The following is a 57,671-nucleotide window of genomic DNA, read 5'->3' on the forward strand; positions in this document are numbered from 1 at the left end:
CTTTAGTTGCTTTAGTTACCGGTTATTTCTCTTTCCCAGATGCAACAATGAAATTGGTTATTTCAGCACTTGGTGGGGCTGCTATTGGTTTTACTTTAATTTATATCAAAGGACTCGTCTTAAGACTTCTGGAAGATGTTGACGCACGGGATGTTTCTGGTTATCTTCTTTTAGAGCTAGTTGTTCCTCTTGCTGCCTTTCTCATTTCCGAAGAATTACATGTTTCTGGAATCATTGCTGCAGTTGTTGCTGGAGTCATGTCAGCAAACGGTCTTAAGAGAACTACTTTATTTGATGCTCAAGTTGAAAAACTCAAGAGTACAATTTGGGATACTTTAACATTTATTTTAAATTCCTTTGTCTTTCTTTTCTTAGGAATTGAACTTTATCAACTTGTAGTTCCACTTTTAGTTGATCCTGTCTATTCATCAGCACTTTTAATTGTTCTTGCTCTTGCCTTGACTGCTGGATTATTTGCACTCAGATTTATTGTCATTGCTTTTTATTATTGGATTCGCTCCCTTAAACAAAAACAACCGTTTTCTGCTTATTGGAATGATGTATTTCTCCTCACTTTTGCTGGTTCTAAAGGAACAGTAAGTATCGCAACGATTCTTTTGGTTCCACGAACGGTTGACATTCAACCTGTTCTTGTCTTTCTGGCTGCGGCAGTGACCGGTTTAAGTTTCTTAGTCGGAATGTTCATTCTTCCATTCTTTGCGGTTAAAAAAGTTTCTAAAGTTAATAATATCTCTAAAATTGCGATTTTATCTGAGGTAGTTGATGAATTACATCACGATATGAAATCGGCTAAAAATCCTCAGGGTTATGATATCGCTATTGATGCTTATCAGGAACGAATTCAACAATTAATCATTGAACAAGAGTCAACAGATATGGCGATTGATTACAATGATTTGCAACTTTTGATTATCCGAATTGAATCTGAAGGTCTTGAAGTTGCCTTGCGTGAAAATAAAATTTCAATGTATACTTACCGAACTTATCAACGATATATTCGCTCATTAGAAACAAGTATTGTCCATTCACTGGTTTCCAGTATCCAATTTGTTTATGTTATTGCCTTGCGTGCTTTTCATTTACTTACCTCTCGTGTCTTACATGTTGACTTTTATTTCAAGAAAACAAAGGCGGCAATGGAAACAACACGAGATGAAATTACTGAACTTTATTTCAATAATACCGAACTTATCTTGCAAGCTCTAGATAATTTAAATGGTGTCTTTGATGAGCAACTATTGAATTTCTTGCAATCAGAACGTTTAAGAACATCTGAAATCGTTGCAACTGGTGGTCATATTTCACGGATGATGAATAAGGCTCAACCTAACAACATTACCGAAATGATGCGGGCCTATTATTTGGAACGTAAAGTCATTTTTGAACATGAACTCTCTGGAGCAATTACTGCTCGAGAAGCTAAAGATATGCGTCTTAATGTTAACATTCTTGAAGATTATTCACTTGCAAGTAATCATCATACATTACTTTTTGACTTCTTAGAACGTCGGAAAAATAAAAATTAAAATAAAAAGTTACTGACAGATCTGTCAGTAACTTTTTATTTTTCAATTCTAATAATCGTTTCTAATTCAATATTTCCTTGAATCGCTCTTGAAATCATGCAAGAACTTTCTGCCCGTTTGGCAAGTTTAATTGCTTTCACTTCATCGGACTCTTTTGTCAATTTCATACCGACATGATAAGTTATTTTTTCATAAGTAAAGATTCCTTTTGTCACATCGACCACTCCTTTAGCATCTACTTTCAGATGTTCTAGGAGAATATCATTTCGCTCAAGCATGGCAGCTAATGTAATCGAATAACAAGTACTGGCTGCTCCGAGTAGCATTTCATCAGGATTTGTTCCGACTCCTGGTCCATCCATAGTTTTAGGAATTGAAATTTTTTCATTCAGTGCCCCAGCCTGTAAGTCACCGATGGAATTTCTTCCCCCTACCCAATCAATATGTGAATTAAAAAGATGTTTTACCATTTTTTATCCTTTCAATTTACTGACAGAAAAAATATGACTCTCCTATTTTCTGTCAGTAAATTCAATAAAAAGTCTGTTCAATGACAGACTTTTCTTTAGAATGTTTGAGCTTCTAACTCTACTTTATTAATGAATTCAGCAAGAAGTTCTTCTGTTTTTTCTGGATCATAAGCATGTCCTTCAACGGCAATTTGTCTAAAATCGCTACCGATAAAATTGAAGATTGCTGACATGTAAATTGTAGCTGGATCTTGTGCTCCATAAACTCCACCATTAGCTTGTAAGTGCAAGACTTTTTTGCCATTTGCTAAACCAACAGGACCTTCGGCTGTATATTTGAATGTTTTACCGGCAACATTGACTGTATCAACCCAAGATTTAAGTTCAGCAGGAATCATCAAGTTATACATTGGATTAGCAATGACTACTTTATCAGCTGACAAAAATTGTTCTGTAAAACCAGCAAAACGAGCCAATTTATCTTTTTGTGAAGCTGTAAGTTCAGCATTTTCACCTGCGAACATTGCACTGACCAATTCAGTATTCAAAGTTGGAATATCAGCACTGAAAACATCTAGTTCTTCAATTTCATCTTCTGGATGAGCAGCTTTATAGGCTTTGACGAAAGCATCAAGACCTTTGAGTGAAAGTGAATAATCAGCAGTAAGTGGGTGACCTTTTACAACAAGAAGTTTAGACATATTTTGTTCCTTTATAGAAATTATTTTTGTGTTATAAAAATTATTATAGCAAACTTTTCTAAATTATCAATATATTTAGTACGTGAAAATTTACACATGTAAACATTTTACTGACAGAAATTCTGTCAGTAAAAAAAACAATCATTTAGATTGTTTTTATTTTACTTTTTACGTCCCAACAAACGGAATAAGCCAAGAACCCAAGTCACTAAAACAAGAAATGTTGAAAAATAGAAGGCCACGTGGAACCCGTGTAAAAAAACGTCTGGTTGATTGTGCAAATAAGTTGTTACCTTATAACCCAACTGATTAGACATCGCTGTGAATAAAATCAATGTTGCTAAAGATGTCCCTAAAACAAAAGCCATATTACGGGCAAGAGAATTAACTGACCCAGCAATTCCTAAATACTTACGATCAACAGTTTCCATAATCAAAGCATTGTTCGGACTTTGGAAAATCCCCATAGACATTCCTTGAATCAAAAGAATAACAACAACTAGCCATGGAGCAGAATGCGGATTTATCAGTAAATAGCCAAGCTGTGACAAAACAATCCCTGAAATTCCTACAAAAGTAACAATTTCTTTATCCATTTTATCTGCTACCGAACCTGCTAAAGGGCTAGCAATCAGCATAGCAACAGGATAAGCCATCATAATCATCCCTGCCAAGCCTGGCCCATAATTTCTAAAATCTTGTAAGTAGAATGGTAACAAAATACTTGAGAACATCGCTACTGTAAAATTAAAGAGAGCCATAATAATACTCATTGAAAATAATTTTGATTTAAAAATTCCTAAATCAAGCAAAGGCTGAGCGACATTTTTCTCTGTTAAAATAAATATTCCAAAGAGAATAAAGCCAAGCAATGCACCAATAATAATTAATGGATTGGTCCAACCCAAAGCTTGCCCAAAATTAAGAGCTAAGAAAAGTAAAACAATAACAGAAGTCATTAATGTTCCACCTTTAAAATCAATATCCGACCATTTTCCACTGGTTTTTTCTTTTGGCAAAGCATGATTTCCAAAAATCCATGCTAAAATTCCGATAGGAACATTTATCCAAAAGATATAATTCCATGAAGCGACCTGTAAAATCAGTCCTCCAAGGGCAGGTCCAGCGATTGAGCCAACCGATACAAACATCGCTGAAATGGAAAGTGCTCTTGCTCGACTTTCAGGTGGGAAAATTTCTGAAATAATTCCAAAACCGGTTGCCATAAACATTGACGCCCCAATAGCCTGAATCACCCGTGCAAAAAGAAGGAAACCTAAGCCCCAACCAAAATTTAAACCAGCAAGTGCCGAGCCTAAAATAAAAATTCCCCAACCAATGCGGGCAATTCGTGATTTACCTATTAAATCGCCTAAACGGCCAAAAATCAGTACAATCGCTGAAATTACAATTAAATAGATTGTCACCACCCAAGTGATTTGAGAAGTAGAGACATGAAGCTCCTTTGACATTGTTGGTAGAGCAATATTAACAATTGAACCATCCAATGTTGACATAAATGTAAATATCCCTAAGGCAATTAAAGCCTTTATTCTGTCTGACATAAAATCCTTTCCTATAAATTGAGTATCATCTTCTTTAAATAAAATTCCTAATAAGTCTTGCTATACTGATGAACTCAATTAATTTTTTCTAAGTTTATAAATAACGTTGGTAATTATATCCTTGTTTCCAATCTTTGTCAAGTTTAGACTATCAATCGTAGTTTCCTAATCAAATGAAAATGCTACTCATAATATTATAAGTAGCATTTTTTATTATAAGAAATCAGCAAATTCTTCTTCTTCAGTTTGGTCCCAGTTTTCACCAGTAATTGTTGTGAGCATAATTCCTTTGACCGCACGGTCAACCATCCCCTCAACATCCATTCTCTTTTCATATTGAATACAATTTTCAAGTTTTGGATTTGTTTTTGGAGAAGGTGGTGCAAAGACAGTACAACAATCTTCAAATGGTAGAATTGATAAATTAAAAGTATCGATTTTTTCAGCTATTTCAATAATTTCATTTTTATCCATTGTTACTACTGGTCGAATAACTGGAGTATTAGTTACTTCATTAATGGCAGACATTGAGCCAAGCGTTTGGCTAGCAACTTGTCCCAAAGATTCTCCATTAATAATCACTTTTCCACCACGTTCTTCGCGAACCCGATCAACCACGCGCATCATAAAACGGCGTGTAATTGTCATCAAATATGCTTGTGGAGCCTTGGCTTTTATTTCTTCTTGAATCTCGGTAAATGGTACTTCAATAAAGGTAATTGAACCTCCAAAAACGGTTAATTTAGCTGCTAAGTCTTTGGCTTTCTTCAAAGCTCCTGGTGAAGTGTAAGGAGGGCTAGCAAAGTGAACAGCCTCAATTTCAACTCCGCGTTTCAACGCTAAATAACCTGCAACTGGCGAATCAATTCCACCTGAGAGCATTAGATGTCCACGTCCTGCTGTTCCAACTGGCATTCCTCCAGCACCTTTTATATCTTCAAAACTAAGATAAGTCGCATCTTGTCTGATTTCAACGCGCAATGTGATATCAGGCTTTTTCATTTGTACTTTTGCATAAGAGAAATTATCAAAAACAACATCTCCTAAAGCAATATTTAATTCTGTTGAATCTAATTCAAAGTTATGGTCAGCTCGTCTGGTAGCAATTTTAAAAGTCTGCCCTTCGCTATAAATCTCCTTAAAAAGTGCCACAACTTCTTCTTTGATAATGGGCATTGATTTTTCGACTTTGATTGAAGGTGAAAAATTTTGGATTCCAAAAACTTTTGTTAAACGATTTGAAACTTCAGCATAATCTGCTCCATTAAGTTCAATGTGTGCTCTATCTCTTACTGCTGTAATTTTTAATTCAGGCATATCTGCAAGGACTTCGCGGATATTTTTTGCCAAACGATTGATAAAGTAACCACGATTTTTTCCTTTGGTCGAAAGTTCACCATAACGAACCATGATTTCATCATATAATACAGTCATTTTTATTCTCCTATATTCTTTTGCATAATTTTAATCATTAAATACTTCAAAAAAATGAACGATTTAAGTTAAAAAACCAGTCAAATCTTCTTTATTTAAAGAAAAAAAGCACGCAGCGTTCTAATTATAACACAATGTGTCCCTTTTTTTATAGGCTTTTTTAAAATTATTGTCTCATTTATAAAGGATTTCTTAAGGCTCTATTGAGCTTGATATACTCTATTTTTAAAGCAAAATAAAAAGCCACTAGATTATTGACCTAGTGGTAATTTTTATCAATGATTTATTTTTATATACTTTCAGGAGAATATTTTTCAGACATAATCTGAATTAATTTTGATCCTAAAAAAATACAGTATCTGATGAGCACATAAGTAACGATTGCAATTGCTATAAGGATTTCCATATTCGCTAATAATTCTAAATTCAGGAACTGAAAAACGCTGAGTTTACTTGTTAAATTTACCGCAGTTGCAGAAATAACGAGAGGAAATGTAAAGGCAGCATAACTAGGATAAAAGGCACTTCTCAAAAGTTTTGTCAGCAAGCCTAAAGTTATAAAATAGATAGCTTGCGATAAAATAAATAAAAAGATAACGAATATTTTAGATTTTTCTCCCACAACGGTGAGGTATCCTACTAAACCAAGTGAACCCGGTGCCGTGATAATTGTAATCAAAGGAAGCAAAGATTTGTGAATTTTTCGTAAAATGAAAACTCTATGCATAACAATAGGAAGAAGAATAAAGTAAAAGAGTAATGTTATCCAAACCACAACTTTACCCACTTCAAGACCGAAATCTGGTGATGTTGCCGATATTACCCCAATGCCTACAAAAGTAATAAACCAGCTTGGATAAACATCATGTATTTTTAATTCTTTTGGTAGCACATGAAGATAAATAAAATACATCATTAAGATAAGATGTAAAATTAAAGCAGTCCACCAAATAACATTCGCAAGAAGACTAAAGGCGGACAAACGTTTTAAAAATACACTTAGTACCATTAAAGACATCGTAAAAGTTGGTGAAACAGAGGCAACAATTGGGTCATTCAAAGTCGAAATTGTATGTTTCATTGCCAGTACTATCTTGAGCAAAATTAAAAACATCAGGAATAAACCTAACATATCGTAAGAATTTCCTAAAATAGGGTAACCTTTACTGTAAAGGAGATTCCCTAAGGATATTAAACCCAAAATTAAGCCACATATCGGGAGAGGAATTTGTTTTAAAAATGATATGAATTTTGAATACATCATAAACTTCTCTTTCTATATTTTTTATTAATTCGTCTTAAATAATTGATTCTATTAATAATATATAATAGTTGATTTAATTTGTAAAATAAATTATTATAATCATATAAATTAAAAAAAATAATTTGTTATTTTTGTATTTTAGGGAGAAAATCACATGTTTTCATTATTTGAGACCTTTATCGTCGTTTATGAAACTAAAAGTTTTACCTTAGCTGGAAAATATTTATTTATTTCCCAACCCACTGTAACCGTGAGAATCAAGAAACTCGAAGAAGAATTAAAATCAACATTATTTTTAAGAGGAAAACACCAAGAAATCATTCCGACTGAAGCCGCCATATTATTCTATCCCAAAGCTATTGCCTATCTAAAAAAATGGGAGGAAGACCAAGCTGAAGTTCAAAAAAAATCTCTTGCAAAACATCCTTTCAAAATTGGGGTTTCACACAGTGCTGCTCTAAGTATTATGCCAAGAATCTTTAAAGTATTTGAAGACGAGTTGGAACATTTAGATGTAGAAATTAATATGTATGACTCAGAAAAAGTATTTGAATTAGTTGCAAATCATGATTTACATTTTGGAATCATTGAGCGATTACTCATTAGCGATCAAACCGAAACATTTCCTTTATTTTTAGATGAATTAGTACTTGCCGGAAATACGGATTCCGAAACATTCTTTACCAGAGAATCTGGTTCAGGAATTGGATATTATATCAAAAGATATCTCAAGTCCGCTCCTTCTGCTCAAAGAAATATTGTTCGTATGAATAGCAATGAGATGATTATTTCCCATATCAAAGCAGGCTTAGGTTCTTCTTTGATTTCTAAATCATTTTTAACTGATGATATCCCTTATCAAGAACTTGGGAGTAATTATCATAGAGAATTTCTAGGAGTTTCTTTTGATGAAGAAAAAGACCCTGTGATTCAAAAATTAATTAGCAAAATAAAAAAAGAAACCGAAATTCATTAGAATTATTAAAAATAGAAAAACATGAGCAAGCTGCTTTTGTTTTTTTATTATTTTTATTAATAATAACAATAAAATAAATTCATTTTACACATTACAAAAATAGAGATAAAATAATTATAGATTTTATAAAAGACATCAGAAAAAGGGGTTGAAGGAGGAGATAAAATTGGCTTTTATCATCATTAGTTTTGTGATTTCTATTATTTTAATTTTATGTACTATGATTAGTTATCTTTGGCTTTTTAACAGATAGGCTTTATAAAAATATATAAAAAAATTGAAAAGGAGCTAGAAATGAAAATTACAAGCAGAAAAGTAGTCGTTATAGGAACAGGTTTTGTTGGAACAAGTATTGCTTATTCAATGATTAATCAAGGACTTGTTAATGAGTTGGTTTTGATAGATGTTAATCAGGATAAAGCTGAGGGTGAAGCCTTAGATTTATTAGATGGCGTTTCTTGGGGACAAGAAAATGTTATTGTGAGAGCTGGAGATTACAAGGATTGTAAAAATGCTGATATTGTGGTCGTTACGGCTGGTGTGAATCAAAAACCAGGTCAATCACGTTTAGATTTGGTTAATACAAATGCTAAAATTATGCGCTCAATCGTGACTCAGGTTATGGATTCAGGTTTTGATGGTATTTTTGTAATTGCTTCAAACCCTGTGGATATTCTTACCTATGTCGCTTGGGAAACTTCTGGTCTTGATCAATCTCGAATTGTCGGAACTGGTACAACTTTGGATACTACTCGTTTTAGAAAAGAGTTGGCCACAAAGCTAGAAATTGATCCACGGAGCGTTCATGGATATATTATTGGCGAACATGGCGATTCTGAAGTTGCAGTTTGGTCACACACGACGGTAGGTGGAAAACCTATTCTTGAATTTATTGTTAAAAATAAAAAAATAGGGGTTGAAGATTTGTCTAATTTGTCAAATAAGGTAAAAAATGCTGCCTATGAGATTATTGATAAAAAACAGGCTACTTATTACGGCATTGGAATGAGTACAGCTAGAATTGTCAAAGCCATCTTAAATAATGAACAAGCAATTCTACCAGTTTCTGCCTATTTACGTGGTGAATATGGTCAAGAAGGTGTCTTTACCGGTGTTCCATCTATTGTAAATCAAAATGGTGTTAGAGAAATCATTGAACTAAATATTGATGCTTATGAAAAGAAACAATTTGAAAAATCTGTCAGTCAACTTAAAGAGGTAATAGAATCTATTAAGTAATCTATCCAGACCTTACAAATATAAAGGAAAATAAAATGCTTGCTCTACTCTTTTTAGTCATTGCTTCACTTTGGGGATTAATCTGGTTTAACATTAATGAGTCCGATTGATTAATAATTTTTTACTAGGTTCAAAAATTTAACTGATAATAATTAGCACAAAAAAGTCACTAAATCTCTGGTTTAGTGACTTTATTATCGTTTTAATTCTAATTATTTGATTAAAAGGCTTATTAAAATAAGTGCAAGAACTACTTGAAAGACTAAAGTAGACAAACCATAAATCAGTAATTTTTTTCCTGCTTTTATAAATTCAACCAAATTTAGTCGCAAACCAATAGCAGCTAAGGCAATAGTTTCACACCAACCGGATAGAAATTTTGCGGTAGCTGAAACTTCCGGCACAAAATGAATCAATGTATCTAAAGTACAAAGCACTAAGAAACCAAGAACATACCATGGTAAAAAAGAATTTCTTTTAATTTTTATTTGAGTAGGTCCTTGTTCATTTATTTTTTGTTTTTTACTTCTGAAACCAAAATATAAAACAACAAAAACGAGCATGATAATTCGCATAATTTTAAATAGAGTGGCTAAGGTTGTTGTGTTTGGATTTACCATTGTTGCTGAAGCAACGACTTGACCAACAGATTGTTCTGTTCCACCAATCAGTGCCCCCCTTAATAAATCATTATTACCGAATATCCAAGTTCCTAAAAATGGAAGACTTAGCATTAAAATAGTTCCCATAAGATTGACCATCGCAATCGATGTTCTTTTCTCACTGGTTTCAGCTCCAATAACTGGTTCAACTGCGGCAATTGCTGATGAACCACAAACTGCATTCCCAGAAGCCATTAGGGCAGAAACATTAGCAGAAAATCCTAGTTTCTTACCCATAAACAAAACAAAAATAATTGTTGAAATCATTTGTATTAGTATAAATCCTACTCCGGAGAATCCTAACTTACCAATGGTTTGGAAAGTGACTGTGGCCCCTAAAAACATCACTGAAAATTCCAAAAGTTTTTTTTCTGACCAAGCTGTTCCTGCAAACAAAGTGACTTGTTTGAAGTACAAATTACCTAAAATAATTCCTAATAATATTGCAATGGTTGCTGAACCTAAACTATGGAAGATGAAACGATTGAGTAAATAACTTACTATAGCAATGGCAAAGGAGAGCAGAAATCCTGGCAAAATACTCACTATGGCCTGTCTATCATTTTTAATATAATTTTTTAATTTTAACATTTTTCTACTTTTTCCTTTTTTAATTGTCTAGCATCAATTAGTTTACACAATCTCCTTTATTTTGTAAAATAAATTATTATCATTTTTAAAATTACTTTTATTAATTAAAGGAAGATTTATGTTCGCTTTACTCGAAACTTTTATTGCTGTGTTTGAAACCAAAAGCTTTACCAGAGCTGCTAATCAATGTTTTATTTCACAGCCAACCGCAACTGTTAGAATTAAAAAATTGGAGGAAGAACTAAAAGTTCAACTTTTTTCAAGAGGGCAACACCAAGAAGTAATTCCCACAGAAAGTGCCCACCTTCTTTATCCTAAGGCTTTAAAAACGCTCAATGATTGGAATGAATTACAATTTTCCCTAAAAAATCAGACACCTAGTCGTAAACCTTTTAAAATTGCTGCTTCCCATAGTTCAGCAACTACTGTTTTACCTTTGATTTTTAAAAATTTAATTCCTGAACTTGAACAACTTAACATTGAATTAATGATGCTTGATTCTCAAGAGGTTTTTGATTTAATTCGTAATCATGAAATTCATTTTGGAATTATTGAAAAACCGATGATGGATGAAACCATCGAAACTTTCCCACTTTTTAAAGATGAACTCGTTCTTGCTGGCAATCCAGAAAGTGACATCTTTTTTATTCGCGAAGCAGGGTCTGGTGTGGCTCATTATACACATAATTATCTTAAAGAAAATAATCTTAATCCAAAGAATTTGGTCAGCGTCAATAACAATGATATGATTGTCAGTCAACTTAAGGCTGGCATTGGCCTGTCATTGATTTCAAAACGATTTATTAATGAAAATATTGCTTTTCAAGGTCTTGGCGAACGTTATCAACGCATTTTTTATGGTCTTTCTTTTTTGTCTGAACAAGACAAATTGCTCAAAACTGTGATTAAAAAAATCAAAAATTTAAGTGAGTTTTAAAAAATTTACTGACAGAAATTCTTTAAGGTCATTCATCATTTTCTAAATTTCTGTCAGTCATTTTATCAGCATTTTTTACTGACAGTAAAAAAATCTTCTCAAGCCCATGCTTAAAGCGTTTACTGACAAAAAAATTTCTGTTAATTTTTTGAAAATATGTTAAAATAGAGAGAATAAAAAATTACAAGGAGTACTATTTTGGCTGAAATCGAAGAACTTAATGACCAAATGAAAGTCCGCCGTGAAAAAATGGAAAACCTGCGCGAAGCGGGAATTGACCCATTTGGACATAAATTTACACGTACGCACAACTCACAAGAACTACACGAAGCTTATGACGAAAAGACGAAAGAAGAATTGCATGAACTTGCGCTTTCAGGAATTGTCGCTGGTCGTTTGATGACTAAACGTGGTAAAGGTAAAGTCGGTTTCGCCCATCTTCAAGACCGCGAAGGCCAAATTCAACTTTATGTTCGTAAAGATGAAGTCGGCGAAGAAAATTATGAAATTTTCAAAAAAGCTGACCTCGGAGATTTCCTTGGTGTTGAAGGCGAAATCATGAAAACTGACATGGGTGAATTGTCAATTAAAGCAAAAAAATTGACTTTCCTCTCAAAAGCGCTTCGTCCTTTGCCTGAAAAATTCCATGGTTTGACTGACACTGAAACACGTTATCGTAAACGTTATTTGGATTTGATTTCAAATAAAGAAAGCTTCAATCGTTTTGTCACTCGTTCTAAAATTATCAGTGAAATCCGTCGTTATATGGATGGTCGTGGATATCTTGAAGTTGAAACTCCAGTACTTAACAACGAAGCCGGTGGTGCTGCTGCTCGCCCATTCTACACACATCATAACACTCTTGATATTGATATGGCGCTTCGTATTGCAACTGAATTACACTTGAAACGTTTGATTGTTGGTGGAATGGAAAAAGTTTATGAACTTGGCCGTGTCTTCCGTAACGAAGGAATGGATATGACTCATAATCCAGAATTCACAACAATGGAATCTTATGAAGCTTATGCTGATTTTGAAGATATCATGGATTTGACAGAAGGAATCTTCCAACATGTTGCTAAAACAGTAGTTGGTCAAGATGTTCTTGAATACGATGGTAAAGAAATCAATGTTGGTGGAAAATTCAAACGTGTTCACATGGTTGATGCCATCAAGGAAGTTGCTGGAGTTGATTTCTGGCCTGAGATGACTTTTGAAGAAGCAACAGCTCTTGCTAAAGAACATGATATTCATGTTGAAAAACATTTCACTTCTGTTGGTCATATTATTAACGAATTCTTTGAAAAATATGTTGAAGAAACTTTGATTCAACCTACTTTCGTTTTTGGTCATCCAAAAGAAATTTCACCACTTGCTAAAATGAATGAAAAAGACCCACGTTTTACTGACCGTTTTGAACTTTTCATCAACGGTAAAGAATACGCCAATGCTTTCAGCGAATTGAATGACCCAATCGACCAATTGGAACGTTTTGAAGCTCAAGCTAAAGCTAAAGAACTTGGGGATGATGAAGCAACTGGTGTCGATTACGATTACGTTGAAGCACTCGAACACGGTATGCCACCAACAGGTGGACTCGGTATCGGGATTGACCGCTTAGTGATGCTCTTTACTGGCACGACTTCAATCCGTGACGTTTTGCTTTTCCCAACTATGAAATAAAAAATAAAAACCGCTTTTGGCGGTTTTTTTTATTTCTGTCAGTAAATTTTTATTGGCAAAAGTACTGACAGAAATTAGCTACACTTAAATTTTAACTTATTCAAATTCAAAACTTTGGTCAGCAACATAAATCTGACTTTTGGGAATTCCAACGGCTTTTATTTTCTTATCTTTACTAATAAAAATAGCGCCATAAACTTCTGGATTTTCTGTCAGCCAATTTTCAATTGGACCGTCAACAAAAAATAATCGGGTCGTTTCAATTTCACCATCAATTGATTTTTTGGATAAAACAGTAACACTGGCCAGCTGATTATGGTGTGGATAACCTGTTTTGGAGTCAATAATATGATGATAAATCTTATCATTCACTTTCAAGTAACGCTCAGAAATTCCCGAAGTCACAACAGAACCTTCACCAGACAAAAGCTGTAGCACAGGTTTTTTATCATTAGTTAAAGGATTTCTAATGCCTATGCGCCATTTTTTATCTGTCTGATGCGGAGCTTCTCCCACCAATAAAAGATTTCCTCCTAGATTAATGATGCCGGAGGAGATACCGTAAGCATCCCAAAAATCTTTAATCCGGTCGGCAATATAACCTTTTGCTATCGATCCTAAGTCAATTTCCATCCCTTTTTCTGGCAAAAATATTGAAAATTCATCATCCCTTAGAATAATCCTATCTGGATTAATTATTTTTAACTTTTCATCTATTTCTGCTTGAGTTGGCAATTTAGCGTCTGAAAAGCCAATATGCCAAAGTTTAACGAGAGGACCAATTGCTGCATTAAAACCAAATGCTTCCTTGCTTTTTTCAAGCGCTATTTTTGTTAAGCTATAAACTACTCCTGATACTTGAACAGGCTCTATTCCTGCTTTATGATTGACAGCCATCAATTCTGATTGGTCACGATTTACCGTAAAAAGCTGCTCATAATACTTGATTAATTGATAAGTTTTATCTAATAATTCCTCGTCTTGATGACCATAAATTGTTAAGCTAATGACTGTCCCTAAAGCTCGATAAGTTTTGGAAATTTTCAAGGTTGACTTTTTTTCTAAAATTTTCATCAGTCTTCTTCTTCCGATTTTCCTCTTAATTCTCCAATATCATCAAACTCCCAAGTTTCTCCCTCTTCCAAAAATTGTAGATAGGCCGAATTTTCAGGTTCAATCACTTCTTCATACTCAGAAGCTCCTGTATCTGCATCGGAAAGAACTGGTAATCCTTGATTCGTTTCTTTAGTCCACCAAACTTCCTCGGTTTCTGTAGAGTTTTTACTTTCCTCACTCTCAATTATTTCTTTATTATTCTCTTTTTTTGGCGAAGGAAATCTCATCGGTTTTAATGTTTTACTGTAAATCATAAAATTATTAAAACAATGCTCCAACCAGCTAATTGTCCGTTCATCGATCAATTCATCTTGTTGATTAAATGCTTCAGCTGCTCGTCCTAAAAGAAATTGATTGGAAGGTAAAACAAAAGCATCCAGACCCGGTGAACTCAAAATTTGTCGAAGGTTTTCTTGGGCAAAAACAGTTCCCATATTTCCCAGAGAAACCCCAACAATCATAACCGGTAGACTGTTCAATGGCTGAGGTTTTATCCATGACAGCCATTCTATCAATGATTTCAAAGCAGCAGTAATCGCATGATCATATTCAGGCGTTGAAAAAATCAAACCATCCGCTTCTCTTATTGCCTCTGCAATTTTCTGAACACCTTCAGGAATTTCTCTGATATCCTCAGAAAATAGTGGCAGGTCTGTAATTTCTACTATTTCAATTTGTGCTTCTTTTGTAAAATGCTTTTTCATGTACCAAAGGAGTTTTCGATTATAAGAAAAACTAGCATTGGTCCCAACAATGGCGATAAACTTCATCCCATTTCCTCTTTCACTTGGTAATTTTGGGTAAGTAACTCTTAAAAATGTCCTTACTTCTCTTTATATTATAAATAAAAAACCACAACTCTATACGAATTGTGATTCAGATATTATTTTTCTCGACTCAAATCTACTTCTTCAAGTGGAATAATTTTTGTATTATACTTCCATTTATAACCAAAATAAAGAATAATGAAAATAGGAATTGCAGCGTATAAAGCTAAGCCTTCACCCCAGTGCTCACTAAAGAGCATGGCTGGGTCAAGATTAATGGCAATTGCCGCAGTCATCAAGAGCGCAACAATTGGACCAAATGGGAACCATTTAGCTTTGTAAGGAAGATCTTCCAATTTTTTCCCTTGAGCAATATAGGCTCTTCTAAAACGGATATGACTGATAGAAATTCCAAGCCAAGCAAGAAATCCTGTTAGTGATGATAAATCAACCAAGAAAAGATAAATTTGCGTTCCAAATATTCCAGTTAAGAAAGCAATAAAACAAATAATTGTTGTGGCTAATAGGGCATAAAAAGGAATTCCATTTTTTGCTGTTCGTCCAAAGAATTTTGGTGCGCCTTTTTCTTGTCCCAATGAATAAAGAATACGTGTTGAAGCATACATTACTGAATTTGCTGATGAAATTACCGAAGTAAGAATGACCGCATTCATAACTGAAGCTGCAACTGCAAAGCCAATGTTTTTAAAGACAATAGTAAATGGACTCATGACAGCTGTCGAATTTGGATTTAACAAGCGAGGATCTTTAAAATTGATAATTGCAGCAATCACAATGATTGAAAAGATGTAAAAGAGTAAGATACGCCAGAAAATAGAGTTCATTGCTTTAGGAATTGACTTACCTGGGTCTTCAGATTCACCTGCGGTAATCCCTAAAAGCTCAGTTCCTTGAAAAGAGAATCCGGCAATAAGTAAAACTCCAACAAATCCTGAAATTCCACCAACAAAGCCATGATTGCCAGCACTTAAATTGGCAACGACATCAACATTTCCTTGTCCCAAAACTCCAAAAATGGTAAGTAAACCAATAGCTAAAAAGAGGACAATCGTAATCACTTTAATCGTTGATAACCAATATTCTGTTTCCCCGAATGCTCCAACCGCCATAACATTAATAATAAAAATTAAGACCGTCGCAATTCCTGAAAATATCCAAGACGGAAGGTGCGGGAACCAAAACTGCGTAATCAATCCTGCTGTCGTTAAATCCACGGCAATGGTAATCGCTCCATTGAGCCAATAGTTCCACCCTAATGCAAAGCCAAAAGCAGGATCAACATAACGACCGCCATAATCGGAGAATGAACCTGAGGTAGGCAAATATGTCGCCATCTCACCTAAGGAAGTCATTACGAAGTAAACCATAATACCAATAAAACAATAAGCAAGAACTGCGCCCCAGGGACCTGCTTGACTAATTGTTGCTCCTGAGGTTAAAAATAAACCTGTTCCAATTGTACCACCCAATGCAATCATGGTGATGTGGCGCTGTTTAAGGTTGCGCTTGACCTGATTTTGATTTTCCATAATCTTTGCTTTCTAATCTCTTGTTTTTTTCTACAAACCAGAGCACGAACAAATAAAAAGACCAGTTGTCTTTACAACCGGTCTCTTGAGAATCACCGGCATAGATACTTGAGCGTACTCTAAAGCTGTATCTATACCTACTGTATGACACAACTCTTATCTATGCAAATGATGATGGCGTAATGAGAAGTTATTCATTTCGTGATTCTCCTTTCGTGATTTTTCTATATTCTATACCTTTTTTTTAGAAATTGCAAGAATTAATTTGATAAAAATTTATAATTACTCATTTTTATGTTAAAATATTCCTATGAATACGAATAAAAAAAATAATACAATTCTTTTTACAATCTTTGGGATTGTCTTAGTTATTGTCGTTGGACTCCTTGTTTTCTTTGCAAATCGTCCAAAAACAACTGATAATACAGCAAGTAGTACAAGCACTTCTTCAAGTCAAAAAGTTGATTATCCAACAAATTATAAATTACATGATGCAGTAAAAAATTCTACAACTGCCCTTAATGATTTGACTTTGCCACAACTTTCGACAACTGTTGCTGAGGATGAAGCTGAGGTCGAAATTAAAACGACTGTTGGAAATATCAATATTAAACTTTTCCCTAAATTGGCCCCTAATGCGGTTCAAAATTTCCTTGTTCTTGCAAAAAATGGTTACTACAAAAACAATGAATTCTTCCGTGTCATCAAAGATTTCATGATTCAATCTGGTGACCCTTCTAATAAAGGAACTGGTACTGCTTCAATTTTTGATGGGAAAACATTTGATACTGAAATTTCTAATCAACTGTACAATATCCGCGGTGCACTTGCTTTAGCAAATACCGGCCAAGCAAGCTCTAGCAGTTCACAATTTTTCATTGTGCAAAATTCCCAAGATATGACCAGTCAAATTCAAGACAAGACTAAATATCCTCAAAAAATAATTGATGCTTATAAAAAAGGGGGATACCCAAGTCTAGACGGAAGTTACACTGTCTTTGGTCAAGTTATCTCAGGAATGGATGTCGTTGATAAAATCGCTAAAGCCGAGGTTACATCAAGTGGTTCTGGCGAAGCTTCATCTCCTGTTGACCCTGTAAAAATTAAATCTGTTAAAATTCTTAAAAACTGGAAATTTTAATAAATAAAAAGTTACTGACAGAAAATCTGTCAGTAACTTTTTTTATTTCAATAAGTTTTTCATATCTTCTGGCATGTCTAATTCAACATGAACCATTTCGTCAGTAAAAGGATTTAAGAACTGTAAATGGTGACAGTGAAGGGCTTGACGTGAAATCAAATCATGATTTCCACCGTATAAATCATCACCAATTAAAGGATAACCCAAATGAGAAAAATGAACACGAATTTGGTGAGTTCTGCCTGTATGCAAAATAATATCAAGAAGGGCTAAATCATTTTTTCGCTCAGCAACAACGTAAGAAGTCAGAGCATCTTTTGCTTTTTCATCAAAGCGAACTTGCCTTTGAATAATCGAATCATCACGACGTCCAATTGGTAAGTCAATTCGACCAGAATCTGGTAAATCTTGGTCATTTACAATGGCAAAATAGCGTTTTTCCATCGTGTCGCGAAATTTATGTTGATTCATTAAAGCATGTGCATAACGATGTTTAGCTAAAAACATGATTCCACTGGTATCACGGTCTAGTCTAGTGATAATATGCACCGTTTGATTAGCATAATTTTTTTGACTAATATATCCTTTGACAGCATTTGACATGGCCCCAGTCGGATGCAAGGACCCTGTAATTGATGGCTTGCCTGCTGGCTTTTCAACCACTAAATAGTGGTCATCTTCAAATAGGACATTGAGTGGAAAATCATCAGGAATTAACTTTTCATTATCTGGCTCATCTGGGACTGTGACCGTCACCAAATCATTCTTTTCCAGACGATAAATGGCATTTTTTTCCTGACCATTAACTGTTATTTTTCCACCATCAAATTTTACTTTTGTCAGTAATCTCCTAGAAATACCGTGACGGCTTAGCATTGATTTAACCATGCTTCCTTCAATCTCGTTTCTAAAAGCAAACTGCATTACTCAACCTCCCCAATAAAGGACTTACTGACCCGTTCCCAAAATGGTGTATGAGCGCAATTTGCAAAAGAAATCGTTGTTCCATCCAATGAAAATTCAATTGATTTGATATTTTTGTATTCAAAAGTCAACTGGTCAAAAGTCAAACTATAATCATCCTCTGGCGCAGGACAAACGGTAATTATATCTTTCTCAGCTACAATCATTGGTGAACCTAATGTTCGATAAACGACATTGTTCAAACTTGCAATTTCAGCAACTTGCATTGCTTTTACCCGCGGATGAACAACGGCTCCTCCAATTGATTTATTGTAAGCCGTTGAACCTGTTGGGGTTGAAATTGACAAGCCATCCCCACGAAAACGTTCAAAAAGATAATCAGAAATTCTAACATCCCCAACCATCGTTTTACTTGCACGTCGAATCGTTGCTTCATTGAGAACGTGCCGTACAATTTGATATCCGTCAGTAAAACTAACTTGAACACGAATGAGTGGATAGTGAATCGCTTGAGCTGGATTTTCATCATAAAGCGCCTCTACGACTTCAAACAAATCTTCGTCAGTAAAATCAGTATAAAAGCCCAAATGCCCCGTATGAACACCCAAAAATCGCACACGATCTAGCTGATATTCGTACATGTGCATTGCTCTTAGAAGCGTCCCATCTCCTCCAACTGAAATCACAATTTCAGGATTAATATCATCAAAAACGAAATGTTCAGCTTTCAAAATCTTGCTCAATTTATTGAGCGTTTTTTTGGATTTTTCACTCGAATTTCCAATAAGCCAGACTTTTTTACCAAAGTTCATTTTCTTCACCATTTTCTTTTTTAAAGTCTTGTTTTTGCTGAGGACTATCAAAAAGTAACTGTGCTTCTTGAATATCCTCACGGATTTCACCCATTTCCAAATCAAGTTGAGCAGCTTCACGCGCTGCATTAGTCAATCTTGCCTTGACATCCTCAGGAATTAAGCCCCCGTACTTATAATTAAGAGAGTGTTCAATCGTTGCCCAAAAATTCATGGCTAAGGTTCTAATTTGAATTTCAGCATTGACTATTTGGAAACCATCAATTGTATCAATTGGATACTCAATGATGACATGATAAGAACGGTAACCAGAAGCTTTTTGGTTATTAATATAATCACGTTCTTCAATAATTTTAAAATCTTTGCGTTTACGTAAAAGCTCCAACACATCCCAAACATCATCAACAAACTGGACCATCACTCGAACACCAGCGATATCTTCCATTTCAGCTAAGTTTTCTCGTGTGTAACCACGAAGTTTGGCCTTATTTCTGATTGATTCACGACGTTTCACGCGCCCCGTAACAAATTCAATCGGAGAATAAAGTCCTTTCTTCAAATATTGCTTACGAACGCCCCGAAATTTTATTTTTAACTCGCCAACTGTTTGGACATAAGGGTCCAAGAATTCTTCCCAATTAAACATTTTTTTCACTTTGCAAAAGCAATTGCTCTCACATACTCCTTTTTTGAGTATTTAAATCTTAAACGATTTCTGACTTCTATATTTATTAGAATCACATCTAATATTTTAACATAAGTTTGCTTTATTCACATTATTACTACTTAAATGCTTTAAATTTCAATAAAAAAAGAGCAATCATTTTGCCCTTTTTAGTTCTTAATTATATCTTTTACTTTTATCTTTTTTGAAAAATATCTCTGAAGTTCAATAACAATAATGATTGAAACGATAATCAATAAAGTCCATGAAGAGATTTTACCTAAATCAACAAATTGCCAAGCTTTTAATTGATAAGAATAAGTCCAAGCACTAAAATAAGAACCAATATTCTCTGCAAAATAAATAAAGAGACCGATTAAAAAGAAACTCAAAATTGCCGGCATTTGATAACGTTTTGTCCGCAATACAAAAGTAAATTTAGTTTTCCAGAAAATCATTAAAATAAAGAGATAAAAGATATTTCTGAAATCAAAGCCAAAGGTTCCACTAAAAAAGTTGAGATAAATAAGAACAGAAATACCAATGGACATCAACCAATGCGGCCAATTGATTGCTTCTAAATCAAACTCTTTTATTGCCCGAACAATATAAGAACCAATTGCCGAGTACATAAAAGCACTGTATAAGGGAACATCCATAATTTTAAATAAGCCAGCATCTGGATAGGACCAACTCCCATGCTTTACTTTAAATATTTCTAAAATCATTCCCAAAACATGGAAGACCATGATTGGAATTAAATCATAAGCTCGCTCATATTTGCTGACCAAAAGTATCATTTGAATGACGATGACGCAAATCAATAAAGTGTCATAACGTGCAAGATGTGGAATTTTGATGAAGGTAGTCACAATTAATGACAGAATAATGGTAATTCCAAAAATTGCTGACCGAAATTGTTTCAAACCAAAATCCCAAAAATCTTTTAAATGATATTTCTCTTCTACTTTTTCCATAGCCTTAATTCTATCATATTTTCAGTCCTTGTCTAGTCTCCTTCATTTTTAAAGCTTCCCTTTGTTTCTCTGCTTTGAGCCAGCTTTTCTCCTTCTTCAACTTAGGGCGCAACTTTACTTATAGTCAGCCTTTTGATATACTTTTAATTAATATATCGTTTAACCCAACTGAAAGGAAAGATATTTTCTTTAGAAAATTATCTTAAAAATTAATTAATGAGTACGAATTTGGAGATTGAGTATAAGTCGCTATTGTCGCTGGCTGAGTATGACCAGCTCAAAAAACTCTTTACTCACGTAACCCCTGTTAGGCAAACTAACCACTACTTAGATTCAAAAGATTTTAAATTACGCAAGAAAAAATTGGCTTTGCGTATTAGAACTTTTGATAAGTCCGCAGAAATGACTTTAAAAGTTCCGCAAGAAGTTGGAAATATTGAATATAATATTGATCTCAGTCTTGAAGAAGCTCAACAACTCCTTGGCGAGCGAAATATTGTCTGTGGAGAGACTGATTTAAGTGAAATCTGTGAGTTACTAACTGCACGAGATATTAATCTTGAGGAAATCACTTTAATTGGAAGTTTGACGACGATTCGTTATGAGCAACATCTTCCAATTGGGCTTGCTGCATTAGACAAGAATGATTATCTAGGGCATACTGATTATGAGCTTGAGCTTGAAGTAGATGACAGCAAACAAGGGAAAAAAGACTTTTTTGACTTTTTAGATAAAAATCGAGTTGAATATCGTTTTTCAAAATCCAAAGTTGTTCGTTTTTTAGACTGTTTAAGACATTTACGAAAATAATTTTTAAAATTTTACTGACAGAATCCTGTCAGTATTTTTTTATAAAAAAAATGTCTGACAAGTATCAGGCAGTTTTTTCAATTTGTTCTAAGTATTGTTGTAAGAGCGCATGAGGACAATCTTCAATTTTCAAACATTCCTCATTAGTCATAATCAGACTTGCTGGAGAGGCTTGAAAATCATTTTTTCTAAAATCTTTTAACATTAAAGCGAGATGTCTTTTAGCAAAAGAACGATACTCCATAAAATTCAGAGTAGACACGCCGATTTCTTTCAAAATCTGCTGACGAACTTGAACTGTATAATCTAAAATCGTCGTTTCTTCTAAAACATCCTGCAACAATAAGAGAAAAGCTCTTCCTTGTTTTCGTCCGTAAAGATTTACAGTTAGATAATCAAGTGATACTTTTCGCAAACGGTCATAACAAGCATTTAACGAAACAATATTTTTAGGCAAATCTTCTGCATCCCGTAGTTGCTTAGCCGCAGGTAAAGTGACAATCGGATATAAATGCCAATCATTATGATCAAATGGTTCTAAATGGTCTAAAATGGGAGTGAAGTAATAATGAGTCTCCAACATAGTTTTTCTTCCTTGGTTTTGGGTATCGTTTCATGGTTGAGAAGAAGTGATAATCAGAATCTATAGAATACAACTTTTTTACAAATTCCAGACTTCATCAAATGAAGCAGTATTACTCTACCAAGTCTCCTCTCTTTTTTTACTATATTAACAAAAAAAGTCTGCTCACTCAAATAATACACAATACCAATTACATTATTGACACGTGAGCTCACTTTTATTCCCTTATTTACAAGCGCTCAATTTCCTCTTTAACGGCAAGATTAGTTTGAGCAAAAGCTTCAGAAAAGTTTTGGTCAAGTTCTTTAATATGACCCACACGTACCTTTTTAACAAATTTCAAATCTTTTAATTTACTCAATGAATCTGAAAGATTTTCATTATTGACATAGAGTAAACTATAATTTGATTTTTGGCTTGTATAAACCACATCGCCAAATTTACTTAATTGTCTTGTTCCTTTATATGAATAGCAATAAACATAAACTGCGATTCGCTCCTTTATAAAAAGGGGGCGAATTTCTTTTTTCTCAATGCTTTCCATGATGTCGTCCATGTTGCCCTCCTTTCAACGGTAAATTCTCATCAACATAAATCTGTTCCGAAATACTATTTGTAATTTTCTTAGTCAAAGCTGTCAAAATTTGTTGAAGGTCGTTTTCTGCCAAACGAAAGGCATAAACCTTCTCATTCAAATTTATTTCATGCTGAAGCGCTCTTAGCTCTGGCCGAAAAGCGACATATTCAGAATTATCCTGTAAAGTTTTAAGCTGACTTTGTAAATTTTCATCTGCCATAAAATCAGCTTTAGCTTTCTGATAAGCTTCAACTTCTGGAAATTTCAAAAACTCGTCCACTATCTTTTCCAACAAATTATCTATTTCTAATAGATTTTGGTCGATTATTAACATATTTTTATTATATCATAAATATCAAATGATACACTTTACTGTTATTTTTAGCAAAAAAGAATATGACTCTTGATACAAATTTATTAATTTGGTATAATAATTAACACATTATTGGAATTATCTGATAATTTAAGGGAGGAAAACTTTTGGAAAATCTTCAAGAGAAACATGAAGCTCAACGGGGCTTACAGAACCGACATATTCAACTTATTGCTATTGCTGGAACGATTGGTACCGGACTTTTTCTAGGAGCTGGAAAAACCATTCAAATGACTGGTCCAAGCGTTATCTTTGCTTATATTCTTATTGGGATTGCGATGTTCTTTTTCTTAAGAACAATCGGAGAAATGCTTTACAACGACCCTAGTCAGCATTCATTTTTAAATTTTGTCACAAAATATTCAGGCGTCAGGACAGGTTACTTCACTCAGTGGTCTTATTGGTTAGTTATTGTTTTTGTTTGTATCTCTGAATTGACAGCAATCGGAACTTATATTCAATTTTGGCTTCCTCAGGTTCCACTTTGGTTGATTGAAATTGTCATGCTAGCTCTTCTTTTTGGACTTAATACTTTAAATTCTCGCTTTTTTGGTGAAACTGAATTTTGGTTTGCGATGATTAAAGTAGCAGCAATCATTGGAATGATTGTCACTGCGATTATTTTAGTAGCTGGTAATTTTCACTATAGTACTGTTTTAAGCGGAAAAACCGTTCATGACTCTGCTTCACTAAACAACATTTTTGATGGCTTTCAACTCTTCCCACACGGTGCTTGGAACTTTGTTGGTGCCTTACAAATGGTTATGTTTGCCTTTACTTCTATGGAATTTATTGGAATGACTGCGGCAGAAACAGTTAATCCTAAAAAGAGTTTACCAAAAGCAATTAATCAAATTCCAGTACGTATTTTACTTTTCTATGTTGGAGCACTTTTGGCTATTATGGCTATTTTCAACTGGCACTACATTCCGGCTGATAAATCTCCATTTGTTATGGTTTTTCAACTTATTGGAATCAAATGGGCAGCGGCGCTCATTAACTTTGTTGTCCTGACTTCTGCCGCTTCAGCGCTTAATAGTTCATTATTTTCAGCAACACGAAATATGTACTCACTTGCTCAACAGCATGATAAAGGAAGATTAACTCCTTTTACAAAACTTTCTAAGGCGGGAATTCCTATCAATGCTCTTTATATGGCAACTGCTCTCTCGCTTTTGGCTCCTGTCCTGACTCTTATTCCTCAGATAAAAAATGCTTTCGATTTTGCAGCCTCTTGTACGACTAATTTATTTTTAGTGGTTTACTTTATCACCCTCTACACTTATTGGCAATATCGAAAATCTGAAGATTACAATCCTAAAGGTTTCTTGACACCAAAACCTCAAATTACCGTTCCCTTTATCGTAGCTATCTTTGCAATTGTCTTTGTTTCTTTGTTTTTCAATGCTGATACCTTTTATCCGGCCTTGGGAGCTATTGTCTGGACAATTTTCTTTGGACTCTACTCGCACTATAAAAAAATCTAAGCGAGTCATCTTTTCCTAGACAGAGTGACTTCTGAAAAACTAAATGAAAAAGCGTATAATATAATATTATGAATACAAATCAAAATGAAGAAAACAAGCCCTCGCAACGTGGTTTAAAAAATAGGCATATTCAACTTATTGCCATCGCTGGAACAATTGGTACGGGATTATTCCTTGGTGCCGGAAAATCGATTCACCTCACTGGCCCATCAATTATTTTTGTTTATTTAATAATCGGTGCGCTCATGTATATTCTCCTAAGAGCTATCGGGGAGATGCTTTACCAAGATCCCAATCAACATTCCTTTTTAAATTTTGTTTCACGCTATCTCGGTGAAAAGCCTGGTTACTTTATTCAGTGGTCTTATTTATTGGTTGTTGTTTTTGTAGCTATGGCTGAGCTAATTGCTATTGGGACTTATATTAATTTTTGGTTGCCGGATTTACCAATTTGGATGACAGAAGTCTTTGTATTAGTTCTTCTAACTTTATTGAATACTTTAAATCCAAAATTTTTTGGAGAAACTGAATTTTGGTTTGGGATGATTAAAATTGTGGCGATTATTGGTTTGATTTTAACGGCAATAATCCTTATTTTTAGTCATTATCATACAGGAACTGATACTGTAAGTGTAACTAATATCACCAAAGGCTTCGAGTTCTTCCCAAATGGGCTTTCTAATTTCTTTGAAAGCTTCCAGATGGTCATGTTTGCTTTTGTTTCGATGGAATTCATCGGAATGACTGCAGCAGAGACAGATAATCCTAGACCAACTTTGAAAAAAGCGATTAACCAAATTCCAATTCGAATTGTCCTCTTTTATGTTGGGGCACTGCTGGCAATTATGAGTATCTACCAATGGCGCGATATTCCGGCTGATAAATCACCATTTGTTACCATTTTCCAACTCATTGGAATCAAATGGGCAGCGGCTTTAGTGAACTTTGTTGTACTAACTTCTGCTGCTTCAGCTTTAAACTCTGCCCTCTTTTCAATCACTCGTAATCTTTATTCTTTATCAAAACTCAATAATGATAAAATACTTAAACCATTTACTAAATTTTCAAAAGCTGGTGTACCAGTAAATGCTTTACTTTTCACCTCATTATTAATTCTATTTACTCCATTCATCTCGATGATTCCTGCGATTTCTAATTCTTTTGTCTTTATTACCAGTGTCGCAACCAATCTTTTTCTAGTGGTTTATCTGATGACCTTAATTACTTATCTTAAATATCGGAAATCAAGCGATTTTGATCCTAAAGGGTTTGTTTTACCTGCAGCCCACATCTTTATTCCATTAGCCATTGCTGGATTTGTTTTAATCTTTATTTCACTATTCTGCTTTAAAGATACAATTGTTCCGGCCATTGGTTCTGTGATTTGGGTTCTTATCTTTGGACTATTTACTTTCTTTAAAAAAATAAAAACAGCTGAATAATCAGCTGTTTTTTTAATCTTCGAGTTCGAGTTCAATTTCTTCAGTTTCGACTACTTTTTCTTCTTTTTTAGCTTTAGTTGCCTTAGCTTTTGTTGAAGTATCTTCTGTAGTTTCTGCTACTTCTGCTTCATCAAGAAGACCGTGTGCGGCACGAACTTTATGGTCAATTTCATCAAAAATTTCTTGATGTTCTTTGAGATAGTTCTTCGCTTTTTCTGCTCCTTGACCAATTTTTTCGTCATTGTAAGCAAACCAAGCGCCTGATTTTTTGATGATTCCTTCATCAACAGCAATGTTTAAAAGTTCACCGGTTCTTGAAATTCCTTCACCAAACATGATATCAACGAGAGCAACCTTGAATGGTGGAGCCACTTTATTTTTAACGACTTTGATTTTTGTGATTTTACCGATTTGGGTCTTGTTATCTCCAGAACCTTCTTCGATTTTTGTTGAACCACGTACATCAAGACGTACAGAAGCGTAGAATTTCAATGCACGACCACCAGGTGTTGTTTCTGGCGAACCAAACATAACCCCAACTTTTTCACGCAATTGGTTGATGAAAATAGCTGTTGTTTTTGTTTTATTAATATGTCCTGCAAGTTTACGCATGGCTTGTGACATCATACGAGCTTGAAGCCCAACTGAACTGTCACCAATTTCACCGTCAATTTCGGCTTTAGGTACCAAAGCTGCAACTGAGTCAATAACAACTAAGTCAACTGCACCAGATGTAATCAATTTTTCAGCAATTTGAAGCCCTTGTTCACCATAGTCTGGTTGTGAAAGTAAAAGTTCATCGATATTGACACCGAGCGCTTTTGCATATTCTGGGTCAAGCGCATTTTCAGCATCGATAAAGGCTGCAATTCCACCTTCTTTTTGAACCGCTGCAACGGCATGAAGAGCGACTGTTGTTTTACCAGAAGATTCTGGTCCGTAGATTTCAACGATACGTCCTTTAGGATAACCACCTGCACCAAGCGCAATATCAAGTGCAAGTGAGCCTGAACTTACTACTGACACTTTTTGGTTGGCTGCTTCGCCAAGACGCATAAGTGAACCTTTCCCAAAGTCTTTTTCAATCAGAGCAAGTGCATCTGCCAAAGCTTTGTCACGTTCAGCGCCATATTTTTTGGTAATATCATCAAAATTTGTTTTTTTCTTTGTTGCCAAATTTTATCTCCGTTATTCTTTATTTATTGTTTAATTATAGCATTTTTCAGGATTTTTTATAAGCCCCTATATTCTATCTATACGTTTTTTTATTAACTTTGTCACTGAGTTTTTTAAATTAATTTTTAAAAGCTGTCAGTAAAAATCAAGTCATTATTTTTGCTGACAGAATGGGCAAAAGTGGGTCCCCCGACCAGCCACTTTTATTTTTTGAATTTCATTGCCACAACGCACACATTTTTCCCCTGTTTTTCCATACACTCGTAATTCGTCCTGCATTTTTCCTGTTGAACCTAAAGCACTATAAGTTCTGATGCTTGAGCCGCCTAATTTAATTGCTTTTTGCAAAATTTCAATGATAGAATCATGTAAAAGATGAATAGAACTTTCTGTCAGTTGATTTGCCACTTTTTCTGGATGAATCTTTGCTAGCCAGAGCACTTCATCAACGTAAATATTTCCAAGTCCAGCCACTAATGTTTGTTCAAGTAGAAAAGGTTTAATTTTCTTTGTCGATTTCTGCAATTTTTCTCGGAAAATCTGTTCATCAAAAGTTTCATAAGTTGGCTCCGGACCAATGTTTTTCTTCAAAAAATATGGAAGGACTTGGTCAGTAGAAATCAATTCCCAAGTTCCAAATTTTCTTACGTCAGCATAAATTAATTGTTCGTCAGTAAATTTAAGGGCTAAATGGTCATGTTTTTCCATTGGAACATTGAGGCTTGCAAGTCGATATTTTCCTTCCATCCGCAGATGAGAAATCAAACGATCTTTCTCGCCAATTTCAAAAATTAAATATTTTCCGCGACGTGAAATGCCATGAATGGTTTTTCCTGTCAATTCTTTTTTCAATTGCTCAAAACCAGTTAAAACCATTCTTGGATAAGTGGCTTCTATAGATACAATTTTTTGTCCAACAATTCTTTTTTCAAGCTCTCTTCTCACTGTTTCAACTTCTGGTAACTCTGGCATTTTTCCCTCACATCAAAAAATTTACTAACAAGTCTGTCAGTAAATTTTAATTCATTTTTTACTGACAACTTTCTTTTGTATTCTTAATTAAATTTAAAATATAAAATAGTCACTGACAATTATCATTAGATAAGTTTCATCAGTGACTATTTTAACATTTCTCATTCATTTTTTTATGATAAAGATTTCAAAATTCATTTTCCAGAATCACCATAATTTGATAAGACGCGAGCGGATGGGTCAGTAACTCCTGCCCCCACCCAATCGCGATTTGGCATCCAAAAATCAAGAATCCAATCTTCATATCCTGGATAAAATTCTTCAAAAATCTCACGATACATCAATGATTCTTTGGTAAATGGTGTATGTTTTGGATACTTTTCACTGGCCTTTGCTAAATCTTCATCAGAATATTTTTCGTCAGCAAATTCTTTTAAATAGTCAACCATTGAGTGACCAACAGCGTCAGAAAAAGCAGCTTTTTCTCTGAATAAAATCTCATCTGGCAATAGTTCAGTTCCTTCAAAAGCATGACGCAAGAGATATTTCCCTTTGCCATAAGTATTCAATTTTCTGCTGGGATTAATAGACATGACATAGGCCGCAAAATCCAAATCAGCAAAAGGAACACGCGCTTCAAGAGAATGAGCTGCTAAACAGCGGTCAGCCCGCAGAACATCATACATATAAAGTTCATGCACTCGTTTTTGGGCTTCTTTTTGAAAGGCACCCGCTGATGGAGCAAAGTCAGTATATTTATAACCAAACATTTCATCAGAAACTTCACCAGTCATCAAAACTTTCAGTTCTGTATTCTCATGAATATATTTACAGATTAAATACATCCCAATAGAAGCCCGGATAGTTGTGATATCCCATGTTTCTAAGTGCCAAATCACTTCACGGACTGCTGAAAGTACATCTTCTTTTGTCATCAGAATTTCGGTATGGTCAGTTCGTAAGAAATCTGACACTTCACGAGCATATTTCAAATCAATCGGATCAGTTTCCATTCCAATAGCAAAGGTTTTGATTGGGCTTTCTAATTCCTTAGCTGCAATCGCACAAACCAATGATGAATCTAAACCACCTGACAAGAGATAGCCCATTGGAGCATCTGCATGAAGACGTTTTTTGACTGCACGTTCCAATTTGCGACGAATATGTCCTGAAATTTCAGCCAAAGGTTCTTCAACAATTGTTGAAACCTCAGCAATGTCATTAAAAACATGAAATTCACCATTGGCATAGTAGTAACCTGGAGGAAATGGTGTCACATCATTACATGTTGAAATGAGTGCTTTGGCTTCGGATGAAAACGAAATTTTGCCAGTTACTTTATTATAACCATAAAAAAGTGGACGAATCCCAAAGGGGTCCCGAGCGGCAAAAATTTCAGCAGTGTTTTCATCAACCAAAACAAAAGCAAATTCAGCATCAAGCATTTTTACCATTGTTTCGATTCCAGTAGTTTCAAAAAGTGGTAAAAGAACCTCACAGTCAGAATCTCCGGTAAATTTATAACCTTTTGTTTCCAAAAACTTACGGAGACTTAAAAAGTTATAGATTTCACCATTACACATAACTCTTTTGCCATTTAAACCAAAGGGTTGACGTCCCAAGTCTGATAAATCCATGATTGAAAGTCGGCAAAAACCAAAATCATTTCCCAAAGTATCACGAACATGCTGTTGGTCATCTGGTCCTCGATGCTCAATCAATTCCAAATTACTTTTAAACTCTTCTATCGTTAAATCAGATGTTTCCATAAATAAAAAACCGCACATAATTTCCCCCAATAATAATTATAATTTTCAATATTATATCACAATTGTCTGTAAATTTCATAATAAAACAAAAAATAGCGATAATTCGCTATTTTCATTACATATAATCATCACGATTGTAGCCAAAGTCAGCTAAATCCATTTTTCGGTCACGCCAGTCATTTTTGATTTTGACCCAAGTTTCAAGATAAACTTTATCCCCAAGCATAATTTCAATATCTCGACGAGCCATTTTCCCGATTTTACGAATCATATCGCCGCCTTTACCAAGAATAATCCCTTTTTGACTCTTGCGTTCAACAATAATTGTTGCCATGATATGAATCTTACCAGTTTCTTCATCTCGAGTCATTTGGTCAGTAGTGACTGCGATTGAATGTGGAACTTCTTCCCGAGTTAATAATAAGATTTTTTCACGAATCATTTCTGAAACAAGAAAACGCTCAGGATGGTCAGTGATTTGATCTTCTGGGAAATATTGAGGACCCTCGTCCAATTTTTCAGAGAGCGTATCAATTAATCTTTCTGTATTATTCCCTTGTTTAGCTGAGATTGGAACCACTTCAGAAAACTCCATTTGTGAAGTATAATCGGCTACAATTTCAAAAAGACGGTCAGGATGAATTTTATCAATTTTATTGACGACCAAAATGACAGGAACTTCTGCCTTTTTCAAGCGCTCAATAATCATATTTTCACCAGTTGAACGTGGTTCATCAGCCGCAACCATGAACAAAACGACATCACATTCACGTAAAGTCGAATAAGCAGATTGAACCATGAAATCGCCTAAAGCATTGTGTGGTTTGTGAATACCAGGCGTATCAATGAAAACAATTTGTTCATTTTCTGTAGTATAAATTCCTTGAATTTTATTTCTTGTTGTTTGAGGTTTATCTGACATGATGGCAATTTTTTGTCCCATCACGTGGTTCATAAATGTTGATTTTCCAACATTTGGACGACCTAAAATCGCCACAAATCCTGATTTAAATTTGTTATTTGTCATAGCGCTATTATAGCATAAAATCAGCCCTTTTTAAGTAAAATTCTAAAAAATGATTGTGAAAATTACTGACAGAATCATCAGTAAAGCTGATAAGTTCTTTATTCGCTGATTTAAAGCTCATTAAGCAATCGCTTTAAACTGACGGAAAGCGACAGAGTTTTTAAAAATCATTTGTCATCTCCGTCAGCTTGTTAAATCCAATTATGTTCAGTGCAAATTTACTGACAGAATAATCTTGTATTCAAAAACTACTGACAGATTTATTGTTTAACTTTCAAACAATAAATCCACTGACGAAAAGTACGCCTTCTTTAGAATAGACTTAATAAATACAATTATTGTCCATAAAAAATTTACTGACAGCTGACAAAAGAAAAAATCATCAGCTAACTGATGATTCCTCTATTTACCGAAATTTCTTGATTATTTTTATTTGTCACCACGGCTACGCATTACGAAGCCAGCTGATTTTTCAGTTCCTGTGGTACGTTTACGAGGAGTTTTTTCTCCTTGTTTACGATCGTCAAAACGACGGTCATCACGTTTTCCACGGTAACCGCCACGGTTATCATCACGGTCTTTCCAGTTGCGTTTACGATCTCCACCGCGTTCGCCATCTTTACCATCACGATTTCCACGGTAACCGCCACGGTTGCCATCACGGTCGCCATTTCCACGACCTTTGTAGCGTCCGCCGCCACCTTTACCTTTTTTCTTGAAGCCTTTTCCTTCACCATTATATGGCAATGGACGTTCAGCTGTAATCTTAACTTCTTCTTGATTATCAGGGTCTTTTACGCGACCTTGAAGAAGTAAAGCAACCAATTCTTTAGCATCAAATTTTTCAAGTAGGCTCGCTGCTTGTTTGTCAAATTTAGCCAATTTTGCTTTAGCTGAATCATCAGACAAATCACGAAGGACATCATCCATAGCTACTGAGAGTGACGCTTGGTAAGCTTCTTCTTTTGTAGGTGGTTTCAAGCCTTTCATTGGCTTTTTAGTCATATTTTCAATGGCACGAAGATAACCCATTTCATTGTATGAAACAAATGTTACTGAACGTCCTGATTTACCCGCACGGCCGGTACGACCGATACGGTGAACATAGCTTTCTTGGTCTTGAGTAATGTCGTAGTTATAAACGTGAGTAACTCCTGACACGTCGAGTCCACGAGCAGCAACGTCAGTTGCAACCAAAACGTCAATATGTCCTGCTTTGAAATCACGCAAAACAGCCAAACGTTTATTTTGGTCCAAATCTCCGTGCATTCCTTCAGCACGGTAACCGCGCAATTTAAGACCACGAATCAATTCATCAACACGACGTTTTGTACGACCAAAAACAATTGCAAGTTCTGGACGTTCAACATCAAGCAAACGAGTCAAAACATCAAATTTTTCAAATTCTTTTGTTTTTACAAAATATTGATCAATACGATCAGCAGTCATTTCTTTGGCTGCAATTTTGATGTGTTCAGGATTCTTCATGAATTTCACACCAATTTTTTTGATGTCATTTGGCATTGTTGCTGAGAAAAGCAATGTTTGACGAGCTTCTGGTGTTTTTTCAATGATGAAATGAATGTCTTCCAAGAATCCCATGTTCAACATTTCATCAGCTTCATCAAGAATCAAAGTTTCAAGTTGATCCAATTTAATTGCTTTACGTTTAATCAAGTCAACCAAACGTCCTGGTGTTCCCACAACAATATGTGCACCAGCTTTAAGGCCTTTAATTTGTTTTTCAATACTTGAACCACCAAAAACAGTACGAACTTTAAGTCCTTTTGATTTACCAAAACGGAAAAGTTCTTCTTGTCCTTGAACCGCAAGTTCGCGGGTTGGAGCAATAACGAGTGCTTGAATAGCTGGATTAGAAGCATCAATTTTTTCAATTGTTGGAAGACCAAATGCTGCTGTTTTACCAGTTCCTGTTTGCGCTTGACCTAGAACGTCACGCCCTTCAAGTGCAAGTTTAATTGTTTGTTCTTGGATTGGTGTTGGTTGTTCATAACCAATCTCTGTAAGTGTATTTACGATTCCTTCTGACAGGCCGAGTTCACTAAATTTCATTTTTTACCTATATTTCTACTGCGTGTTCCCACGCCAAACTTTTTATTACAGGGTACGAAACCCTTGCTACAGGCGAAATTTATGTGACTCGCCTGACGTAACTTATCTATTATAGCATAATTTTTTGACTGAAAATGCTTACGCCCTTTACTTTTTTTTAAATATTTTCATAAAAAATATACTGACAAAGCTGTCAGTAAATTTTTATGATATTTTTTAAAGAATATAAGCTTTTCTACTATATAAAATATCTGTCAGTAATTTTATACTGAAAATTGTTCCATTAATTCAACATCTGGATATTTATCTTTAAACCAACGCATGGCAAATTCATTTTCAAACAAGAATAAAGGATGGTCAAAACGATCTCGTGCCAAAATATTACGTGAACTAGACATTTTTTCATCTAAATCTTCTTCTTTAATCCAACGAACCGTTTTTGTCCCCATGGGTGTCATGATTGTTTCAGAATTATATTCACGCTCCATCCGGTCTTTAAAGACTTCAAATTGAAGTTGCCCAACCGCACCAAGCATAATATCACCAGTTGTATAAGATTTGTAGAGCTGAATGGCTCCTTCTTGTACCAATTGGTCAATTCCTTTTTGGAAAGATTTTTGTTTCATCACATTTTTCGCTTGGACACGCATAAAGAGCTCAGGGGTAAATGTTGGCAATGGCTCAAAAGATTTTTTCAATTTACCTGTGGTTAATGTATCCCCAACCTGATAAGTTCCAGTATCATAAACCCCAATAATATCACCAGCTACAGCATTCTCAACATTTTCTCGCGATTCAGCCATAAATTGTGTGACATTTGAGAGTTTCACTTTCTTACCCGTCCGAACAAGATTAACATCCATTCCTCGTTCAAATTCACCAGATACAATCCGAACAAAAGCAATTCGGTCACGGTGACGTGGGTCCATATTTGCTTGGATTTTGAAAATGAAACCAGAAAAATCAGGATTTAAAGGTTCAATTTCTTCTTCGTCCACCGTTTTGTGTGAATGAGGCTCTGGTGCATATTCTAAAAATGTTTCAAGGAAAGTTTCTACCCCAAAACTAGTTAAAGCCGAACCAAAGAAAACTGGTGTCAATTGCCCTGCAACAACTTCTTCCTCAGAAAATTGATTCCCTGCATCCAAAAGTAATTCAGCATCTTCTAAAGCTTGAGTAAAGAAAGGATTTTTTGTCAAAGGATGACTAGCCGGCACTTCCCCATTTTCATCAAATTCAACAAAACGTTTACCATCCTCAGGTTGATAAACTTCCACACGACCATGCGTAAAATCATAAAGACCTTGGAAATTTTTCCCCATTCCGATTGGCCAATTCATTGGTACACTAGCAATTCCAAGAATTTCTTCCAATTCAGAAAGTAAATCAAGCGGTTCACGTCCATCACGGTCAAGTTTATTAATGAAAGTGAAAACCGGAATCCCTCTGCGTTTTACAACTTGGAAAAGTTTTTTCGTTTGTGCTTCAATCCCTTTAGCACTGTCAATAACCATGACCGCAGCATCAACCGCCATCAATGTTCGGTAAGTATCTTCTGAGAAATCTTCATGCCCAGGCGTGTCCAAGATATTAACACGTTTGCCTGCATAATCAAATTGCATGACAGAACTTGTTACAGAAATTCCACGTTCTTTTTCAATATCCATCCAGTCTGACTTAGCAAAATTACCAGTTTTACGAGCTTTTACAGTCCCCGCTTCCCGAATGGCTCCCCCAAATTTCAATAATTGTTCTGTAATCGTCGTCTTACCAGCATCCGGGTGACTGATGATGGCAAAAGTCCGGCGTTTTTTTATTTCTTCTTGTAAAGTCATTTATACTCTCTTTTTCTTTAATTATTCATTTATATTTTTAATTTATTTTACATTGGTTAAGCCTCAAAAAAATAGTTCTTTTAATTATATCAAAATTTGCCCTGATTTTATAGTTGATTTTTATAAATCTTACCAACAAACTAAAGAGTTAAAAAATTAATTCGATTGGTAATTAAACAAAAGAAAAAACAATCAGCAAAACTAATTGTTTTATCATTAACTTTTTATTTATACAGTAGCGTTTTTCTTGTAAATTTCTGCCTCTGCTTCTGTTGAGAAGACAAAATGTCCTGGAGTAATTTCCCGCATTTCACGTTCTTGTCCATCCAATTCAGCCGTTGGGTCATAAACAATTGGAGTCCGTTCCCGCTCAGAAATAGGATCTGGTGACGGAATTGAACTTAGCAAACTCTTAGTATAAGGATGAATTGGATGATTGTAAACTTGGTCAGAAGTTCCAACTTCCAAAATTTTCCCCCAGTGCATGACACCAATACGGTCAGAAATATATTTAACCATTGACAAATCATGAGCGATAAACAAGTAAGTCAAATTTTCTTTTGCTTGAATATCTCTCATCAAGTTAACAACCTGAGCTTGAATTGAAACATCAAGTGCTGAGATAGGTTCATCAGCTACGACAAATTTAGGTTTTACGGCAAGTGCACGTGCAATCCCAATCCGTTGACGCTGTCCACCAGAAAATTCATGCGGATAACGTGTCAAATGATCATCATTCAATCCAACCAAACGTAAGAGTTCCAACACACGAGCATCACGTTCAGCCTTTGTTTTTACTAAACCATTGGCATCAAGTCCTTCAGCAACGATATCTTTAACGCGCATCCGTCCATTCAATGAAGCTTGTGGATCTTGGAAAATCATTTGTGCTTCTGAACGATACTCGCGCAACTCTGAACCTTTTAAATTACGAACATCTTTACCTTCAAAGAGAATTTCTCCACCAGTAATGAAATTATCATAAAGTTTAAGAATTGCTCGACCAATCGTCGTTTTACCAGAACCAGATTCTCCAACGAGACCAAATGTTTCTCCTTCATAAATATCTAAAGAAACATTATTAATTGCCTTATTAGCCCCTTTCTTTCCTTTATTAAAAGTCAAATCAAGGTTTTTTATTTCAATTACTTTTTTAGGTTCTGTCATTATTTATCCCCTTTCAATTCTTCCCAGCGTTTCCAGCGTGTCAAGATATTATCGGAAGGCGTTACTTTTGGTGCTCGTGGGTCTAAAAGCCAAGTTTTGGCAAAATGTGTTGGAGATACTTCAAAGTATGGAGGTTCTTCTTCAAAATCAATTGCCAAGGCAAATTTATTACGTGCTGCAAAGGCATCCCCTTTTGGTGGATTCAATAAATCAGGTGGAGTTCCTGGAATTGAAACCAGTCGGTCCACACTTGAATCAACCGTTGGCATTGAATCTAAGAGTCCCCAAGTATATGGATGTTGTGGGTTATAGAAAATTTCTTCAACTGTTCCGTATTCAACAATTTCACCCGCATACATTACCGCCACTTTATGTGCAAAACCAGCAACAACTCCCAAGTCATGGGTAATGAAGACAATTGATGAATTAATTCTTTCTTGCAATTCAGCCATCATATGCATAATTTGTGCTTGAATTGTAACGTCAAGCGCAGTTGTTGGTTCATCTGCAATCAAGATTTCAGGGTCAGCAGCCAAGGCAATCGCGATAACTGCACGTTGACGCATCCCGCCTGACCATTGGTGTGGATAATCATTAATATGCACTTCGGCATCAGGAATTCCAACTTGTTGCATCAATTCGAGGGCCCGTTTCATGGCATCGGCTTTACTCATTCCTTTGTTGTGTTTCAACAAAGGTTCAGCAATTTGTTTTCCAATACGCATTGTTGGGTCAAGAGAAGTCATGGGATCTTGGAAAATCATTGAAATTTCATTTCCACGAATTTTTTGCCACTCTTCTTCTTTTAAATCAAGAAGGTTACGCCCTTTAAATAATAATTCACCTTGTGGTATTACCGCATTTTTCGCATTCAAGCCCATCAAAGTTTTTGTTGTTACTGATTTACCAGAGCCAGACTCACCAACAATCGCTAGGGTCTGTCCTTTTTCTAAATCAAAAGATACATCACGAATCGCTTTAACATCTCCAGCATAGGTGTGGAAATTGACATGCAAATTTTTAACTTCTAATACTTTTTCTTCTGCCATTTCTAATCCTCACTTGCTCTAGGGTCAAATGCATCACGCAAACCATCTCCAAAGAAGATAAATGTAAGTGAAAGCACAGACAATACTACTGCTGGAATAATCAATTGGAATGGATAGAATTGCAAGCTTGCAATCCCATCATTAATCAAAGTCCCCAAAGAAGACGTTGGCGGTTTAACCCCAAGGTTAATCGCTGATAAAACAGCCTCATACATAATCATACTTGGAATATCAAACATGATTTGGACAACAATAACCCCTGAAACGTTTGGCAACAAATGTTTTACTGCAATTTTCCAAGTAGATTGTCCTAAAGTTTTTGAGGCCAAGACGAAGTCACGCTCCTTATAGGAGAGAACCATGTTCCGTACCTGCCTGGCCATCCCGGTCCATGCAAATAGACCAATCGCAATAATAATTGATGAAATTCCTTGTCCCAAAAGTAGAGCAAGCATTGTTACTACAACTAAGTTAGGTACAGATTGGATGATTTCAATAATCCGTTGCATGACCATATCGACTTTTCCGCCCATCCAGCCGGAAATAATCCCATAGGTCACCCCGATTACTAAGTCAATCAAGGCGGCAGCAAGGGCAATAATCAATGAAATACGCAAACCAACAATTGTTCGTTTAGCTAATGAACGTCCATATTTATCAGTCCCGAAGACATATTTGTCTTTTTCTGGAACACCTTGTGATTTGTAAACATCTGTTCTTTCAGTAGAACCTGGTGCCTTAAATTCACCATTCCAAAATGGTAAATCACCTGAGAGTTTTGGTGGAAGATTTCCATAAACTTGTGATTTATTTGGATTAAAGTAGTTTGCCTTTGATTGTGGTACAACAAATGCTGAGATTACTGAGAAAGCCAATGTAATCGCAATGATCCACATGGCAACCAACGCTACTTTATTTTTCTTAAAACGACGCCAAGCATCTTGGAAAAAACTCAAGGCAGGTTTCGCAATTTTTTCTGTTGAATCTGAACCCTTTGAACCAACAAGGGTGAAGTCTTTATTTAAATTTTCCATTTCGACAAACCCTTTCTAGAGACGAACTCGTGGATCAACAATTGCAGTCAGAATATCTGTAACTAAGATAAATACCATCAAAATTACCGCATAGACAATTGTTGTTGCCATAATAACTGGGAAGTCTTTGGCTGGAATTGAATCAACAAATTGAGCCCCAATTCCAGGAATTGAAAAGATTTTTTCAATTAAGACTGATCCTGTCAACAATCCTGCGGCCATTGGACCAATCAAAGTCAACATTGGAATTAATGAATTACGCAACGCATGCTTGTTGACCACTTCTTTTTCAGATAAACCTTTAGCTCGAGCTAACAAAATGTAGTCTGAAGATAAAGACTCAATCATTTCAGAACGAACAAAACGGGTTACCACAGCCATTGGAGCAAAAGAAAGAGCGATTGTTGGCATAATTGTTTGTGAGAAGGTCCCCCAACCAGAAATTGGGAAAAGATTCAAATTAAATCCTAAGTAAAGAAGAATTAAAGTACCAATTACGAATGAAGGAACTGAAATCCCAAGAACTGAAACAAAACCGAAAACTCCATCAAGCAATCCATTTTTACGACGAGCGGAAGCTTTCCCCATCAAGGCTCCAAGAACAGTACCAAGAATAAGTGCTTGAGTCCCTAATTGCATTGATACTGGCAAACGTTGGGCAATCATCGTAATAACAGGTTGATTCGTATAAATGAACGAAGTACCAAAATTACCCGTGAACATGTGTCCTACATAGATAAAGTATTGTTGCCAAAGCGGTTTATCTAAACCATAGGCATGTTTTAAAATTTCCAGTTGATCTGGTGTTAGTTTGGGATTTGAGAAAGGTGTTCCGGGCATGACTTGCATCATAAAGAAAGTCAATGTCACAATCAGGAACAAAGTCAGAAGCAAAAGCCCCAAACGTTTAAGAATATATTTAACCATAAAAAATTTCCTAATCTAAGCAAAAGATAGGGTTGGCAATCTGCCAATCCTAACTTTCTTGCTCTAAAACTCTATTATTATTTGAGGTAAGCCGTTTTGAAGTCATAAGTCAAACCAGTTGAACCAAAACGTACATCTTTAAGGTTAGGGTTACGAAGGACTGGTGAAGTACGGAAGTAAAGCGGATTAATATTTGATTCTGTATAAAGTGCTTCTTCAGCCGCTTTATAGTCTGCATAATGTTTTTCAGGATCAAGGGCATCTGTCACTTCGGCAGCTTTAATGGCTTTATCATAAGTAACATTATTGATTTTACCATTATTATTTGGTGAAGTTGATGTGAACAAATCAAGGAATGTTGATGGTTCAGCGTAGTCACCACCCCAAAGTGAGATGACCATATCAAAGTTACCAGTTGTTGAGTCATTTAAACGTTGTTTAAATGGTACTGATTTGATATTTAGAGTCAAACCTGGTAGTTTTTCTTCCCATGCTTGTTTAAGGAATGTTGCAGAGTCTTTGGCAGCTTGTGTGTCATCCGTTGTCAAAGTCAACGTAAGTTTAGTTTCGCCAATTTCTTTCAAACCTTTTTCCCAAGCGGATTTAGCTGCTGTGGCATCATATTTGTAAGGTTGTGCTGCATATTTAGCGAAGTCTTCACCGGTATTTGTTTTAGCCATACCTGCTGGTGTCAAGCCAGTTGCTGGTGTAGAAGCTGGTGTTACAGTGTCAACATATTGTTTACGGTCAGTTGCAAGATTGAAAGCTTCACGAATATCTTTATTCGCAAGGGCTTTATTTTTGCCTGATTGGTTATATTGAACGTATGAAGTAGTTGCTTCATTTAGAGAGACAACATTCTTATCTGTTTTATTTGCTTTGTAAAGGTCTGGGTCACCGATACCAGTTTGGTCAATTTTACCTTGTTTGTAAAGGTTAAATGATGTTTTAACATCTTGAACAACTTGGAAGTCGATTTCTTTAGTTTTAACTGCGCTCTTATCCCAATAATCGTCATTCTTCACGATTGAGAATGTTTGGTTTGAACCGTTCCAACCTTTTGATTTTTCAAATTTATATGGTCCTGAGTAAACCATTTTTTCTGAAGATGTTCCGTATTGTTTCCCGTATTTTTCAACTACTTTTTGGTTGAGTGGGAAGTAAACAGAGTTAGCTGTCAAGAATTCAAAGTATGGTGTTGGTTGTGCAAGGGTAACAACGAATGTTTTGTCATCAGTTGCTTTAACACCGAGTGTTGATTTATCAGCTTTACCAGCATTAATCTCGTTGGCATTTTTAACTGGGCCAAGGAGGTATCCGTATTCTGAAGCAGTCGCTGGATCAACCGCACGTTGCCAAGAATAAACGAAGTCTTTAGCTGTCAAAGCATCACCGTTTGACCATTTCAAGCCATCACGAAGATGGAAAGTATATGTCAAGCCATCTTTTGATACATCAACTGATTTTGCCAATTCTGGCTGTGCTTTACCATCTTTGTCCACACGTGTCAAACCAGCATTGGTATTACCAATAATGATATTTGAATATGTATCTGTCGCGAGTGATGAATCCAATGTTTGAATCGGTGATGTCAAATTCCATTGAATGTCTTTTGATGATGACGATGAGCTAGAACCGCTATTGCCGCATGCTGCAAGCAAAGCTGCCGAACCAAGTGCAACTGTACCTAAGGTAACTTTTTTCCAAGTCTTCATGTAATTTCCCTCTTTCATGAATTGTGTCTGACTTCGCAATTTTTATTATTGTCAGAAAATTTATTATATTGGTATTATACTTAATTCAACCTGAATTGTAAAGTATAATGGTTATGTTTTCTGAAAATTAACATTTAATTTTTAAATAGCGGAAAGTTTTCACAAACTTTTGAAAAAGATTTTTTTACTACACTTTTATTTAAAACCCTTTCATTTAATAGGGCTCTGACTGGTTCGTGTTTTATTTTTGCAGAAAGAATATTCAATAAAAAAGATAAATTTTCAGAAAATTTATCTTTTTGTATTTTTTATTTAACATAAGCCGATTTTAGGTCGTAAGCTAAACCGGTTGAATGAAATTCTAAGCCTGTAATTTTAGGGTTCATTAAAGCTGGATTGGCTTGGAAATCAACTGGATTGATGTATGACCCTTGATAGAGTGCTGTTTCTGCCGCTTTGTAGTGTTCATCTACTTTGGCTGGTTCAAGAACGTCTGGCGTTGTTGTTGCTGCTTTAAAGGCATCATCATAAGTTTTACTAGAAAATTTACCGTCATTATATGATTGGCCTGTCGTAAAGAGTTGCAAGAATGTTGAAGGTTCAGCGTAATCTCCACCCCAACCTGAGAGAACCATATCAAAATTTCCATTTTGAGCGTCATTCAATCTTTGTTTGAATGGAACAAGTTTTAAATTGACAGTCAAGCCTGGTAGATTTTGTTGATAGGCTGTTTGTAAAAAGTTGGCTGTTGCTTCTGACGGTGCTAAATCTCCAGCAGCTTCAAGGCTAAGGGTGAGCTTGGTTAAGCCAAGCTCTTTTAATCCTTTTTCCCAGAGGTCTTTTGCTTTTGTCGGGTCATAGCGATAATCTTGTTTTGCATAAGTTGCAAAATCTTCTCCTGTTGAGGTCTTGCTCATTCCCACTGGTGTAAAGCTTGTCGCAACGGTCGAACCTGGTAGGGCTGTTTTGACGACTCCTGCTCTGTTAGTTGCCAAATTTAAGGCTTCACGAATATTTTGATTAGCTAGTGCTTTTTGAGCGTCTGGACTTGAGGCATTTTTACCGGATTGATTGTATTCAATATAGTCTGTCCGTGCTTGTTTAAAGACAGTATAACCTTTCGTCTTTTTATTGGCATTAATCAAATCAGTTGTTGAAAGGAGTGTAAAATCAAGTTTCCCTTGTTTATAAAGCTGTGCTCCCGTATTCGCATTCGAAATGACCTGGAAATCAATTTGTTTAGATTTGACTGCCGACTTATCATAGTAGTTTGGATTGGCGTAAATTGAAAAAGTTTTATTGGTTCCTGTCCAACCTTTATCTGATTTGAACATGAATGGTCCATTATAAACGGTTTTATCTGAGGACGTTCCATATTGTTTGCCATATTTATCAACAACTTTTTGGTCAAGGGGGTAATAAACAGGTTCTGACAAGAGAAATTTAAAATATGGTGTTGGTTGTGCCAATGTGACTGTAAATTCTGTATCTGACTCGGCTTTAATTCCTAGACTATCGAGTGATGATTTACCGGAAATAATATCATTAGCCCCAGAAACTGCCCCCATCAAATAGGCATATTCTGAACCAGTTTTAGGGTCCACTGCTCTTTTCCATGAATAAACAAAATCTTTAGCAGTCAACTTGTCACCGTTTGACCATTTCAAATTATCTCTAAGAGTAACCGTGTAGGTCAAGCCGTCTTTTGAAATGTCAATTGATTTTGCAAGTGCTAAGGCAGCATTTCCTTTAGAGTCAACGCGTGTCAATCCTTCTTCCACATTTCCAGCTACATCATAAGAATACTGGTCAGTTAAAATTGTGGTATCAAGTGATGCCACATCTGTGGGAATTGAAAATTTGATGTTCTTTTGCTCACTTGTTTTTGTGCCACAGGCCACTAAAATAATTCCTGACAGGGCAATAAGGCTGGTGAGTCCAATAATTTTTCCTTGTTTCATCTGCTTTCTCCAAATCGTAAAGATACTATTGAATTTTCATATTATTCTGAAAATTAAATGTGGACTTATTATACTTTTTCAAAAATACATTGTCAAGAATATTGTTGTATTTTTCTGATAATTTAATGAAAATAAAAAAATACTAACTTTCTGTCAGTATTTTTTATCATTATAATTTTTCAACAACCTCTGAAAGTTTCATGCTATTTGAACCTTTGAATAATACTTGGTCAGTTGGTTTCAAATCTGCTGACAGACTTTCTGTCAGTAAATCTAAATCTGTAAAATAGCTGACCGCTTTGTCAGTCGAAATTTCTGCCAAGTTTTTCATCATTTCACCATAAAGATAGACTTTATCAATTTTATTGAAATCAATAGATTTTAATATATCTTTATGGAGTTGGGCTGCACTGGGTCCAAGTTCTAACATATCAGCAAGAACTGCAATCTTTCGACCATTCTCATTTTTAGGAATGGCTTGGAAAGTTTCCAAAATCAAACGCATTGCTGTCGGATTGGCATTATAAACATCACTCAAAAGGTCTGCACCATTTCTGGCTTTTTTCCACTCTGTCCGATTTCTGGTCAGCTCTACTTCTTTCAAAGCTTTTTTAATTTCGGCTTCTGACAGTCCATAATGTAAGCCAACATAAGCAGCTAACATAGCATTCGTCGCGTTATATTTACCAGGAACTGGAATAGTAATTGATTCATCTAAAAAATTAGTTTCAAAAGTTAATTTTTCTTTGTGTTCGACTAATTTTGTAATAAATAAATCTTCACCGGGCAAACCAAAGCGAATAATTTTTTGATTGTCTGGGATAAAAGCATTAATAATTGGGTCAGCAGGGGCAATAAGCTCACCATGCAAACCAGCCGTAATCCCCATTTTCCCTTTAGCAATATTTTCGCGACTTCCCATATGTTCAAGATGTGCTTCACCAATTAAGGTAATGACAGCAAGTTCAGGCTTAGCAAGTTCTGATAAAAAATCAATATCACCAGGGTGATCCATTCCCATTTCCAAAACTAATTTTTCAGTATCGTCCGGCATATGTAAAATGGTGTAGGGTAAGCCGATTTCATTATTGTGATTCCCTTGTGTTTTGTATGTTTTAAATTTCTTAGACAAAACAGCAGCAATCATGTCTTTGGTTGTTGTTTTTCCATTTGAACCTGTCACCGCAATGACTGGAACTTTTGTCTTTTCAAGATAATATTTTGCTAATTTTTGGAAAGCAAGCAGATTATCGTCAACCAAGAGATGAGCTTGTTCGACTTCTTTTTCTGAAAAGCTGATTATTGCTCCATTATCAAAAGCGATTTCGATGAAATCATGACCATCTCGTGCCCCCTTAAGTGGCAAAAAGATATCCCCTTTTTCAATCAAACGGCTGTCAAATTCAATTTTATTGACTGACAAATCTGCCAGTTGCGACCAATCATTTTTTGCGCCAACGACTTGGGCGATTTCGTGAATTGTGAGTTTCATAGTGACTCCATTATAACACTTTTTACTGACAAAAAAATCTGTCAGCAATCGATTTACTGACAGATTTGTATTTTTTATAAAAGATGATTTTCACGTGTTTCAAAAGTTTCTTTAGCTAAATCAACTAATTTTTCAATTAAATCAGAATAAGATAAGCCCATATTTTCCCAAAGCAATGGATACATTGACCATTGTGTGAATCCTGGAATGGCATTAATTTCGTTGAGATAAACATTTCCATCCTTAGTCACAAAGAAATCGCAACGTGACAAGCCCGTCCCATTGACTGCCTTGTAAGCTTTTATAGCATATTCTTGCATTTTTTGCGCTAAATCAGCAGGAACTTTTGCTGGAATGTCCATTTGAATTTTATTATCAATATATTTTGAGTTGTAATCATAAAACTCGACATCTTTCACAACTTCACCTGGAAGCGTTGCAGAAACGTCACTATTATTTCCCAAAACAGCACATTCAATTTCACGTGCATCCACCCCTTGTTCAATGACAACACGGTTATCATATTTATAGGCTTCACTTAGCGCAGGTTGAAGGTCTGCTAAATCATCAACTTTTGAAATTCCAACACTAGAACCCATATTAGCAGGTTTAACAAAAACTGGAAATTCTAATTTTTCGACTACTTCTTGAGCAATTTTTCCTTGATTTTCGTCAGCAAAAGCTGCAACATAAGGAACTTGGGGTACACCAACCGCTTCAAAAACGTGTTTTGCCAATAATTTATCCATTGTGCTTGATGCAGATAAAATATTTGGACCAACATATGCCAAACGTAAAATTTCTAAAAATCCTTGAATCGAGCCATCTTCACCCATTGGTCCATGTAAAACTGGGAATACAACGGCATCTTTTTCGTAAATTGCTGCTGGTGAAATCTTTGGATAAGATTCTGCCAAATCATTTGTCAGTAGTTTTTCTTCTTCAGCAGGTTTGTCAGTAAATTCTTGCGTTTTTATGAATTCACCGGCCTTAGTGATAAAGTAAGTTTTTACAACAAAACGAGAATAATTAACAGCTCTCATCACCGATTCTGCTGATAAAACTGATACTTCTCGCTCAGCAGAACGACCACCATACAACAAAATTAATGTTTCTTTTGACATATTTCTTCCTTTTTTACTGACAGCTTTGTCAGACACTTCTTTTTACTGACAGCATGAGATATTTTTACAATACAATTCTGTCAGTAATTGTCTTTTTTATTTTACCACAGAAAAAATCAAATTTCCAACCGATTCTCTACCGCTTTTGATAAAGTAATTTCATCTGCGTATTCTATATCAGACCCTACAGCTAATCCACGAGCCAAGCGAGTCACTTTAATTCCTGCAGGCTTAATCATTCGAGCCAGATACATGGCGGTTGCTTCTCCGTCAGAAGTGGCATTAGTTGCGATAATCACTTCTTTAACCTCTGAATCCATTAATCTTGTAATCAATGTTTTAACATTAATTTCATCAGGAGAAATCCCATTCATTGGACTAATCGTGCCATGCAAAACATGATAAAGTCCTCGATATTCCCGAATTTTTTCCATAGCAAGAACATCTTTAGATTCTTCAACGACCAATATAGTTGTTCGATCACGCGTTGGGTCGGTACAAATGGCGCAAGGATCACTTTCTGTTAAATTCCCGCAAATCGAGCAAAAACTCAAATCCCGTTTTGCTGACAGAAGATTTTTTGCAAATTCATTGACATCTTGATCTTCCATGCCAATCGTATAAAAAGCCAATCGAGTCGCTGTTTTTTGACCAATCCCTGGTAATTTTGAAAACGACTCAATCAGGCGAGCAATAGGTTCAGGATAATACATATTTCACCAATTCTTCACTTGTAAATATTTTATTCAATTTATTAATTTTACTATAAAAGACGGAAAATGAAAAGGAAAGCTGATAGAATTCTCAATCACTTATAAATAAAAAGCCTCTCCTATCAGAGAGAACTTTTTTAATTTTTACGAAAAGCTTCATTTGAATAATACAAATCAGTAATTCCCGTTACAATACTTTGGTTTGCTTTTGTTCCACTTGAAGCATTACTTTCAGTATTATCTGGAAGTACAACCGCAATAGCAATTTCTGGATTGTCAGAAGGAGCAAAGGCCACTGCATTATTAGCCGTTACAATAACTTGACTACCATCTGCCAATACTTTTGTACTTTCGGAAGTCCCTGTTTTACCAGAAATAGAAACCTTTGATGAATCCATTGAACGACCAGTAGTCAATCCACCAGCCCCATGAACAACAGCATACATCCCCTGATGAAGAACATCCATATTATCGGGAGTGATATTTACCTTATCCATGATTTTAGGAGTAATATTTTTGATAAGCGTGCCAGGTTGTCCGTCAGTTCCACCTTCATAAATTCCTTGGACAATGTGTGGCGCCAAACGAGTTCCGTTATTTCCTAAAGTTGCCGCATAAACCGCCAACTGAAGCGGCGTATAGTTATCATACTGACCAAATGATTCATACAATACATTGACCCCAGAAGCTTCCTCAGATTTAGCCGAAGGGAGATATCCCGTTGATTCTCCAGGAATATCAAAACCAGTTGATGCCCCTAAACCATAAGAAGCAAAAGCCTTACGAAACTGCTCATAAACTTTTACTCGGTTGGTATCATCCAAAAATTGATTGGCTGCCGTATAGGGAGCACCTAACATTCTCATTGCCAATTGCATCATGTAAGTATTTGATGAATATTGCAAAGCTTCAACAGCTGTTAAAGCCATTGGTGAAGCATCCCCCCACCAGTCATTGATAGACGGAGAATCCTTAAATTGAATAGACTGCGCCGTTAAAGTGTCATTTCCAGAAATTACACCAGCATTCCAAGCAGCAGTCAATGTTCCCATTTTGACAACAGACCCCGGTGTGAAGACACTTTGGAAAGTCCCTAAAGTATTTTCCGTAATTGTTCCTGTATTAGGATCTCGTTGATAGCCAGATAAAGCTAAGACTGCCCCCGTTTTAACATTTAACACAACAGCATAAGCCCCTCTATTATACTGACCATAGCCTTGGGCAATCAGTTGGTCTAATTGTGTTTTAACGATATTATTAACCCCGTTTTGGAAATCTAGGTTAATAGTTAATTTTAAATCATCCCCACGTTTTCCTTTTTGGATTGTTTTTGTTCCAGAAACATCACCATTTTTGTCAAATTTAACCTTACTGATATTATGTGTTCCTTGAAGTTCACTTTCGTATCCCTTTTCAAGAAGCCCAGTTCCCACACGGTCATTACGTTGATAACCTTTTTTAAGATAGGCATCCAAATCCTCTGCTGGAATTCCTGATTTTTGTGAAGTAATAGTTCCCATAAGTGGTGTCAAAGAATTTTGAGCATATGAACGGTCCCAAGAAGTTCCAATTGTAATTCCTGGTAAATCGCCTTCTTGTTCGGCAATTGTCGCTTGTTGCTCTGCTGTAATACTTCCAGTAGCAATTTTAGTAGTGTTAAAAGTAGTGGTACTATTCATTTCTTTGAATAATTTTGCGGCAAAAGTTTGTTCTGCTGTAAAGTTCAAGTCACTATCTTTAACTTTACTTAATTCGACATCATAAATTTGTGAACCAGTTAAATCATTGCCATGTTTATCTTTCTTTTCCTTTTCAGATAAACTATTAGCTATTTTTTCTAGATTTTTAGAATTAGCCAAGAAATAGTCTTTTTTATCACGCGTTGTCAAATCAGCAACATCAATGTTATTAGATAAAATAGTTGCTAACTTATTGGCTACCTGATACATTTCATCAGCAGTAGCATTTTGACTTCTTGTAAATTCAACAGCCTGAACCGCAACTGTAGATACCAAAGCTTTTCCTGTTGCATCATAAATATTTCCGCGAGGCGCACCTTCAATAATTTGAACATCTCCGCCTGCACTAATTGATTTTTCGGCGTAGAAATGTGAATTCAATACCTGCATATTGAAGAGCTTTCCAATTAAAATCATAAACAAAACAAAGATAACAAAAAATAAGAGGTTCACTCGTTTTGGAATTGATTTAGTTGGATCTTTTAAAATTTTTACTTCTTTATGTGATTTTTTAGACTTATCGGATTGCTTGCGCTTATCATTTTTTCTTTTATTATCTGACATTTCGACTCCAAGAATGAGTTTTATAAATAGTTTTTACATTCAAAATTTGTACTTAAACATTTTACCACATTTATGAAAACTTTTCCTTACAATTTTGATTCCTATCAATTTAATCAAATAAAAAAAGAAAACTCAAATACGTTTTCTTTTTTGTCATCTAAAATTTTAGTTCCTTATCAAATAATCAAAAGCACCTAGAGAAGCGGTCGCCCCAGTCCCCATTGAAATAATAATTTGCTTATAAACACTATCCGTACAATCTCCCGCTGCAAAAACACCAGGAAGATTTGTCGCTCCAACTTTATCAGTCAAAATTTCTCCACGTGCGGATAAGTCAATTGTTCCCTCCAACCACTGAGTATTCGGAACTAAACCAATTAAAACAAAGACACCAGCGAGTTCCAAATGAACAGTTTCCTTAGAACCGCGAACTTGATAATTCAAACCTCTAACCTTGTCATCTCCTAAAATCTCTTTTGTTTCCACATTGGTGAGGACAGTAACATTATTTAGGGTCGCAAGTTTTTCTTGTAAAATTTTGTCTGCTTTCAGTTCAGGTAAAAATTCTAGAACAGTAACATGTCTAACCAAACCAGCTAAATCAATAGCTGCTTCGATTCCTGAATTTCCGCCACCGATAACTGCTACATCTTTTCCCGCAAACAAAGGACCATCACAATGTGGGCAGTAAGCGACTCCTTTGGTTTTAAATTCTTGCTCTCCTGGAATTCCCAAATCTCGCCAACGAGCGCCCGTTGAAATAATGACTGACTTACTTTTTAGAAGTGCCCCATTTTCCAGACTCACCTCAATCAAATCTTTTTTCTCTAGCTTAACTGCTTTTTGCAAGTTCATCAAATCGACAGGGTATTTTTTCACATGTTCTTCGAGCTGACGACCAAGTTGAACCCCTTCAACATAAGGCGTTCCAATGAGGTTTTCAATTCCTAAAGTTTCTAGTGGTTGACCGCCAAAGCGTTCAGCGATTAAACCTGTCCGAATCCCTTTACGTGCAGCATAAATAGCTGCACTTGCACCAGCAGGGCCTCCACCAACAACTAAAACATCATAAGGGTCTTTATCAGAAAAAGCTTCCGAACTCTCTGGACCAGTAATTTTTTCTAGTAATTCTTCAAGACTAGCTCGTCCATTATGAAATTCTTCACCATTTTTGAAAACAGTTGGAACCGCCATAATTCCTTTTGCTTCCACTTCTTCTTGAAACATTCCCCCTTCAATCATTGTGTGACTAATATTGGGGTTAAGAATACTCATTGTGTTTAATGCTTGGACAACATCTGGACAGTTATGACAAGTTAAACTCACATAAGTTTCAAAGTGAAGTGGATTTTGAATCGCTTGAATTCGCTCAACTAATTCTTGTTCAATCCGTGGAGGGCGTCCACTTACTTGGACAAGCGCCAAGACCAATGAATTCAACTCATGACCTAATGGTAGCCCTGAAAAAAGGACTCCAGAAACGCCTTCTCTTTCAATAGAAAAAGCTGTTTCTCGATTGAGTTTTGCTGTTTCTTTTGAAATCATTTCGGACAAACTTGCAAGTTCATCTGTAAATTCTACTATTTTTTTCCCATTTTCGCTCTCTAAATCTGCATCAACTTTTAAAATAATTGGATTTTCCAACAAATCCATATAAGGCATCAACTGAGCACGAAGAGTTTCATCTAAAATCATATTAAACCTTTCTATCATTAAGTTTCTAAAGACAAATAAAGTGAGCCAAGACTCACTTTTTTTATTCTATATTTTACCTACAAGGTCAATACCAACGTGAAGACTTGCTCCGTCCTCTTTCCACTTAGCGGGACAAACTTCCCCTGGATGATTACGCACATATTGAGCAGCTTTAATCTTATCGACCAATTGACTTGCATCACGTCCAATACCATCAGCCGTAATTTCAAGCGCTTGAATCACACCGTCTGGGTCAATAATAAATGTTCCACGTTGAGCCAATCCTGCTTCTTCATCAAGAACATCAAAAGCACGTGAAATTTTTTGTGAAGGGTCTGCAAGCATTGGATAAGTAATTTTTGAAATAGCATCACTATGTTCATGCCAAGCAGCATGGACAAAATGGGTGTCAGTTGAAGCTGAGTAAACTTCTACACCAAGCGATTTCAAGGTTGGATAAGTTTCTTCTAAATCTTCTAACTCTGTCGGACAAACAAATGAAAAGTCTGCTGGATAGAAACAAAGCACAGACCATTTTCCATAAAAGTCTTTATCGGAAACTTTAATAAATTTCCCACCAAGATAAGCATCTGTTGAAAATTCTTCTATTTTTTTACCTACTAATGACATAAGATTCTCCTTTTTCTTCTTTAAAGCTTTACTATTAAATTATCTCAAGAATAAAATGAAGAATCAATTAATTTGTTCAAAAACTTACAAACTATTGCATTGATTACAAAAAAATACTCTAAGTCCTTAAATAGATGAGTATCTATTATAACTTAGAGTATTTTCATTCAAATATTATGCTTTTTTAGGAGCCAAGTAGTATTCGTTTTGAACGTTCAAGTTGTCATCAAATTCGAAAACAAGTGGTGGGAAGTTAGGGATTTCAACATCCATAATTTCGTCATCAGAAAGTTTTTTGATTTGTTTAACGAGTGCACGGATTGAGTTACCGTGAGCACCAACGAAGACATTTTTTCCTTCTTTCAAAGCTGGAGCGATTTGGTCTTCCCAGAATGGAAGAGCACGTTCCAAAGTAACTTTGAGGTTTTCAGCATCAGGAATCAATGAATCTTCAAGACCAGCGTAACGACGGTCTCCGTGAGCTGTATATTTATCATCATGATCCATTGCTGGTGGCAATACATCATATGAACGACGCCAGATGTGAACTTGTTCATCACCATGTTTTGCAGCAGCGTCAGCTTTGTTCAAACCTGTCAAACCACCGTAGTGACGTTCGTTCAAGCGCCATGATTTAACAACTGGTACCCAAAGTTGGTCTGAATATTCAAGAGCAAGGTTAGTTGTTTTGATAGCACGTTTCAATACTGAAGTGTAAGCAATATCAAATTCGATTCCAGCTTCTTTAATCAATTTACCAGCTTCAATCGCTTGTTTAGTTCCGTTTTCAGAAAGGTCAACGTCAGCCCAACCTGTGAAAAGGTTAGCAAGATTCCATTCAGATTCACCGTGACGTGCAAATACTAATTTTGGCATTTTGTGTATTCTCCGTTTATTTTTACTTGAACGAAATTTAGTTCGTTCATTTACAAAGTTAATTTTACTACATTTTTCCTTTTTTTTCTAGCTTTTATTTTCTGTAAGCCCTTTTATTTACTGACAGAAGCTTTGGCTAACCTAAAAACCATTTCTTCATTTCCATTTTTTAAAAATTACTCATGTAGTTCTATTGGTAAGTCATCTGGATCATAGAAAAAAAGCATTTTTCTGTCAGTAATTTCGTCCTGACGAATTTCCTCCACTTTGACTCCTTGACTTATTAAATAATTTCTATCTTCTTCAATATTTGTCGTTTTAATAGCTAAGTGGCGATAGCCTTTTGCTTCTGGATAAGTTAAGCGTTTAGGGGCATCAGATTTGATAAATAATTCAATTTCTGTTTCTTCATTCATCTTTAAATCAAGCTTGATATCTCCTTTTTCTGGACGATGATTTTCTCGAATGATTGAAAATCCTAAAATATCAACGTAGAACTGACGAGATTTTTCATAATCTGCGGCAATGATAGCGATGTGATGAATTTTATTGAAAGCTGGTTTGTACATCTTGCGGCTCCTCTTCTAAGTTCTCTTATTCTAAAATTTGAACTTCTTCACCCATACTTTTTAAAGTTTGGACATGACCTTCCCCCCATGAGCAAAGAATATCTAATAAACCATTTAAAGTTTCACCATAAGGGCTCAGAGAATATTCAACCTTCGGTGGAACTTGATTATAAACCTTACGGACGATAATATTATCAATTTCTAATTCTCTTAATTGCTGAGTCAGCATTTTTTGACTGATTCCTGGAATTTGACGTCTCAATTCTCCTGGACGACTTGGATTATGTCTTAAATTACACAAAATAATTGGTTTCCATTTTCCACCAATAACATCCATTGTCGCTTCGACACCAATATTATAAATTTTTTTCAAAATTAATTTCCTTTCTAATCCCTTATTTTATCCAATTATTACTTTTTAGTATGTATGACACAAAAAAGTAGGTACTGTTCAAGAGGTTTTATTTATTATATACTAATTTTCTGCCAAAATAAAATATATGAGGAGCAAAAAATGAAACTTAATAATCAGATTGAAATCCCGGAACTTGGTTTGGGAGTTTTTCAAATTCCAAATGACGAAACCGCTGATGTTGTCAAAAACGCAATTGTTAACGGATATCGTTTAATTGATACAGCTAAAATTTATGAAAATGAAGAAGGAACTGGCCAAGGAATTAAAGAAGGTTTGGCTATGACAGGACTTTCTCGTGATGATCTTTTCATCACTTCAAAACTTTGGGGAGATAATCATTCTTATGAAGAAACAGTTCAAAACTTTGAAGAAAGTTTGAAACAATTGGATTTAGATTATCTAGATTTATATCTTATCCACTGGCCAGGCACACATTATGCTTACAAAGAAGCTTGGAAAGCAATGGAAGATTTATATAAAGCAGGCAAAATAAAAGCGATTGGTGTCAGTAACTTTCAAAAACCACATTTAGAAGAACTTCTTAGCTATGCTGAAATCACTCCCGTTTTAAATCAAATTGAACTCCATCCAAAATTATCACAAGAAGAACTTCGTAATTTCTTAGAACTTCATGATATCAAGGTTCAAGCTTGGTCACCTTTGATGCAAGGTCAATTATTAGACAATGAAGTCCTCAAAAAAATTGCTGATAAACATGGAAAATCTGTGGCTCAAATTATTCTTCGTTGGGATATTCAACAAAATATTTTAGTAAATGTAAAATCTATTAAAAGTGAACGAATGATAGCTAATCGTCAAATTTTTGATTTTTCACTTGACTCTGAAGATATGAAAGCTATCAATTCACTCAATGAAGAACTTCGTGTCGGTCCAGATCCAGAACATTTTAATTTTTAAGAAAGAAGTATAATGAAAAAAATATCTCCCAGTCTCACTCTTCTAGCTCTAGCAATTAATGCTTTTGCTATCGGCTCAACCGAATTTATCAGTGTTGGTTTAATGCCAATGATTGTCAACACCTTTAATATTAATTTATCTCAAGCGGGTTTAACCGTTTCTCTTTATGCTTTAGGGGTAACGGTTGGTGCTCCCTTATTAACCATTCTTACAGGAACTTGGAATCGAAAAACTTTGATGGTTTCGATTATGGGTCTCTTTATTCTTGGTAATTTACTGTCAGCTTTCGCTCCAACTTTCCTTTTACTTTTAGTAGGACGGGTTCTTGCCTCACTTGCTCATGGTATTTTCATGTCAATTTCCACAGTCATTGCTGCTGATGTTGTTCGACCTGAGAAAAGGGCCTCAGCAATCGCCCTCATGTTTACAGGACTAACCGTTGCTACTGTCATTGGTGTTCCTTTAGGGACTTTCATTGGTCAGCACTCTAACTGGCATATGTCATTTGTTTTCATTGTTGTTATTGGCTTAATTGGACTGATTGCTACTAGTATTCTTGTTCCAAAAGGGCTTCCAATTCCCGGAAAAATTAATTTAAGTGGGCTTGCTAGAATTTTTACTAATAAATCAATTTTAATGTCTCTTTTTATTACCGCTTTTGGTTATGGAGGAACTTTCGCGGCTTATACTTATCTTACACCAATCCTTGAAGGAACTTTTAGATTTTCAGCAAGTACAGTAGTGATTATTCTGGTTGCTTATGGTGTGATGGTTGCCATTGGTAATTCACTAGGTGGACATCTAGCAAATAAAAATATCCTACCTGCCCTTCAAAAAATGTTTGCGGCTTTAGCTTTGAGTTTACTTTTTCTTTTTATCAGTGCAAGTTTAGCTTCGCAAGTTTTGGGATTGATTGCAACTTTACTTTTGGGTTTGTTTGCCTTTATGAATGTCCCTGGTTTGCAACTATACGTTGTTCAATTGGCAGAGAAATTTACGCCAAAAGATATTACTTTAGTTTCAGCTTTTAACATTGCAGCTTTCAATGTCGGAATTACTTTAGGCTCATTTGTTGGAGGACAAATTTCTAAAGGCTCAAGTGTTGTCTTTACTCCACTTGGGGGAATCATTATCATTCTCCTTGCAATGTTCCTCATTCGTTTGGCTCAAAAAGACCAAGCAAGTAAATTATAATAGGTTATAAAAATACTCTCTGAAAATTATTCAGAGAGTATTTATTTTAACTATTGTTTAAAATTCATAGTTTTCAAAGTAAACTTCAAGACTACGTTTATAAGAAGTCGCCGCATTTGATAATAAATGTCCACGATGCTTGACTAAAATCAAACTATTTCCATTGTCTCCCTCCATAGGGACAACTGTTACATTATGGACGCTCTCTTTATCAATAAAACCAAGACCTGTTGCGTAGGCATCTGTCCGTTCTAAAATTCCATTTAAACTTGCACGGTCAGTGACGTTATAAATCAAGGTATTTTCAAAAGTCTCAACCAAATCTTCAGAATAGTAAAGAAACTGCTCATTTTCTTGTGTAAATCGCACACGATCTAGCGGTTTTAAATCATCATCTGAAATTGTTTCACGTTGAGCTAAGGGATGGCCTTTGCGAATATAGATATGCGTTTGCGATAAGAAAATTTCTTCGTAATCTAATTCAAGTTTATTGAGCATTCTTAAAATCCCTGAGCGATTTTGTTTATTGAGATAAACCACTCCGAGTTCACTGTGCCCTTGCGCCACTTCTTGCAAAATATTATAAGTGGTTGACTCAAAAATTCTAAAATTTTTGATTTCAGGATTTTTCTTTGCAAATTCCACTGCAACTGGTGCTAGAAAATCATAGTGTTGACTGGCAACTGAGAAAGTCTTATCAGACTCTTTTGGCTTAGAATATTTTGATTCAAAAGTTTCAAAATTACGTAAAACAGTCTGTGCTTGTTCATAAAAACGTTCGCCTTCAATAGTTAAAGTCGCACCTGTATTTGTTCTCTCAAAGATTTGAAAACCGAGTTCTTGCTCCAAGTCTTTAACCGCAATCGACATTGAGGGTTGACTAACAAAGAGTTGCTCTGAAGCCTCACGAAAAGTTCCACTATTAGCAATGGCGACGACGTACCGTAATTGTTTAATATTCATGTCATAAAGTCCTTAATTTTTTACAAAAAAAGTGTATAAGTTGATTATACACTTTTTCTTTTTATTTTGTAGCTTTAATGATAGCGTCAGTGTAGAGTGACAGCTCTTCTTTAGCCGCTGTTGGTCCGCCAAAGAAGTAAACTTTGTCGTAGTCCATCGTAATCACATGTCCTTCTTTAACTGCTTTGAGGTTTTGCCAAGCTGGATTATTTTTTAATGCAGCATATTGTTCTTTATCTTTATCTGCAAAGTCAATAAAGATATAGTCTGCATCAAATTCTCCTAAGCTTTCAGTATTTACTTCAGCATAACCTACGCCTTTTGAAAGTTCGGCCATTTTGCTTGATTCTTTAAAGCCTAAACCAGTCGTCAAAGCTTGTCCGCCACGAGCAAAATTGTCACCGAAGGCATAAACCTTATCTCCTTGGAGTTCAAGAAGTGAAATTGTGTTTTTAGCTGGTTTAACATCAACCTTTGCCAATTTTTCTTTTTGCTTATCGGCTTCTTTTTTAAAGTTTTTAAGGAAACTTGCTTTTTCATCTTCGCGATTAAGGAGTTTAGCGAAGTAATCCAATGATTTATTCATTCCTGAGAGGTCCTTATAATTGACAAGAACAGTAGGGGCTACTTTTTGATAGTCTGCTACTTGGTCTTTATCAACTGTAATAATCAAATCAGGATTTTGAGCAATCAATTTTTCCATATTGAATTTTGGCGCTCCTAAATCAACCATATTCTTCTTTTGGTCTTTTGATAAGAAGGTATTTGGGAAGGCCCATGAATCTGTTCCAACAACATTTGCACCTAATGAAGCGACTTCATCTGGATAATTTTGAACAGCAATACGTTTAGGATTTTTAGGAACTTTGACGTCCCCATTTAAAGCATGAAAGGTCACTTTATCATCGCTTGATGTCGCTTTTTTTGATGATGAATTTGATGAACAGGCAGCTAAAGTAAGTAAAGCTCCTGCAGCGATTAGGGTTGTGAGTACTTTTTTCAAAAGATTCTCCTCTATTTTTAGGCTATTTTTTAAAAATAAGCCGATATTTTTTTATAAGAAATTTACTAAAAGTAAATTAATTTCTTAAACTTTTTGAATAAGATAAATATAGTATGGAGCGCCAATAAAGGCAACTACAAAACCTAAAGGTAAACTTGATGGTGCAATGATTGTTTGTGAAATAATATCAGCAAAAGATAAAATAATCATACCAGAAAGTGCGGTGGCGATTAAACTTTTTCGTGATTTAAAACCAACGATTTCACGAGCAATATGAGGGGCAATTAAACCAACAAATGCTAATCCTCCAACCAATAAAACACCAACAGCTGCAAAAAGGAGCGCTAACAAGTAAAGATAGATTTTCGTTTTTTGAACTTCTAATCCTAAAGTAGTTGCCATTTCTTCGCCTAGTGAGAGGATTTCAAGTTTTCTTAAGAAAAATGGCAAAATAATCAAGCCAATTACTAATAAGAGAACACAAATGAACAAATAAGTGCTTCCCGTTTGCCAGATATCTCCTGACAGCCAAACTGCAACTTTCTGAAAGTCAAAGGCATTGACTGAAAGCTGACCAATTGTGATTAATGCTTGGAAAAAAGCGGTAATTGCAATTCCTGTCAGTAAAACTCTGACAGAAGAAACTTGCTTTCTTAAGGCAAAAAAGTAAATTAAGACAAAAGAAAGAAGAGCACCTATTAAAGCAAAAATAGGATAGGAAAAATTCCAAAGTCCTGTCAGCTTAAAATGGTCAGCAATCAGTAAAAAAGCAACACTTC

At 35.4% G+C, this 57,671-nt stretch carries 51 protein-coding genes (2 of these 51 running past the window's edge); 11 read left to right on the top strand and 40 right to left on the bottom strand.

Annotated elements, in window-relative coordinates; all coding sequences use genetic code 11:
• Positions 1-1,547: the 3' portion of a sodium:proton antiporter gene (locus AB6B24_RS05110; RefSeq protein ID WP_195935743.1), read on the top strand. 496 nt of this gene lie to the left of the window's left edge; only the last 1,547 of its 2,043 coding nucleotides appear in the window; its start codon lies beyond the left edge, outside the window; it ends in the stop codon at positions 1,545-1,547.
• 35 nt (positions 1,548-1,582) lie between these two features.
• Here the strand turns inward: AB6B24_RS05110 and AB6B24_RS05115 are convergent, their stop codons facing one another.
• The 5 genes from AB6B24_RS05115 to AB6B24_RS05135 all read right to left on the bottom strand — a co-directional run bounded on the left by AB6B24_RS05115 (position 1,583) and on the right by AB6B24_RS05135 (position 6,981).
• Positions 1,583-2,017: an OsmC family protein gene (locus tag AB6B24_RS05115; protein WP_153241705.1), complete on the bottom strand. Its 435-nt coding sequence runs from the start codon at positions 2,015-2,017 to the stop codon at positions 1,583-1,585.
• Between the two features lie 95 nt (positions 2,018-2,112).
• Positions 2,113-2,718 (bottom strand): FMN-dependent NADH-azoreductase, encoded by a 606-nt coding sequence (locus AB6B24_RS05120; RefSeq protein WP_015425833.1) that lies wholly within the window; start codon positions 2,716-2,718, stop codon positions 2,113-2,115.
• Positions 2,719-2,879: 161 nt separating this feature from the next.
• Complete coding sequence (locus tag AB6B24_RS05125; RefSeq protein WP_311803982.1) at positions 2,880-4,283, bottom strand: MFS transporter; 1,404 nt, start codon at positions 4,281-4,283, stop codon at positions 2,880-2,882.
• A 213-nt stretch (positions 4,284-4,496) separates the two neighbouring features.
• Positions 4,497-5,717 (bottom strand): tRNA uracil 4-sulfurtransferase ThiI, encoded by a 1,221-nt coding sequence (thiI, locus tag AB6B24_RS05130; protein WP_012897217.1) that lies wholly within the window; start codon positions 5,715-5,717, stop codon positions 4,497-4,499.
• A gap of 289 nt (positions 5,718-6,006) precedes the next feature.
• Positions 6,007-6,981: a TDT family transporter gene (locus AB6B24_RS05135; RefSeq protein ID WP_195935741.1), complete on the bottom strand. Its 975-nt coding sequence runs from the start codon at positions 6,979-6,981 to the stop codon at positions 6,007-6,009.
• 154 nt (positions 6,982-7,135) lie between these two features.
• Between AB6B24_RS05135 and AB6B24_RS05140 the strand changes: the two genes are divergently transcribed.
• Positions 7,136-7,957: a LysR family transcriptional regulator gene (locus AB6B24_RS05140; RefSeq protein ID WP_163646232.1), complete on the top strand. Its 822-nt coding sequence runs from the start codon at positions 7,136-7,138 to the stop codon at positions 7,955-7,957.
• Positions 7,958-8,251: 294 nt separating this feature from the next.
• Positions 8,252-9,196 carry an L-lactate dehydrogenase gene (locus AB6B24_RS05145; protein ID WP_003131609.1) on the top strand — a complete coding sequence of 315 codons (945 nt, stop codon included), beginning with the start codon at positions 8,252-8,254 and terminating at the stop codon, positions 9,194-9,196.
• Positions 9,197-9,408: 212 nt separating this feature from the next.
• Here AB6B24_RS05145 and AB6B24_RS05150 read toward each other — a convergent pair whose 3' ends face one another.
• Positions 9,409-10,449 carry a YeiH family protein gene (locus tag AB6B24_RS05150; RefSeq protein ID WP_058219151.1) on the bottom strand — a complete coding sequence of 347 codons (1,041 nt, stop codon included), beginning with the start codon at positions 10,447-10,449 and terminating at the stop codon, positions 9,409-9,411.
• Between the two features lie 118 nt (positions 10,450-10,567).
• Between AB6B24_RS05150 and AB6B24_RS05155 the strand changes: the two genes are divergently transcribed.
• Both AB6B24_RS05155 and lysS read left to right on the top strand, forming a co-directional pair.
• Positions 10,568-11,386, top strand: a complete 819-nt coding sequence (locus AB6B24_RS05155) for a LysR family transcriptional regulator (protein WP_015425826.1) — start codon at positions 10,568-10,570, stop codon at positions 11,384-11,386.
• Positions 11,387-11,584: 198 nt separating this feature from the next.
• Complete coding sequence (gene lysS, locus AB6B24_RS05160; RefSeq protein WP_311802114.1) at positions 11,585-13,069, top strand: lysine--tRNA ligase; 1,485 nt, start codon at positions 11,585-11,587, stop codon at positions 13,067-13,069.
• Positions 13,070-13,165: 96 nt separating this feature from the next.
• Here the strand turns inward: lysS and AB6B24_RS05165 are convergent, their stop codons facing one another.
• The 3 genes from AB6B24_RS05165 to AB6B24_RS05175 all read right to left on the bottom strand — a co-directional run bounded on the left by AB6B24_RS05165 (position 13,166) and on the right by AB6B24_RS05175 (position 16,502).
• On the bottom strand, positions 13,166-14,143 hold the full coding sequence (locus AB6B24_RS05165; protein ID WP_311803981.1) for an FAD:protein FMN transferase: 978 nt from the start codon (positions 14,141-14,143) through the stop codon (positions 13,166-13,168).
• Positions 14,143-14,955, bottom strand: coding sequence for an NADPH-dependent FMN reductase (locus AB6B24_RS05170; protein WP_029344830.1), 813 nt, complete (start codon positions 14,953-14,955; stop codon positions 14,143-14,145). The genes AB6B24_RS05165 and AB6B24_RS05170 overlap by 1 nt, the downstream gene beginning before the upstream one ends.
• A gap of 113 nt (positions 14,956-15,068) precedes the next feature.
• Positions 15,069-16,502 (bottom strand): amino acid permease, encoded by a 1,434-nt coding sequence (locus tag AB6B24_RS05175; RefSeq protein ID WP_010905304.1) that lies wholly within the window; start codon positions 16,500-16,502, stop codon positions 15,069-15,071.
• A gap of 310 nt (positions 16,503-16,812) precedes the next feature.
• On the opposite strand from AB6B24_RS05175, the gene AB6B24_RS05180 reads away from it, so the two are divergent.
• Positions 16,813-17,643, top strand: coding sequence for a peptidylprolyl isomerase (locus tag AB6B24_RS05180; RefSeq protein ID WP_311803980.1), 831 nt, complete (start codon positions 16,813-16,815; stop codon positions 17,641-17,643).
• 42 nt (positions 17,644-17,685) lie between these two features.
• Here AB6B24_RS05180 and AB6B24_RS05185 read toward each other — a convergent pair whose 3' ends face one another.
• The 4 genes from AB6B24_RS05185 to AB6B24_RS05200 form a co-directional block, all read right to left on the bottom strand.
• Entirely contained in the window at positions 17,686-18,567 is an 882-nt protein-coding gene (locus AB6B24_RS05185) for an RluA family pseudouridine synthase (protein WP_311802119.1), read from the bottom strand.
• Positions 18,567-19,379 carry an NAD kinase gene (locus AB6B24_RS05190; RefSeq protein ID WP_260311586.1) on the bottom strand — a complete coding sequence of 271 codons (813 nt, stop codon included), beginning with the start codon at positions 19,377-19,379 and terminating at the stop codon, positions 18,567-18,569. The genes AB6B24_RS05185 and AB6B24_RS05190 overlap by 1 nt, the downstream gene beginning before the upstream one ends.
• Positions 19,366-20,025, bottom strand: a complete 660-nt coding sequence (locus AB6B24_RS05195; protein ID WP_015425820.1) for a GTP pyrophosphokinase family protein — start codon at positions 20,023-20,025, stop codon at positions 19,366-19,368. The genes AB6B24_RS05190 and AB6B24_RS05195 overlap by 14 nt, the downstream gene beginning before the upstream one ends.
• A gap of 188 nt (positions 20,026-20,213) precedes the next feature.
• Positions 20,214-21,020, bottom strand: a complete 807-nt coding sequence (locus AB6B24_RS05200) for a DUF817 domain-containing protein (RefSeq protein WP_311803979.1) — start codon at positions 21,018-21,020, stop codon at positions 20,214-20,216.
• 216 nt (positions 21,021-21,236) lie between these two features.
• On the opposite strand from AB6B24_RS05200, the gene AB6B24_RS05205 reads away from it, so the two are divergent.
• The gene (locus tag AB6B24_RS05205) at positions 21,237-21,830 is read left to right on the top strand and encodes a CYTH domain-containing protein (protein WP_010905301.1); all 594 of its coding nucleotides are present in this window, start codon (positions 21,237-21,239) and stop codon (positions 21,828-21,830) included.
• Between the two features lie 64 nt (positions 21,831-21,894).
• On the opposite strand, the gene AB6B24_RS05210 is transcribed toward AB6B24_RS05205, so the two are convergent.
• The 3 genes from AB6B24_RS05210 to AB6B24_RS05220 form a co-directional block, all read right to left on the bottom strand.
• Positions 21,895-22,413, bottom strand: a complete 519-nt coding sequence (locus tag AB6B24_RS05210) for a hypothetical protein (RefSeq protein WP_003131623.1) — start codon at positions 22,411-22,413, stop codon at positions 21,895-21,897.
• Positions 22,414-22,642: 229 nt separating this feature from the next.
• Positions 22,643-22,957 carry a YlbG family protein gene (locus AB6B24_RS05215; RefSeq protein ID WP_162523694.1) on the bottom strand — a complete coding sequence of 105 codons (315 nt, stop codon included), beginning with the start codon at positions 22,955-22,957 and terminating at the stop codon, positions 22,643-22,645.
• On the bottom strand, positions 22,944-23,324 hold the full coding sequence (locus AB6B24_RS05220) for a YlbF family regulator (RefSeq protein WP_311803978.1): 381 nt from the start codon (positions 23,322-23,324) through the stop codon (positions 22,944-22,946). The genes AB6B24_RS05215 and AB6B24_RS05220 overlap by 14 nt, the downstream gene beginning before the upstream one ends.
• Positions 23,325-23,470: 146 nt before the next feature.
• Between AB6B24_RS05220 and AB6B24_RS05225 the strand changes: the two genes are divergently transcribed.
• On the top strand, positions 23,471-24,850 hold the full coding sequence (locus tag AB6B24_RS05225) for an amino acid permease (protein ID WP_047205639.1): 1,380 nt from the start codon (positions 23,471-23,473) through the stop codon (positions 24,848-24,850).
• A 68-nt stretch (positions 24,851-24,918) separates the two neighbouring features.
• A complete protein-coding gene (locus tag AB6B24_RS05230; RefSeq protein ID WP_003131627.1) occupies positions 24,919-26,292 on the top strand; it encodes an amino acid permease in 1,374 nt (457 codons plus the stop codon).
• A 12-nt stretch (positions 26,293-26,304) separates the two neighbouring features.
• Here AB6B24_RS05230 and recA read toward each other — a convergent pair whose 3' ends face one another.
• The 21 genes from recA to AB6B24_RS05335 form a co-directional block, all read right to left on the bottom strand.
• On the bottom strand, positions 26,305-27,468 hold the full coding sequence (gene recA, locus AB6B24_RS05235) for a recombinase RecA (protein ID WP_023189932.1): 1,164 nt from the start codon (positions 27,466-27,468) through the stop codon (positions 26,305-26,307).
• Between the two features lie 153 nt (positions 27,469-27,621).
• Positions 27,622-28,440, bottom strand: a complete 819-nt coding sequence (gene mutM / locus AB6B24_RS05240; protein WP_010905298.1) for a DNA-formamidopyrimidine glycosylase — start codon at positions 28,438-28,440, stop codon at positions 27,622-27,624.
• A gap of 194 nt (positions 28,441-28,634) precedes the next feature.
• On the bottom strand, positions 28,635-30,227 hold the full coding sequence (gene asnB, locus AB6B24_RS05245) for an asparagine synthase B (RefSeq protein WP_311803976.1): 1,593 nt from the start codon (positions 30,225-30,227) through the stop codon (positions 28,635-28,637).
• Between the two features lie 97 nt (positions 30,228-30,324).
• Positions 30,325-31,236 carry a GTPase Era gene (gene era, locus AB6B24_RS05250; protein WP_003131632.1) on the bottom strand — a complete coding sequence of 304 codons (912 nt, stop codon included), beginning with the start codon at positions 31,234-31,236 and terminating at the stop codon, positions 30,325-30,327.
• 429 nt (positions 31,237-31,665) lie between these two features.
• Complete coding sequence (locus tag AB6B24_RS05255) at positions 31,666-33,309, bottom strand: DEAD/DEAH box helicase (protein ID WP_012897199.1); 1,644 nt, start codon at positions 33,307-33,309, stop codon at positions 31,666-31,668.
• Positions 33,310-33,572: 263 nt separating this feature from the next.
• Positions 33,573-35,144, bottom strand: coding sequence for a peptide chain release factor 3 (locus AB6B24_RS05260; protein WP_015425810.1), 1,572 nt, complete (start codon positions 35,142-35,144; stop codon positions 33,573-33,575).
• A gap of 228 nt (positions 35,145-35,372) precedes the next feature.
• Positions 35,373-36,311: an ABC transporter ATP-binding protein gene (locus AB6B24_RS05265; RefSeq protein ID WP_020480960.1), complete on the bottom strand. Its 939-nt coding sequence runs from the start codon at positions 36,309-36,311 to the stop codon at positions 35,373-35,375.
• Positions 36,311-37,360, bottom strand: a complete 1,050-nt coding sequence (locus AB6B24_RS05270) for an ABC transporter ATP-binding protein (protein WP_311803974.1) — start codon at positions 37,358-37,360, stop codon at positions 36,311-36,313. Before AB6B24_RS05270 ends, AB6B24_RS05265 begins: the two co-directional genes overlap by 1 nt.
• A 2-nt stretch (positions 37,361-37,362) precedes the next feature.
• Positions 37,363-38,394 carry an ABC transporter permease gene (locus tag AB6B24_RS05275; RefSeq protein WP_012897196.1) on the bottom strand — a complete coding sequence of 344 codons (1,032 nt, stop codon included), beginning with the start codon at positions 38,392-38,394 and terminating at the stop codon, positions 37,363-37,365.
• 15 nt (positions 38,395-38,409) lie between these two features.
• Positions 38,410-39,321, bottom strand: a complete 912-nt coding sequence (locus AB6B24_RS05280; RefSeq protein WP_195935732.1) for an ABC transporter permease — start codon at positions 39,319-39,321, stop codon at positions 38,410-38,412.
• 77 nt (positions 39,322-39,398) lie between these two features.
• Complete coding sequence (locus AB6B24_RS05285) at positions 39,399-41,036, bottom strand: peptide ABC transporter substrate-binding protein (RefSeq protein WP_369164279.1); 1,638 nt, start codon at positions 41,034-41,036, stop codon at positions 39,399-39,401.
• A 308-nt stretch (positions 41,037-41,344) separates the two neighbouring features.
• Positions 41,345-42,997 carry a peptide ABC transporter substrate-binding protein gene (locus tag AB6B24_RS05290; protein WP_311803970.1) on the bottom strand — a complete coding sequence of 551 codons (1,653 nt, stop codon included), beginning with the start codon at positions 42,995-42,997 and terminating at the stop codon, positions 41,345-41,347.
• 169 nt (positions 42,998-43,166) lie between these two features.
• Positions 43,167-44,489, bottom strand: a complete 1,323-nt coding sequence (gene murF, locus AB6B24_RS05295) for a UDP-N-acetylmuramoyl-tripeptide--D-alanyl-D-alanine ligase (RefSeq protein WP_311803969.1) — start codon at positions 44,487-44,489, stop codon at positions 43,167-43,169.
• Between the two features lie 74 nt (positions 44,490-44,563).
• Positions 44,564-45,613, bottom strand: a complete 1,050-nt coding sequence (locus AB6B24_RS05300) for a D-alanine--D-alanine ligase (protein ID WP_311803968.1) — start codon at positions 45,611-45,613, stop codon at positions 44,564-44,566.
• Positions 45,614-45,729: 116 nt separating this feature from the next.
• Positions 45,730-46,326: a recombination mediator RecR gene (gene recR / locus AB6B24_RS05305; protein ID WP_003131648.1), complete on the bottom strand. Its 597-nt coding sequence runs from the start codon at positions 46,324-46,326 to the stop codon at positions 45,730-45,732.
• Positions 46,327-46,463: 137 nt separating this feature from the next.
• Positions 46,464-48,629 (bottom strand): penicillin-binding transpeptidase domain-containing protein, encoded by a 2,166-nt coding sequence (locus AB6B24_RS05310; RefSeq protein ID WP_311803967.1) that lies wholly within the window; start codon positions 48,627-48,629, stop codon positions 46,464-46,466.
• 165 nt (positions 48,630-48,794) lie between these two features.
• Complete coding sequence (gene ahpF / locus AB6B24_RS05315) at positions 48,795-50,324, bottom strand: alkyl hydroperoxide reductase subunit F (RefSeq protein WP_095586946.1); 1,530 nt, start codon at positions 50,322-50,324, stop codon at positions 48,795-48,797.
• Positions 50,325-50,390: 66 nt separating this feature from the next.
• A complete protein-coding gene (gene ahpC, locus AB6B24_RS05320; RefSeq protein ID WP_003131651.1) occupies positions 50,391-50,954 on the bottom strand; it encodes an alkyl hydroperoxide reductase subunit C in 564 nt (187 codons plus the stop codon).
• A gap of 174 nt (positions 50,955-51,128) precedes the next feature.
• Complete coding sequence (locus tag AB6B24_RS05325; RefSeq protein WP_003131652.1) at positions 51,129-51,830, bottom strand: phosphoglycerate mutase; 702 nt, start codon at positions 51,828-51,830, stop codon at positions 51,129-51,131.
• A gap of 176 nt (positions 51,831-52,006) precedes the next feature.
• Positions 52,007-52,399 carry a VOC family protein gene (locus AB6B24_RS05330; RefSeq protein WP_311803966.1) on the bottom strand — a complete coding sequence of 131 codons (393 nt, stop codon included), beginning with the start codon at positions 52,397-52,399 and terminating at the stop codon, positions 52,007-52,009.
• A 25-nt stretch (positions 52,400-52,424) separates the two neighbouring features.
• Complete coding sequence (locus tag AB6B24_RS05335) at positions 52,425-52,772, bottom strand: helix-turn-helix domain-containing protein (protein WP_003131654.1); 348 nt, start codon at positions 52,770-52,772, stop codon at positions 52,425-52,427.
• 141 nt (positions 52,773-52,913) lie between these two features.
• On the opposite strand from AB6B24_RS05335, the gene AB6B24_RS05340 reads away from it, so the two are divergent.
• Together AB6B24_RS05340 and AB6B24_RS05345 are read left to right on the top strand one after the other, a co-directional pair.
• The gene (locus AB6B24_RS05340) at positions 52,914-53,732 is read left to right on the top strand and encodes an aldo/keto reductase (RefSeq protein ID WP_311803965.1); all 819 of its coding nucleotides are present in this window, start codon (positions 52,914-52,916) and stop codon (positions 53,730-53,732) included.
• A gap of 12 nt (positions 53,733-53,744) precedes the next feature.
• Positions 53,745-54,926, top strand: coding sequence for an MFS transporter (locus AB6B24_RS05345; protein WP_311803963.1), 1,182 nt, complete (start codon positions 53,745-53,747; stop codon positions 54,924-54,926).
• A gap of 57 nt (positions 54,927-54,983) precedes the next feature.
• Here the strand turns inward: AB6B24_RS05345 and AB6B24_RS05350 are convergent, their stop codons facing one another.
• The 3 genes from AB6B24_RS05350 to AB6B24_RS05360 form a co-directional block, all read right to left on the bottom strand.
• Positions 54,984-55,889: a LysR family transcriptional regulator gene (locus AB6B24_RS05350; RefSeq protein WP_012897186.1), complete on the bottom strand. Its 906-nt coding sequence runs from the start codon at positions 55,887-55,889 to the stop codon at positions 54,984-54,986.
• 61 nt (positions 55,890-55,950) lie between these two features.
• Positions 55,951-56,892, bottom strand: a complete 942-nt coding sequence (locus AB6B24_RS05355) for an iron-hydroxamate ABC transporter substrate-binding protein (RefSeq protein WP_003131659.1) — start codon at positions 56,890-56,892, stop codon at positions 55,951-55,953.
• Positions 56,893-56,976: 84 nt separating this feature from the next.
• Positions 56,977-57,671: the 3' portion of an iron ABC transporter permease gene (locus AB6B24_RS05360; RefSeq protein WP_012897185.1), read on the bottom strand. 244 nt of this gene lie beyond the right edge of the window; 695 of the gene's 939 nt are visible here — the last part of the coding sequence; the start codon falls outside the window, past its right edge; the stop codon is at positions 56,977-56,979.

Source organism: Lactococcus sp. AK05, assembly GCF_041026685.1.
In the GTDB taxonomy this organism is placed as follows: Bacteria; Bacillota; Bacilli; order Lactobacillales; family Streptococcaceae; genus Lactococcus; species Lactococcus lactis.

Excerpts from the sequence above, each read along its gene's own strand:
- AB6B24_RS05120 (WP_015425833.1), bottom strand. The coding sequence starts at position 2,718 with ATGTCTAAACTTCTTGTTGTAAAAGGTCACCCACTTACTGCTGATTAT.
- AB6B24_RS05145 (WP_003131609.1), top strand. The coding sequence starts at position 8,252 with ATGAAAATTACAAGCAGAAAAGTAGTCGTTATAGGAACAGGTTTTGTT.
- AB6B24_RS05325 (WP_003131652.1), bottom strand. The coding sequence starts at position 51,830 with ATGCCAAAATTAGTATTTGCACGTCACGGTGAATCTGAATGGAATCTT.
- ahpF (WP_095586946.1), bottom strand. The coding sequence starts at position 50,324 with ATGATTTTAGATGAAACTCTTCGTGCTCAGTTGATGCCTTATATGGAT.
- AB6B24_RS05285 (WP_369164279.1), bottom strand. The coding sequence starts at position 41,036 with ATGAAGACTTGGAAAAAAGTTACCTTAGGTACAGTTGCACTTGGTTCG.
- AB6B24_RS05215 (WP_162523694.1), bottom strand. The coding sequence starts at position 22,957 with ATGGAAAGCATTGAGAAAAAAGAAATTCGCCCCCTTTTTATAAAGGAG.
- AB6B24_RS05275 (WP_012897196.1), bottom strand. The coding sequence starts at position 38,394 with ATGGAAAATTTAAATAAAGACTTCACCCTTGTTGGTTCAAAGGGTTCA.
- AB6B24_RS05220 (WP_311803978.1), bottom strand. The coding sequence starts at position 23,324 with ATGTTAATAATCGACCAAAATCTATTAGAAATAGATAATTTGTTGGAA.
- AB6B24_RS05205 (WP_010905301.1), top strand. The coding sequence starts at position 21,237 with ATGAGTACGAATTTGGAGATTGAGTATAAGTCGCTATTGTCGCTGGCT.
- ahpC (WP_003131651.1), bottom strand. The coding sequence starts at position 50,954 with ATGTCATTAGTAGGTAAAAAAATAGAAGAATTTTCAACAGATGCTTAT.
- AB6B24_RS05255 (WP_012897199.1), bottom strand. The coding sequence starts at position 33,309 with ATGAAATTTAGTGAACTCGGCCTGTCAGAAGGAATCGTAAATACACTT.
- AB6B24_RS05115 (WP_153241705.1), bottom strand. The coding sequence starts at position 2,017 with ATGGTAAAACATCTTTTTAATTCACATATTGATTGGGTAGGGGGAAGA.
- AB6B24_RS05290 (WP_311803970.1), bottom strand. The coding sequence starts at position 42,997 with ATGAAACAAGGAAAAATTATTGGACTCACCAGCCTTATTGCCCTGTCA.
- AB6B24_RS05210 (WP_003131623.1), bottom strand. The coding sequence starts at position 22,413 with ATGTTGGAGACTCATTATTACTTCACTCCCATTTTAGACCATTTAGAA.
- AB6B24_RS05190 (WP_260311586.1), bottom strand. The coding sequence starts at position 19,379 with ATGAACTTTGGTAAAAAAGTCTGGCTTATTGGAAATTCGAGTGAAAAA.
- AB6B24_RS05140 (WP_163646232.1), top strand. The coding sequence starts at position 7,136 with ATGTTTTCATTATTTGAGACCTTTATCGTCGTTTATGAAACTAAAAGT.
- thiI (WP_012897217.1), bottom strand. The coding sequence starts at position 5,717 with ATGACTGTATTATATGATGAAATCATGGTTCGTTATGGTGAACTTTCG.
- AB6B24_RS05350 (WP_012897186.1), bottom strand. The coding sequence starts at position 55,889 with ATGAATATTAAACAATTACGGTACGTCGTCGCCATTGCTAATAGTGGA.
- AB6B24_RS05125 (WP_311803982.1), bottom strand. The coding sequence starts at position 4,283 with ATGTCAGACAGAATAAAGGCTTTAATTGCCTTAGGGATATTTACATTT.
- AB6B24_RS05185 (WP_311802119.1), bottom strand. The coding sequence starts at position 18,567 with ATGCAGTTTGCTTTTAGAAACGAGATTGAAGGAAGCATGGTTAAATCA.
- AB6B24_RS05280 (WP_195935732.1), bottom strand. The coding sequence starts at position 39,321 with ATGGTTAAATATATTCTTAAACGTTTGGGGCTTTTGCTTCTGACTTTG.
- AB6B24_RS05230 (WP_003131627.1), top strand. The coding sequence starts at position 24,919 with ATGAATACAAATCAAAATGAAGAAAACAAGCCCTCGCAACGTGGTTTA.
- recR (WP_003131648.1), bottom strand. The coding sequence starts at position 46,326 with ATGTATTATCCTGAACCTATTGCTCGCCTGATTGAGTCGTTTTCAAAA.
- AB6B24_RS05135 (WP_195935741.1), bottom strand. The coding sequence starts at position 6,981 with ATGATGTATTCAAAATTCATATCATTTTTAAAACAAATTCCTCTCCCG.
- AB6B24_RS05265 (WP_020480960.1), bottom strand. The coding sequence starts at position 36,311 with ATGACAGAACCTAAAAAAGTAATTGAAATAAAAAACCTTGATTTGACT.
- AB6B24_RS05270 (WP_311803974.1), bottom strand. The coding sequence starts at position 37,360 with ATGGCAGAAGAAAAAGTATTAGAAGTTAAAAATTTGCATGTCAATTTC.
- AB6B24_RS05310 (WP_311803967.1), bottom strand. The coding sequence starts at position 48,629 with ATGTCAGATAATAAAAGAAAAAATGATAAGCGCAAGCAATCCGATAAG.
- era (WP_003131632.1), bottom strand. The coding sequence starts at position 31,236 with ATGACAAATAACAAATTTAAATCAGGATTTGTGGCGATTTTAGGTCGT.
- AB6B24_RS05345 (WP_311803963.1), top strand. The coding sequence starts at position 53,745 with ATGAAAAAAATATCTCCCAGTCTCACTCTTCTAGCTCTAGCAATTAAT.
- AB6B24_RS05175 (WP_010905304.1), bottom strand. The coding sequence starts at position 16,502 with ATGGAAAATCAAAATCAGGTCAAGCGCAACCTTAAACAGCGCCACATC.
- AB6B24_RS05155 (WP_015425826.1), top strand. The coding sequence starts at position 10,568 with ATGTTCGCTTTACTCGAAACTTTTATTGCTGTGTTTGAAACCAAAAGC.
- AB6B24_RS05165 (WP_311803981.1), bottom strand. The coding sequence starts at position 14,143 with ATGAAAATTTTAGAAAAAAAGTCAACCTTGAAAATTTCCAAAACTTAT.
- asnB (WP_311803976.1), bottom strand. The coding sequence starts at position 30,227 with ATGTGCGGTTTTTTATTTATGGAAACATCTGATTTAACGATAGAAGAG.
- AB6B24_RS05195 (WP_015425820.1), bottom strand. The coding sequence starts at position 20,025 with ATGTTTAATTGGGAAGAATTCTTGGACCCTTATGTCCAAACAGTTGGC.
- mutM (WP_010905298.1), bottom strand. The coding sequence starts at position 28,440 with ATGCCAGAGTTACCAGAAGTTGAAACAGTGAGAAGAGAGCTTGAAAAA.
- murF (WP_311803969.1), bottom strand. The coding sequence starts at position 44,489 with ATGAAACTCACAATTCACGAAATCGCCCAAGTCGTTGGCGCAAAAAAT.
- AB6B24_RS05150 (WP_058219151.1), bottom strand. The coding sequence starts at position 10,449 with ATGTTAAAATTAAAAAATTATATTAAAAATGATAGACAGGCCATAGTG.
- AB6B24_RS05170 (WP_029344830.1), bottom strand. The coding sequence starts at position 14,955 with ATGAAGTTTATCGCCATTGTTGGGACCAATGCTAGTTTTTCTTATAAT.
- AB6B24_RS05300 (WP_311803968.1), bottom strand. The coding sequence starts at position 45,613 with ATGTCAAAAGAAACATTAATTTTGTTGTATGGTGGTCGTTCTGCTGAG.
- AB6B24_RS05200 (WP_311803979.1), bottom strand. The coding sequence starts at position 21,020 with ATGGAAAAAGTAGAAGAGAAATATCATTTAAAAGATTTTTGGGATTTT.
- AB6B24_RS05330 (WP_311803966.1), bottom strand. The coding sequence starts at position 52,399 with ATGTACAAACCAGCTTTCAATAAAATTCATCACATCGCTATCATTGCC.
- AB6B24_RS05340 (WP_311803965.1), top strand. The coding sequence starts at position 52,914 with ATGAAACTTAATAATCAGATTGAAATCCCGGAACTTGGTTTGGGAGTT.
- AB6B24_RS05260 (WP_015425810.1), bottom strand. The coding sequence starts at position 35,144 with ATGACTTTACAAGAAGAAATAAAAAAACGCCGGACTTTTGCCATCATC.
- AB6B24_RS05180 (WP_311803980.1), top strand. The coding sequence starts at position 16,813 with ATGAATACGAATAAAAAAAATAATACAATTCTTTTTACAATCTTTGGG.